52 protein-coding genes and 2 tRNA genes (2 of these 54 cut by a window edge) are annotated in these 56825 nt (G+C 68.2%); 22 read left to right on the forward strand and 32 right to left on the reverse strand.

What is annotated here, in order from left to right:
- Window positions 1-617 carry the 3' portion of a DUF3515 family protein gene (locus tag ADBZ6K_RS14660; protein WP_526347854.1) on the forward strand. It extends 10 nt beyond the left edge of the window, so only the last 617 of its 627 coding nucleotides appear in the window; its start codon lies beyond the left edge, outside the window; it ends in the stop codon at window positions 615-617.
- On the opposite strand, the gene ADBZ6K_RS14665 is transcribed toward ADBZ6K_RS14660, so the two are convergent.
- From ADBZ6K_RS14665 to ADBZ6K_RS14675, 3 genes are all read right to left on the reverse strand, one after another.
- Window positions 614-1771 (reverse strand): D-alanine--D-alanine ligase family protein, encoded by a 1158-nt coding sequence (locus ADBZ6K_RS14665; protein WP_526347856.1) that lies wholly within the window; start codon window positions 1769-1771, stop codon window positions 614-616. The genes ADBZ6K_RS14660 and ADBZ6K_RS14665 overlap by 4 nt on opposite strands.
- A gap of 81 nt (window positions 1772-1852) precedes the next feature.
- Window positions 1853-2956 carry a cystathionine gamma-lyase gene (locus ADBZ6K_RS14670; protein WP_526347858.1) on the reverse strand — a complete coding sequence of 368 codons (1104 nt, stop codon included), beginning with the start codon at window positions 2954-2956 and terminating at the stop codon, window positions 1853-1855.
- A gap of 4 nt (window positions 2957-2960) precedes the next feature.
- A complete protein-coding gene (locus ADBZ6K_RS14675; protein WP_526347989.1) occupies window positions 2961-3941 on the reverse strand; it encodes an NAD(P)H-dependent glycerol-3-phosphate dehydrogenase in 981 nt (326 codons plus the stop codon).
- Window positions 3942-4069: 128 nt separating this feature from the next.
- On the opposite strand from ADBZ6K_RS14675, the gene cofC reads away from it, so the two are divergent.
- The 3 genes from cofC to mutT1 all read left to right on the forward strand — a co-directional run bounded on the left by cofC (window position 4070) and on the right by mutT1 (window position 7999).
- On the forward strand, window positions 4070-4720 hold the full coding sequence (gene cofC / locus ADBZ6K_RS14680; RefSeq protein ID WP_526347860.1) for a 2-phospho-L-lactate guanylyltransferase: 651 nt from the start codon (window positions 4070-4072) through the stop codon (window positions 4718-4720).
- Window positions 4721-4819: 99 nt separating this feature from the next.
- Complete coding sequence (locus ADBZ6K_RS14685; protein ID WP_526347862.1) at window positions 4820-7015, forward strand: RNA degradosome polyphosphate kinase; 2196 nt, start codon at window positions 4820-4822, stop codon at window positions 7013-7015.
- Between the two features lie 57 nt (window positions 7016-7072).
- Complete coding sequence (gene mutT1, locus ADBZ6K_RS14690) at window positions 7073-7999, forward strand: 8-oxo-(d)GTP phosphatase MutT1 (protein ID WP_526347864.1); 927 nt, start codon at window positions 7073-7075, stop codon at window positions 7997-7999.
- Between the two features lie 66 nt (window positions 8000-8065).
- Here mutT1 and ADBZ6K_RS14695 read toward each other — a convergent pair whose 3' ends face one another.
- The 3 genes from ADBZ6K_RS14695 to leuC form a co-directional block, all read right to left on the reverse strand.
- The gene (locus ADBZ6K_RS14695) at window positions 8066-8716 is read right to left on the reverse strand and encodes an HU family DNA-binding protein (RefSeq protein WP_526347866.1); all 651 of its coding nucleotides are present in this window, start codon (window positions 8714-8716) and stop codon (window positions 8066-8068) included.
- Between the two features lie 201 nt (window positions 8717-8917).
- Window positions 8918-9511 carry a 3-isopropylmalate dehydratase small subunit gene (gene leuD, locus ADBZ6K_RS14700; RefSeq protein ID WP_526347868.1) on the reverse strand — a complete coding sequence of 198 codons (594 nt, stop codon included), beginning with the start codon at window positions 9509-9511 and terminating at the stop codon, window positions 8918-8920.
- Between the two features lie 9 nt (window positions 9512-9520).
- Window positions 9521-10963 carry a 3-isopropylmalate dehydratase large subunit gene (leuC, locus tag ADBZ6K_RS14705; RefSeq protein ID WP_526347870.1) on the reverse strand — a complete coding sequence of 481 codons (1443 nt, stop codon included), beginning with the start codon at window positions 10961-10963 and terminating at the stop codon, window positions 9521-9523.
- 76 nt (window positions 10964-11039) lie between these two features.
- On the opposite strand from leuC, the gene ADBZ6K_RS14710 reads away from it, so the two are divergent.
- Window positions 11040-11741 (forward strand): IclR family transcriptional regulator, encoded by a 702-nt coding sequence (locus ADBZ6K_RS14710; RefSeq protein ID WP_526347872.1) that lies wholly within the window; start codon window positions 11040-11042, stop codon window positions 11739-11741.
- A 129-nt stretch (window positions 11742-11870) separates the two neighbouring features.
- On the opposite strand, the gene ADBZ6K_RS14715 is transcribed toward ADBZ6K_RS14710, so the two are convergent.
- The 5 genes from ADBZ6K_RS14715 to ADBZ6K_RS14735 form a co-directional block, all read right to left on the reverse strand.
- Window positions 11871-11946: transfer RNA gene (locus ADBZ6K_RS14715), tRNA-Glu, on the reverse strand.
- A gap of 154 nt (window positions 11947-12100) precedes the next feature.
- A tRNA-Gln gene (locus ADBZ6K_RS14720) sits at window positions 12101-12172 on the reverse strand.
- A gap of 119 nt (window positions 12173-12291) precedes the next feature.
- Window positions 12292-13770 (reverse strand): glutamate--tRNA ligase, encoded by a 1479-nt coding sequence (gene gltX, locus ADBZ6K_RS14725; protein WP_526347874.1) that lies wholly within the window; start codon window positions 13768-13770, stop codon window positions 12292-12294.
- Complete coding sequence (locus tag ADBZ6K_RS14730; RefSeq protein ID WP_526347876.1) at window positions 13767-14573, reverse strand: fumarylacetoacetate hydrolase family protein; 807 nt, start codon at window positions 14571-14573, stop codon at window positions 13767-13769. The genes gltX and ADBZ6K_RS14730 overlap by 4 nt, the downstream gene beginning before the upstream one ends.
- Window positions 14574-14611: 38 nt before the next feature.
- Window positions 14612-15799, reverse strand: coding sequence for a lipase family protein (locus ADBZ6K_RS14735; RefSeq protein ID WP_526347878.1), 1188 nt, complete (start codon window positions 15797-15799; stop codon window positions 14612-14614).
- A gap of 121 nt (window positions 15800-15920) precedes the next feature.
- Between ADBZ6K_RS14735 and ADBZ6K_RS14740 the strand changes: the two genes are divergently transcribed.
- The 3 genes from ADBZ6K_RS14740 (at window position 15921) to ahpD (ending at window position 18353) form a co-directional block, all read left to right on the forward strand.
- Entirely contained in the window at window positions 15921-17075 is a 1155-nt protein-coding gene (locus ADBZ6K_RS14740; protein WP_526347991.1) for an MFS transporter, read from the forward strand.
- Window positions 17076-17229: 154 nt separating this feature from the next.
- The gene (locus ADBZ6K_RS14745; protein ID WP_526347880.1) at window positions 17230-17817 is read left to right on the forward strand and encodes a peroxiredoxin; all 588 of its coding nucleotides are present in this window, start codon (window positions 17230-17232) and stop codon (window positions 17815-17817) included.
- Window positions 17818-17819: 2 nt separating this feature from the next.
- The gene (ahpD, locus tag ADBZ6K_RS14750) at window positions 17820-18353 is read left to right on the forward strand and encodes an alkyl hydroperoxide reductase AhpD (protein ID WP_526347882.1); all 534 of its coding nucleotides are present in this window, start codon (window positions 17820-17822) and stop codon (window positions 18351-18353) included.
- Window positions 18354-18419: 66 nt separating this feature from the next.
- Here ahpD and ADBZ6K_RS14755 read toward each other — a convergent pair whose 3' ends face one another.
- The 3 genes from ADBZ6K_RS14755 to ADBZ6K_RS14765 all read right to left on the reverse strand — a co-directional run bounded on the left by ADBZ6K_RS14755 (window position 18420) and on the right by ADBZ6K_RS14765 (window position 21739).
- On the reverse strand, window positions 18420-19430 hold the full coding sequence (locus ADBZ6K_RS14755; RefSeq protein WP_526347884.1) for a 3-isopropylmalate dehydrogenase: 1011 nt from the start codon (window positions 19428-19430) through the stop codon (window positions 18420-18422).
- Window positions 19427-21013 (reverse strand): phosphoglycerate dehydrogenase, encoded by a 1587-nt coding sequence (gene serA, locus ADBZ6K_RS14760; protein WP_526347886.1) that lies wholly within the window; start codon window positions 21011-21013, stop codon window positions 19427-19429. Before serA ends, ADBZ6K_RS14755 begins: the two co-directional genes overlap by 4 nt.
- Window positions 21014-21100: 87 nt before the next feature.
- Window positions 21101-21739 (reverse strand): NAD(P)-dependent oxidoreductase, encoded by a 639-nt coding sequence (locus ADBZ6K_RS14765; RefSeq protein WP_526347888.1) that lies wholly within the window; start codon window positions 21737-21739, stop codon window positions 21101-21103.
- Window positions 21740-21827: 88 nt separating this feature from the next.
- Between ADBZ6K_RS14765 and ADBZ6K_RS14770 the strand changes: the two genes are divergently transcribed.
- Together ADBZ6K_RS14770 and wrbA are read left to right on the forward strand one after the other, a co-directional pair.
- Window positions 21828-22523, forward strand: a complete 696-nt coding sequence (locus ADBZ6K_RS14770) for a MerR family transcriptional regulator (protein WP_526347890.1) — start codon at window positions 21828-21830, stop codon at window positions 22521-22523.
- A 10-nt stretch (window positions 22524-22533) separates the two neighbouring features.
- Window positions 22534-23133, forward strand: coding sequence for an NAD(P)H:quinone oxidoreductase (gene wrbA, locus ADBZ6K_RS14775; protein WP_526347892.1), 600 nt, complete (start codon window positions 22534-22536; stop codon window positions 23131-23133).
- 57 nt (window positions 23134-23190) lie between these two features.
- Here the strand turns inward: wrbA and ilvC are convergent, their stop codons facing one another.
- The 3 genes from ilvC to ADBZ6K_RS14790 form a co-directional block, all read right to left on the reverse strand.
- Window positions 23191-24192, reverse strand: coding sequence for a ketol-acid reductoisomerase (ilvC, locus tag ADBZ6K_RS14780; RefSeq protein ID WP_526347993.1), 1002 nt, complete (start codon window positions 24190-24192; stop codon window positions 23191-23193).
- 72 nt (window positions 24193-24264) lie between these two features.
- Complete coding sequence (gene ilvN / locus ADBZ6K_RS14785; RefSeq protein ID WP_526347894.1) at window positions 24265-24771, reverse strand: acetolactate synthase small subunit; 507 nt, start codon at window positions 24769-24771, stop codon at window positions 24265-24267.
- A 97-nt stretch (window positions 24772-24868) separates the two neighbouring features.
- Window positions 24869-26743 carry an acetolactate synthase large subunit gene (locus ADBZ6K_RS14790; protein ID WP_526347896.1) on the reverse strand — a complete coding sequence of 625 codons (1875 nt, stop codon included), beginning with the start codon at window positions 26741-26743 and terminating at the stop codon, window positions 24869-24871.
- A gap of 302 nt (window positions 26744-27045) precedes the next feature.
- Between ADBZ6K_RS14790 and ADBZ6K_RS14795 the strand changes: the two genes are divergently transcribed.
- Window positions 27046-27450 carry a PH domain-containing protein gene (locus ADBZ6K_RS14795; protein ID WP_526347898.1) on the forward strand — a complete coding sequence of 135 codons (405 nt, stop codon included), beginning with the start codon at window positions 27046-27048 and terminating at the stop codon, window positions 27448-27450.
- A 13-nt stretch (window positions 27451-27463) separates the two neighbouring features.
- On the opposite strand, the gene ADBZ6K_RS14800 is transcribed toward ADBZ6K_RS14795, so the two are convergent.
- On the reverse strand, window positions 27464-28285 hold the full coding sequence (locus tag ADBZ6K_RS14800) for a DoxX family protein (protein ID WP_526347900.1): 822 nt from the start codon (window positions 28283-28285) through the stop codon (window positions 27464-27466).
- A 147-nt stretch (window positions 28286-28432) separates the two neighbouring features.
- Between ADBZ6K_RS14800 and ADBZ6K_RS14805 the strand changes: the two genes are divergently transcribed.
- The gene (locus tag ADBZ6K_RS14805) at window positions 28433-29554 is read left to right on the forward strand and encodes a PQQ-dependent sugar dehydrogenase (protein ID WP_526347902.1); all 1122 of its coding nucleotides are present in this window, start codon (window positions 28433-28435) and stop codon (window positions 29552-29554) included.
- A gap of 46 nt (window positions 29555-29600) precedes the next feature.
- Here the strand turns inward: ADBZ6K_RS14805 and gatB are convergent, their stop codons facing one another.
- From gatB to gatC, 4 genes are all read right to left on the reverse strand, one after another.
- Window positions 29601-31109: an Asp-tRNA(Asn)/Glu-tRNA(Gln) amidotransferase subunit GatB gene (gene gatB, locus ADBZ6K_RS14810; protein WP_526347904.1), complete on the reverse strand. Its 1509-nt coding sequence runs from the start codon at window positions 31107-31109 to the stop codon at window positions 29601-29603.
- A gap of 112 nt (window positions 31110-31221) precedes the next feature.
- Entirely contained in the window at window positions 31222-32253 is a 1032-nt protein-coding gene (locus ADBZ6K_RS14815; RefSeq protein WP_526347906.1) for a 6-phosphofructokinase, read from the reverse strand.
- 61 nt (window positions 32254-32314) lie between these two features.
- Entirely contained in the window at window positions 32315-33811 is a 1497-nt protein-coding gene (gene gatA, locus ADBZ6K_RS14820; protein WP_526347908.1) for an Asp-tRNA(Asn)/Glu-tRNA(Gln) amidotransferase subunit GatA, read from the reverse strand.
- Window positions 33808-34107: an Asp-tRNA(Asn)/Glu-tRNA(Gln) amidotransferase subunit GatC gene (gene gatC, locus ADBZ6K_RS14825; protein ID WP_526347910.1), complete on the reverse strand. Its 300-nt coding sequence runs from the start codon at window positions 34105-34107 to the stop codon at window positions 33808-33810. Before gatC ends, gatA begins: the two co-directional genes overlap by 4 nt.
- Window positions 34108-34277: 170 nt before the next feature.
- On the opposite strand from gatC, the gene ADBZ6K_RS14830 reads away from it, so the two are divergent.
- A complete protein-coding gene (locus ADBZ6K_RS14830) occupies window positions 34278-34940 on the forward strand; it encodes an ACT domain-containing protein (RefSeq protein WP_526347912.1) in 663 nt (220 codons plus the stop codon).
- Window positions 34941-35050: 110 nt separating this feature from the next.
- Complete coding sequence (locus tag ADBZ6K_RS14835) at window positions 35051-36070, forward strand: patatin-like phospholipase family protein (RefSeq protein WP_526347914.1); 1020 nt, start codon at window positions 35051-35053, stop codon at window positions 36068-36070.
- Window positions 36071-36085: 15 nt separating this feature from the next.
- Here ADBZ6K_RS14835 and ligA read toward each other — a convergent pair whose 3' ends face one another.
- The 3 genes from ligA to ADBZ6K_RS14850 form a co-directional block, all read right to left on the reverse strand.
- The gene (ligA, locus tag ADBZ6K_RS14840) at window positions 36086-38164 is read right to left on the reverse strand and encodes an NAD-dependent DNA ligase LigA (protein ID WP_526347995.1); all 2079 of its coding nucleotides are present in this window, start codon (window positions 38162-38164) and stop codon (window positions 36086-36088) included.
- A 92-nt stretch (window positions 38165-38256) separates the two neighbouring features.
- Complete coding sequence (locus ADBZ6K_RS14845; RefSeq protein ID WP_526347916.1) at window positions 38257-39111, reverse strand: aldo/keto reductase; 855 nt, start codon at window positions 39109-39111, stop codon at window positions 38257-38259.
- Window positions 39112-39142: 31 nt separating this feature from the next.
- Window positions 39143-40606: a multicopper oxidase family protein gene (locus tag ADBZ6K_RS14850; RefSeq protein WP_526347918.1), complete on the reverse strand. Its 1464-nt coding sequence runs from the start codon at window positions 40604-40606 to the stop codon at window positions 39143-39145.
- A gap of 96 nt (window positions 40607-40702) precedes the next feature.
- Here ADBZ6K_RS14850 and ADBZ6K_RS14855 point away from each other — a divergent pair, with 96 nt between their 5' ends.
- Complete coding sequence (locus ADBZ6K_RS14855) at window positions 40703-41098, forward strand: MmcQ/YjbR family DNA-binding protein (RefSeq protein ID WP_526347920.1); 396 nt, start codon at window positions 40703-40705, stop codon at window positions 41096-41098.
- 33 nt (window positions 41099-41131) lie between these two features.
- A complete protein-coding gene (locus ADBZ6K_RS14860) occupies window positions 41132-42739 on the forward strand; it encodes a 4-coumarate--CoA ligase family protein (protein ID WP_526347922.1) in 1608 nt (535 codons plus the stop codon).
- A gap of 9 nt (window positions 42740-42748) precedes the next feature.
- Here ADBZ6K_RS14860 and ADBZ6K_RS14865 read toward each other — a convergent pair whose 3' ends face one another.
- Complete coding sequence (locus tag ADBZ6K_RS14865; protein ID WP_526347924.1) at window positions 42749-43759, reverse strand: uroporphyrinogen decarboxylase/cobalamine-independent methonine synthase family protein; 1011 nt, start codon at window positions 43757-43759, stop codon at window positions 42749-42751.
- Between the two features lie 80 nt (window positions 43760-43839).
- On the opposite strand from ADBZ6K_RS14865, the gene ADBZ6K_RS14870 reads away from it, so the two are divergent.
- The 3 genes from ADBZ6K_RS14870 (at window position 43840) to ADBZ6K_RS14880 (ending at window position 47312) form a co-directional block, all read left to right on the forward strand.
- Window positions 43840-44487: a sensor domain-containing protein gene (locus ADBZ6K_RS14870; RefSeq protein WP_526347926.1), complete on the forward strand. Its 648-nt coding sequence runs from the start codon at window positions 43840-43842 to the stop codon at window positions 44485-44487.
- Between the two features lie 77 nt (window positions 44488-44564).
- Window positions 44565-46904, forward strand: a complete 2340-nt coding sequence (locus ADBZ6K_RS14875; protein WP_526347928.1) for an MMPL family transporter — start codon at window positions 44565-44567, stop codon at window positions 46902-46904.
- Between the two features lie 237 nt (window positions 46905-47141).
- On the forward strand, window positions 47142-47312 hold the full coding sequence (locus ADBZ6K_RS14880; protein WP_526347930.1) for a hypothetical protein: 171 nt from the start codon (window positions 47142-47144) through the stop codon (window positions 47310-47312).
- A 223-nt stretch (window positions 47313-47535) separates the two neighbouring features.
- Here ADBZ6K_RS14880 and mnmA read toward each other — a convergent pair whose 3' ends face one another.
- From mnmA to ADBZ6K_RS14910, 6 genes are all read right to left on the reverse strand, one after another.
- Window positions 47536-48603 (reverse strand): tRNA 2-thiouridine(34) synthase MnmA, encoded by a 1068-nt coding sequence (gene mnmA, locus ADBZ6K_RS14885; protein WP_526347932.1) that lies wholly within the window; start codon window positions 48601-48603, stop codon window positions 47536-47538.
- A gap of 4 nt (window positions 48604-48607) precedes the next feature.
- Window positions 48608-49804 carry a cysteine desulfurase family protein gene (locus tag ADBZ6K_RS14890; protein ID WP_526347934.1) on the reverse strand — a complete coding sequence of 399 codons (1197 nt, stop codon included), beginning with the start codon at window positions 49802-49804 and terminating at the stop codon, window positions 48608-48610.
- Window positions 49805-49851: 47 nt separating this feature from the next.
- Window positions 49852-50682: a lysophospholipid acyltransferase family protein gene (locus ADBZ6K_RS14895; RefSeq protein ID WP_526347936.1), complete on the reverse strand. Its 831-nt coding sequence runs from the start codon at window positions 50680-50682 to the stop codon at window positions 49852-49854.
- Complete coding sequence (locus tag ADBZ6K_RS14900) at window positions 50679-51539, reverse strand: GNAT family N-acyltransferase (protein ID WP_526347938.1); 861 nt, start codon at window positions 51537-51539, stop codon at window positions 50679-50681. Before ADBZ6K_RS14900 ends, ADBZ6K_RS14895 begins: the two co-directional genes overlap by 4 nt.
- A 158-nt stretch (window positions 51540-51697) precedes the next feature.
- The gene (locus ADBZ6K_RS14905; RefSeq protein ID WP_526347940.1) at window positions 51698-52654 is read right to left on the reverse strand and encodes an electron transfer flavoprotein subunit alpha/FixB family protein; all 957 of its coding nucleotides are present in this window, start codon (window positions 52652-52654) and stop codon (window positions 51698-51700) included.
- 35 nt (window positions 52655-52689) lie between these two features.
- The gene (locus tag ADBZ6K_RS14910; protein ID WP_526347942.1) at window positions 52690-53490 is read right to left on the reverse strand and encodes an electron transfer flavoprotein subunit beta/FixA family protein; all 801 of its coding nucleotides are present in this window, start codon (window positions 53488-53490) and stop codon (window positions 52690-52692) included.
- Window positions 53491-53708: 218 nt separating this feature from the next.
- On the opposite strand from ADBZ6K_RS14910, the gene ADBZ6K_RS14915 reads away from it, so the two are divergent.
- The 3 genes in view from ADBZ6K_RS14915 to ADBZ6K_RS14925 are tightly spaced (at most 56 nt apart) and all read left to right on the forward strand, a layout consistent with a single transcriptional unit that may run on beyond the window.
- Window positions 53709-54482: a class I SAM-dependent methyltransferase gene (locus tag ADBZ6K_RS14915; RefSeq protein ID WP_526347944.1), complete on the forward strand. Its 774-nt coding sequence runs from the start codon at window positions 53709-53711 to the stop codon at window positions 54480-54482.
- A 56-nt stretch (window positions 54483-54538) separates the two neighbouring features.
- Entirely contained in the window at window positions 54539-56077 is a 1539-nt protein-coding gene (locus ADBZ6K_RS14920; protein ID WP_526347997.1) for a 1,4-alpha-glucan branching protein domain-containing protein, read from the forward strand.
- 37 nt (window positions 56078-56114) lie between these two features.
- Window positions 56115-56825 carry the 5' portion of a glycosyltransferase family 4 protein gene (locus tag ADBZ6K_RS14925; protein ID WP_526347946.1) on the forward strand. 528 nt of this gene lie beyond the right edge of the window, so only the first 711 of its 1239 coding nucleotides appear in the window; it begins with the start codon at window positions 56115-56117; the stop codon falls past the right edge of the window.

Consider the following 56825-nt stretch of genomic DNA (forward strand, 5'->3'; position numbering starts at 1 on the left):
GCAGTCCCGGCGATGCTGGCGATGGCCCACCGCCGGCGCTGCTGGTCGCGGCCATCTCGGTCGCCGTCGCCGCGATCGTCGTGTTCCTGGGTATCGCCGCGGTCCGCCAGGGCTCCCCCGAGCCGCGGCCGGTGCCGATCGCGGCGGTTCCCGCACCTCGCGCGGACAGCACCGAGTGCCATTCACTTCTGGCAGCCGTGCCCGAGCAGCTCGGCGACTACAGGCGGGCACCCACCGCCGAACCCACACCGGCAGGCGCCGCAGCATGGCAGGACGACCCCGACAGCGAGTCGATCATCCTGCGCTGCGGGCTGGACCGACCCGCTGATTTCGTGGTCGGGTCGCCGATCCAGGTCGTCGATCGGGTGCAATGGTTCCGGGTGGGCGAAGCCGGGGCGGGAAAGGACGGGGTGGGAAAGGACGGGGTGGGAAAGGACGGGGTGGGCGAAGCCGGGGCGGGAAGGGGCGGCCGCAGCACCTGGTACGCGGTCGACCGTCCGGTCTACGTGGCGTTGACACTGCCCGCGGGCACCGGCCCCACGCCCATCCAGCAGCTGTCGGCGGCGCTCGCCGAAACCCTGCCTGCGACCCCGATCGATCCGGGACCGGCCGGTTAGCGCAGACCCGTCCCCCTGGCCAGGGCGGTCTCGACCATCGCCGTCAACAGCGTCGGATAATCGACGCCGCTGGCCGCCCACATGCGCGGATACATCGAGATGGTGGTGAACCCCGGCATCGTGTTGATCTCGTTGAGCACGGGGCCGTCCTCGGTCAGGAAGAAGTCGACGCGGGCCAGGCCCTGACAGTCGATGGCCTGGAAGGCCCGGATCGCCAGTTGCCTGATCTCGTCGGCGACATTGTCGTCGACCTTGGCGGGCACATCGAGCTCGGCGCCGTCGTCGAGATACTTGGTCGCGAAGTCGTAGAACGCATCCTCGCGGCCGCGGACCCCCGCCACACGGATCTCACCCACGGTACTGGCCTCGATCCTGCCGTCGGGGAATTCGAGCACCCCACACTCGAGCTCCCTGCCGGGCACCGCCGCTTCGACGATCACCTTCGGATCGTGCCTGCGGGCGTAGGCGATGGCCGCCGGCAGCTCGTCCCACGCCGCCACCCTGCTCACGCCGATCGACGAGCCGCCGCGCGCGGGTTTGACGAACACCGGAAGGCCCAGCCGTTCGCGATCCTCCAGTTCGACCGTGGTGTCGTGTGGCCGCAGCACGAAATGATCGCCCACCGGCAGGCCTTCGGCGATCAGCAGCTTCTTGGTGAACTCCTTATCCATGCCCGCCGCGCTGGCCAGCACACCCGCACCGACATACGGCACCCCGGCCAACTCCAGCAGACCCTGGATGGTGCCGTCCTCGCCGTATGGCCCGTGAAGAACGGGAAACACCACGTCCACCGACGTCAGGATCTCCCCCGCACCATGTCCCAGCGCCACCAGCTGTCCGCTGAGCTGCGGATCGGCGGGAAGGGACAGCGCAGTCCCGGCGCCACCACTGACCTCAGGGAGCCGACCGTCGCTGATCGACAGCGTCTCCGGGCTGGCGTCGGTCAACACCCACGATCCGTCCGGGGTGATGCCCACGGCGACCACATCGAACCGCTGCGGGTCGAGATTGCGCAGGATGCTTCCCGCCGAGATGCAGGAGATCGCGTGTTCGGAGCTGCGTCCGCCATAGACGACGGCGACCCGCGTGCGGCGACCGGCAGAGCGGTCCGAGGTCGCCGGCGAATCGTCTTCGGGCTGGTTTGGGGGACTCACAACCTAGAGAGGGTACCGTCCTGGCCGGATACCGCACGATTCGATTTCGTCACGACGGCCCTCAGAACAAGTCAGAATACTTCAGCCCAGCGCCTGATTGACGTCCGCGATCAGGTCATCGGTGTCCTCTATACCCATCGAAATCCGCGCGAAACCGCCGCTCACCGCGTCGCCCCAGCGGGCACGACGGTCGACGGACGTGTGGATGCCACCGAAGCTCGTCGAGCTGACCATCAGCGCGCTTCGCTCGATCATGGCGTGCACCGCCCCGGCGTCGGCCAACTCAACCGACACGAGCCCGCCGAATCGTCGCATCTGCAGTGAGGCGATCCGGTACGAAGGGTCGTCGGGCAATCCGGGATAGCGCACCGACCGAACCGCGGGGTGGGAGCGCAGCATGACCGCCAGCGCCTGCGCGTTCTGGCACTGCCGATCGATCCGCAGACCGGCGCTGCCGAGGCTGCGCAGCACCAGCCACGCCTCGAAGGCCCCCAGGATCGGCCCGGCGAGCTGACGGTCCCGTTCGACGGACTCCATCAGCCCGGTGTGACTGCCTGCGACGTACCCGGCGACCAAATCGCTGTGGCCCGACAGTGCCTTGGTGGCACTGGCCACCACCAGATCGGCCCCCAGCGACAGCGGCTGTTGCCCAAGGGGTGTCGCGGCGGTGTTGTCCACCACCAGCGTTGCGCCGCGGCTCCGGCAGGTCATGGCCAGCCGGTGCAGGTCCACGACGTCGAGGCCGGGATTGGCCGGCGTCTCCGCAAGCACGACGTCGGCATCCGCAGCCGCGTTGCACATGGCGTCCGTGGTTGCCTCTACAACGATAATCCCTTGCGGAGCAAGGTATTCCATCGCATATCGGCGCACCTGATAGTAGCCGTCGGCGGGGACGACCAACGTCGAACCCGGCTTGGAGAGCACGCGCAGCACCGAGGTGATCGCAGCCATACCGGACCCGAACGTCAGCGCGGCCGCGGCGCCCTCCAGTTGCGCGAGGGCCGACTCCAGCTGCCGCCATGTCGGGTTGGAGCTGCGACCGTAGGTGTCCAGCGGCGCCGCCTCGTCGGGCGACAGGTGATAGGAGGACGCCGGCACTGGAACGGGCGCCACGGGCGCACCCGGAATCGCATCAGCACCAACGGCTTTCACGCTACGGGTGGAATCGCCATACCCTCCGTCCATCGCGCTATTCCGACTTCGTGCTGCGGCCGAGTAGCAGCTTCACCGCTTCGTCGACGGACAGACCGCGGTGACACACGCGCTGCACGGCGTCGGTGAGAGGCATCTCGACGTCATAGCTGGACGCCAGCGCAAGCACCGACTCGCAGGACGCCACGCCTTCGGCGACATGGCCACCGGCGGCGGCCATCGCCGATTCCATGGTGCCGCCCGTGCCCAGACGATAGCCGAACGACCGATTGCGGGAATGCGGCGAGGTGCAGGTGGCCACCAGATCACCGACACCGGCCAGGCCGGCCAGTGTCGCCGGATTGGCGCCGAGCGCCATCCCCAGCCGCATGATCTCGGCCAGCCCCCTCGTGATGATCGCGGCGGCGGTGTTCTCCCCCAATCCGACCCCGGCCGCCATCCCGCACGCCAGGGCGATGACGTTCTTGCATGCCCCGCCGACCTCGGCACCCACCACGTCGGAGTTGGTGTAGGGCCGGAAGTAGCCGGTGGAGAAGGCCCGCTGCAACGCCACGGCGCGCCCGGAGTCGCTGCACGCGACCACGGTCGCCGCCGGCTGCTCATCGGCGATCTCGCTGGCCAGGTTCGGACCGGTGACCACCGCGACGCGCGTCGCGTCGACTCCGGTTACCTGGACGATCACCTGGCTCATCCGCATCAGCGTGCCGAGCTCGATGCCCTTGGCCAGGCTGACGAGCGTCGCGTCGGCGCCGATCAACGTCTTCCACTGCCCGAGGTTGGACCGCAGCGTCTGCGCGGGCACCGCAAGCAGCACCGTGCACGCCCCGTCGAGTGCATCGGCGGCGTCGCTGGTCGCCTTGATGGACTTCGGTAGTTCGGTGTCGTCGAGATAGCCGTCGTTGCGGTGCGTCTCGTTGATCTCCTCGGCCAACTCGGCCCTACGGGTCCACAACCGCACTCCGTTGCCCGCGTCAGCAAGCACCTTTGCCAGCGCCGTACCCCATGCACCGGCACCCATGACAGCAGCCTCCACCACGAATTCACCCTAACGCGGACACCGTGTGGGGCCCGTGCGGACGGTAGACGCGGAGGTCACACGGGGTCACCCGCGGAGGACAACCGCCGACGGCTGGCAGGATGGCGTTCATGAGCGGCGCCAGGGCCGACGGGCAGTCACCGACCACGGATGTATCGCTCGTCATCGCCGTCAAGCGACTCGCGGCGGCCAAGACCCGGCTGGCCCCGATCTTCTCCGCACCCACCCGGGAAGCCGTTGTGCTTGCCATGCTCGTCGACACGATCACCGCCGCATCCGCGGTCGCCGCCGTCACGGTCGTCACCCCCGACGTCATCGCCGCCGACGCCGCGCGCAGGTTGGGGGCCCGCGTCGTTGCCGATCCCACCCCGCCGGGACACCCCGATCCGCTCAACAACGCGCTTGTCGTCGCCGAATCCGAGCTTCGGCCCAACTCGGCGAATATTGTTGTGCTGCAAGGTGACCTGCCAGCGCTGCAACCTAAGGAACTGGCGGAGGCGATTGGCTCGGCGCGCGCCCACCGGCGTAGTTTCGTCGGGGACAGACACGGCACGGGCACTTCCGCCCTGTTCGGATTCGGTGTCCCGCTGGACCCCCACTTCGGTCCGGATTCCGCACGGCGGCATCGCGATTCGGGGGCGATCGAACTGACCGGACCGTGGCCGGGGCTGCGGTGCGATATCGACACGCCCGACGACCTGATGGCCGCCCGCCGGCTGGGCGTGGGTGCCACGACCGCGCGCGCCGTGGCGCGGCTGTGACGACCGCGCGGCCACGTCGCGACGCGCGGAGAACTCGAGTACTACGGGTTGGCGATTCGCGGTAGCAGGACCGACGGTCGATAGGGAATGATCGGTGGGATGACCGAAGCCGAGACCCAGATCCGGGCAGACGAATCGGACGTGGTGGCGGAGACAGCTACCAAGCCGGCGCGGGCTACCGCCGATTCCGCTCCAGAGGCGCCGCCCGCCGCGACATCGCCCGCCGTCGACAACGAGCTGCCCGAGGACCGGTACCTCAACCGCGAATTGAGCTGGCTGGACTTCAACGCCCGGGTTCTCGCGCTCGCCGCCGACCCGTCGCTCCCCCTGCTGGAGCGCGCCAAGTTCCTGGCGATCTTCGCGTCCAACCTCGACGAGTTCTACATGGTGCGCGTCGCCGGTCTCAAACGCCGCGACGAGATGGGCCTGTCGGTGCGATCGGCGGACGGTCTGTCCCCGCGTGAACAGCTGCGCCGGATCAGCGAACGCACACAGCAGATCGCGAGCAGACACGCCAGGGTGTTCCTCGAATCGGTGCGCCCCGCGCTCGCCGACGAGAACATCTTCGTGGTGACGTGGGCGGACCTCGACGACGCGGTGCGCACGGAACTCTCGACGTACTTCCACGAACAGGTCTTCCCCGTTCTGACACCGCTGGCCGTCGATCCCGCGCACCCGTTCCCGTTCGTCAGCGGGCTGAGCCTCAACCTCGCCGTCACGGTGCGCCAGCCCGATGACGGCACCCAGCACTTCGCGCGGATCAAGGTGCCGGACAACGTCGACCGGTTCGTCAAACTCCCGGCCCCTGATTCGCCGTCCGGCAAGCGCGGCCATCGTTTCCTGCCGATGGAAGAACTCATCGCCGCTTTCCTGCCCGTGCTGTTTCCGGGACTGGAGATCGTTGAGCACCATGCCTTCCGGATCACCCGCAACGCCGACTTCGAAGTCGAGGAGGATCGCGACGAGGATCTGCTGAAGGCGCTCGAACGCGAGCTGGCTCGGCGGCGGTTCGGTTCACCGGTGCGGCTCGAAGTGGCCGACGACATGACCGACAACATGCTCGAGCTGCTGTTGCGTGAACTCGACGTGGACCCCGGCGACGTGATCCAGCTAGCGGGTCTGCTTGACCTGTCGTCCTTGTGGCAGATCTACGGCCTCGACCGGCCGTCGCTGAAGGATCCGACGTTCGTCCCCGCGACGCCGCCCGCCTTCGGTGAACGCGAAACCCCCAAGAGCATCTTCGCCACGCTGCGTGACGGGGACGTCCTGGTGCACCACCCCTACGATTCGTTCTCGACGACCGTTCAGCGCTTCATCGAGCAGGCCGCGGCCGACCCCAATGTGCTTGCCATCAAACAAACGCTGTACCGCACGTCGGGTGACTCACCGATCGTCAACGCGTTGATCGACGCCGCGGAGGCCGGCAAGCAGGTCGTTGCCCTGGTGGAGATCAAGGCCAGATTCGACGAGCAGGCCAACATCAAGTGGGCGCGCGCACTCGAGCAGGCCGGCGTCCATGTGGTCTACGGGCTGATCGGATTGAAGACGCACTGCAAGACGTGTCTGGTCGTACGCCGCGAGGGCCCGACGATCCGCCGGTACTGCCATATCGGCACCGGCAACTACAACCCGAAAACCGCCCGCCTGTATGAGGATGTCGGATTGCTCACCGCGGCCCCCGACATCGGCGCCGACCTGACCGACCTGTTCAACTCGCTGACCGGCTATTCGCGAAAGGTGACCTACCGCAATCTGCTGGTTGCTCCCCACAGCGTGCGCAAGGGCATCATCGAGCGCATCGAGCGCGAGGTCGCCGCAGCCGCCGACGGTGGCCAGGGCCGGATCCGGGTGAAGGCCAACGCCCTGGTCGACGAGCAGGTGATCGATGCGCTGTATCGCGCGTCCCAGGCGGGTGTGCGCGTCGAGGTCGTCGTGCGTGGCATCTGCGCGCTGCGGCCGGCTGCGGCCGGGTACTCCGACAACATCATCGTGCGTTCGATTCTCGGCCGGTTCCTGGAACACTCGCGCGTGATCCACTTCAACGCCATCGACGAGTTCTGGATCGGCAGCGCCGACATGATGCACCGCAATCTGGACCGACGCGTCGAGGTGATGGCTCAGGTCAAGGACCCGAGGTTGACGGCGCAACTCAATGACGTGTTCGACTCGGCGATGGACCCGGCCACCCGTTGTTGGGAGTTGGGATCCGACGGACATTGGACGGCATCGCCTCACGGGGATGCGACCGTCCGCGACCACCAAGCGTCGCTGATGGAAAGCCATCGCCATCCCTAAAGCTCGACAAACGCCATGGGCGGGCACATCGGCCCCGATTGAGCTGCAGGAGTAGAGGTGCCCGACAACATCCCGGCGGCGAAGACGCCGAGTGGTACTCCCGTGCTCGCGGCCGGCGCGGTGCTATGGCGTCCCGGCGTCGACTCCGGCGCTCCCGAGGTGGCGATCATCCACCGGCCGCGCTACGACGATTGGTCGCTTCCCAAGGGCAAGATCGATCCTGGCGAGAATGAACCCGTGGCCGCGGTGCGCGAGGTCCTGGAGGAGACCGGCTACACGTCACATCTCGGCCGGCGCCTCGCGACCGTGAGCTATCCGGTTGCGCAGTACACCAAGAAGGTGTCTTACTGGGCGGCGCGTCAGCTCGACGGCGAGTTCGCGCCGAACTCCGAGGTCGATGAGCTGATCTGGCTCCCGGTCGCCGACGCGATGAAGCGGATGCAGTACCGCCACGACCGGAAAGTGTTGCGGGGGTTTGCCAAATACCCCGCCGACACCGCGACGGTGCTCATCGTCCGCCACGGCGTCGCGGGACGCCGGTCCCGTTATCGGGGAGATGATCGCCAGCGTCCCCTCGACAAGCGGGGATGGGCGCAGGCCGAGTCTCTGGTCGGTCAGTTGCTTGCCTTCGGAGCGGATTCCGTGCACGCGGCCGATCGGTTGCGCTGTCACCAGACGGTGGAGCCGATCGCGCAGGAGCTGGCCGTGAAGATCGAGAACGAACCGACCCTCACCGAGGAGGCCTACACGACCGACCGGAAGGCGGCGCGCCGTAGGGTGCTCGACATCGCCGCGGCCGGCGGCACCCCGGTGATCTGCTCGCAGGGCAAGGTGATTCCAGACCTGATCGCCTGGTGGTGCGAACGGGACGGCGTGCGTCCCGACAAGTCTCGCAACCGTAAGGGCAGCACCTGGGTGATGTCGCTGTCGCGGGGCAGGCTCATCGCCGCCGACCACATCGGAAGCCCGCTGGCCAAGAAATAGCGCCACCGGCCGGCGCAGACAGACGCGCCACGGGTCGGATAAGCCCGTGGCGCGCCGCTCGTGAACTTACTTGCGGCCCTTCTTGGCCGGAGCCTTCTTGGCCGGAGCCTTGGTGACCGTCGCCTTCTTCACAGGAGCCTTCTTGGCGGGAGCCTTGGTCGCGGCTGCCTTCTTGGCGGGCGCCTTGGTCGCGGCCGCCTTCTTGGCGGGCGCCTTGGTCGCGGCCGCCTTCTTGGCGGGAGCCTTGGTCGCGGCCGCCTTCTTCGCCGGAGCCTTGGTCGCGGCCGCCTTCTTCGCCGGAGCCTTGGTCGCGGCCGCCTTCTTCGCGGGAGCCTTGGTCGCGGCCGCCTTCTTGGCCACTGCCCTCTTGGCGGCGGCCCTCTTGACCGGGCCTGCCGTGACACCGCGCTTCACCGCGGGGCCATCGGCCGGGAGACGCTGTGCCCCAGACACAACCGCCTTGAACTGCGCGCCGGGCCGGAATGCGGGAACGGAGGTGGGCTTCACCTTCACGGTCTCACCGGTCCGCGGATTGCGCGCGACGCGGGCTGCGCGGCGGCGCTGTTCGAACACACCGAAGCCGGTGATGGTCACGCTGTCGCCCCGGTGCACCGCACGCACGATCGTGTCCACTACGTTTTCCACAGCGGCGGTGGCCTGCCGGCGATCGGTGCCCAACTTGGTTGTGAGTACGTCGATGAGCTCCGCTTTGTTCATTCATTTCCTCCGAGACCAGTGGCCCTCCTTGGACCGACTAGAGGACACGGTAAACCCTCTGACCACTGATTTCCAAGAGCCACGCGCAATTTCAGGCGCCCGGAGCGAATATTTCGGCAATCCGCTTGCCTCCCTTGGCCTCCCCCCGGAGGGAGGCAGAACCGGGTTGATGCCCGACGAATTCGGGTCGCCGCCCCGGCGTCAGGCCGGCAGAGTGCGCGGCTTCCAGGCCGGCCTGCGGGCCTCGTAGGACTCGATCTGATCGAGTTTCCGCAGCGTAAGGCCTATATCGTCGAGTCCTTCGAGCAGCCGCCATGCCGTGTAATCGTCAATCGTGAACGGCACCATGACGGTTCCCGCGGCGATATTCCGATCTTGAAGATTGACAGTGATTTCCAGACCAGGGTTCTGTTCGATCAGTTTCCAGAGCAGTTCCACGTCATCCTGGGCAACCTCGGCGGCGAGCAGGCCCGCCTTTCCGGCATTGCCGCGGAAAATATCGGCGAATCGTGACGAGATAACGACCCGGAATCCGTAGTCCATCAACGCCCATACCGCATGTTCGCGTGAGGATCCCGTCCCGAAATCCGGGCCGGCGACCAATACCGATCCGCGGTCGAACGGGGCGAGGTTCAACACGAATGCCGGGTCGTTCCGCCATGCGGCGAACAGCCCATCTTCGAAACCCGTTCTGGTAACCCGCTTCAAGTAGACCGCCGGGATGATCTGGTCGGTGTCGACATTGGACCGGCGCAGCGGCACACCGATGCCGGTATGAGTACGAAACGCTTCCATGGTTCTCCCCTACTCAGCCGGATCGGTCAGGTCTGCGGGCGACGACAGAGTTCCCCGCACGGCGGTGGCGGCGGCGACCGCCGGTGACACCAAATGGGTTCGGCCGCCCTTACCCTGGCGACCCTCGAAGTTGCGGTTCGACGTTGAGGCGCACCGCTGGCCGGGTGAAAGCTGATCGGGGTTCATGCCGAGGCACATCGAGCAGCCGGCCTGGCGCCACTCCGCGCCGGCGGCGGTGAAGATCCGGTCGAGCCCTTCGGATTCGGCTTGGGCCCGCACCCTCATCGAGCCGGGCACGACGAGCATGCGCACCCCGTCGGCGACGGAGCGGCCGCGCAGCACGTCGGCCACGACGCGCAAATCCTCGATCCGGCCATTCGTGCACGAGCCGACGAACACCGTGTCCACCGCGATGTCGCGCATGGCGATGCCCGGCCGAAGGTCCATGTAGCCCAGCGCCTTTTCGGCGGACTGGCGGTCGGCATCGTTGCGCATCAGCTCGGGATCGGGCACCGACGCGGACAGCGGCACCCCCTGACCCGGGTTGGTTCCCCACGTCACGAACGGACTCAGCGTGGACGCGTCGAGGTAGACCTCCGTGTCGAACTCGGCGCCCTCGTCGGTCCGCAGCGCCCGCCATGCGGCCACCGCCGCATCCCAGTCCGCGCCCGTGGGGGCATGCGGACGGCCCCGCAGATACTCGAATGTGGTGTCGTCCGGCGCCACCATTCCGGCCCTGGCGCCCGCTTCGATGCTCATGTTGCAGATCGTCATCCGGCCTTCCATGGACAGCGATTCGATGGCGCTGCCGCGGTATTCGATGACGTGCCCCTGCCCGCCGCCGGTGCCGATCTTGGCGATCACCGCCAGGATGATGTCCTTGGCGCTGACTCCCGGCGGCAGTTCGCCGTCGACGTTGACCGCCATGGTGCGAAACGGGCTCAGCGACAGCGTCTGCGTGGCAAGCACATGCTCCACCTCCGAGGTCCCGATCCCCATCGCCAATGCGCCGAACGCCCCGTGGGTCGACGTGTGGCTGTCGCCGCACACCACCGTCGTGCCGGGCTGGGTCAACCCAAGCTGCGGCCCGATGATGTGCACGATGCCCTGCTCGACATCGCCCATCGGATGCAGCCGGATACCGAACTCCTCGCAGTTGCGCCGGAGCGTCTCGACCTGGGTGCGCGACACCGGATCCGCGATCGGCTTGTCGATGTCGACCGTGGGCACGTTGTGGTCTTCGGTGGCGATGGTCAGATCCGGCCTGCGCACCGGACGGCCGGTGAGCCGGAGCCCGTCGAAGGCTTGCGGACTGGTCACCTCGTGGACGAGGTGCAGATCGATATAGATCAAGTCGGGTTCGCGCGCTGCGCCGGTGCCGGAACCCTGGGCGACGATGTGGTCGTCCCAGACTTTCTCCGCCAGCGTGCGTGGCTTGGTGGGCTGGTCCATGATCTCTCGATTCGTTGCTCGACGACCCGCCGGGCTGGGCTGGTCATCTCATAATGCGGGACGCTAGTATCTCCCTGTGAGACAGGATAGCGGCATCGGCGTTCTGGACAAAGCCGTGGGTGTGCTGCACACCGTGGCCGAGTCCCCTTGCGGGCTGGCCGAACTGTGTGAACGCACCGGCCTGCCTCGCGCCACAGCACACCGGCTCGCCGCCGGGCTCGAAGTGCACCGCCTGCTGGCCCGCGACGGCGACGGGCGCTGGCGCCTCGGCCCGGCGCTGACCGAACTCGCGGGCCATGTCAACGATCCGCTGCTTACCGCCGGGGCCGCCGTGCTGCCGCGGTTGCGGGAGATCACCGGTGAGAGCGTCCAGCTGTACCGCCGGGAGGGGACTTCGCGGGTCTGCGTCGCCGCGCTGGAACCACCTGCCGGCCTTCGCGATACCGTGCCCGTCGGCACCCGGTTGCCGATGACGGCGGGCTCGGGCGCCAAGGTGCTGCTGGCCTACGCCGACGCCGCGACCCAGCAGGCGGTGCTGGCGACGGCGATGTTCACCGACCGCACCCTGGCCGACGTTCGCAAGCGCGGCTGGGCGCAGAGCGCGGCCGAACGCGAGCCCGGCGTCGCCAGCGTCTCGGCGCCGGTGCGCGACGGGCGCGGCGCGGTGATCGCGGCCGTATCCGTATCGGGGCCGATCGACCGCATGGGGCGCAGACCTGGCGCGCGCTGGGCGACGGATCTGGTGGCCGCGGCCGAGGCGCTGACCCGTCGCCTCTAGGTGTCGGCTCCACGGGTGCCGTCGAGCGTGCAGCCAGGGCGGAGTCCAGCGGCGTGTCGCCGCCCTGGACGCACACTCGGCGAACGATCAAAAGGAAAAGCCTGGACCGTGTGGTCCAGGCTTTCGGTTTGGTAGCCCCGATGGGATTCGAACCCACGCTACCGCCGTGAGAGGGCGGCGTCCTAGGCCGCTAGACGACGGGGCCAGAACCGGATTGCCAGCATAGCTCACCGAGCAATGCTGACCTAATCCGCTTAACGCTTACAGAACGCTCTTCGCGCGAACGCTCATCTGAAGAACAATGCTCTTCGCGCGAGCGCTCATCTGAAGAACAATGCTCTTCGCGCAAGCGCTCATCGCTGGGGTACCAGGACTCGAACCTAGAATGGCTGAACCAGAATCAGCTGTGTTGCCAATTACACCATACCCCATTGGCAGGCCATAACCGCAGGTCACGACCACTTTTCTGCCCGAACGGAACGGCGGGGGCTACCCGCGGAGTACCGAATGGGCCGACGTGCACACTACCAAAGATTTCGGCGTGCTTTTCTCACGCCTCCGCCGGCACCGCGGCGGCGCGATCCCGCCCGGCGGCCAGCCGCTGCAGGCTGCGCTCCCGGCCGAGCAGCTCCAGCGACTCGAACAGCGGCGGGCTGATCGATGCGCCGGTGACCGCCACCCGGATGGGACCGAAGGCCTTGCGGGGTTTGAGTTCGAGGCCCTCGAGCAGCGCCGACTTCAGCGCCGCCTCGATCGCGGCGGTGGTCCACTTACCGACCGCCTCGAGCGCACCGATGGTGGCCTCCAGAACGGGCACCGCGTCGGGCTTGAGCTCCTTGGCCGCGGACTTCTCGTCGAGCACGAACTCCGTGTCGCTGAGGAACCTGAGCAGCTCCCACGCGTCGCCGAGCACGACGATGCGCGTCTGCACGAGCCGGGACGCCTCGGCGAACTGCGCCCCGTCGAGTTCGAGCACATGCCCGCGAGCGGAGAAGTACCGCCGCAGCCGGGTCGCGAATTCGTCCTCGGCGAGCAGCCGGATGTGTTCGGCGTTCAGTGCGTCGGCCTTCTTCTGGTCGAATCTGGCGGGGTTGGAGTTGACGTCGACCACATCGAAGGCGGCCACCATCTCCTCGATGCTGAACAGGTCGTGGTCGGGGGCGATCGACCAGCCCAGCAGCGCAAGGTAGTTGAGCAGGCCCTCGGGGATGAAGCCGCGATCCCGGTGCAGGAACAGGTTGGACTGCGGATCTCGCTTGGACAGCTTCTTGTTGCCCTCCCCGAGCACCGGCGGCAGATGGCCGAACTGGGGCACCCGCTCGGCCACGCCGATCCGGATGAGCGCCTCATACAGCGCGATCTGCCGCGGCGTCGAGGGCAGGATGTCCTCGCCCCGCAGCACGTGGGTGATCTTCATCAGGGCGTCGTCGACCGGATTGACCAACGTGTACAACGGATCTCCGCTGCCACGGGTGAGCGCGTAATCGGGCACCGAGCCGACGGGGAACACGGTCTCGCCGCGCACCAGATCCTGCCAGCCGACATCGGCATCGGGCATCCGCAGCCGCAGGACCGGATTGCGGCCCTCGGCCCGGTAGGCGGCGCGCTGCTCGTCGCTGAGCCGGCGATCGAAATTGTCGTAGCCCAGCTTTGGGTTACGCCCGGCCGCGAGGTGGCGCGCCTCGACCTCCTCGGCGGTGGAGTACGCCTCGTACACCTCGCCGGCGGCCAGCAGGCGATCGAGCACGTCGAGATAGACATCGCGGCGCTGCGACTGACGGTAGGGCCCGTAGGGTCCGCCGATGTCGGGCCCCTCGTCCCAGTCCAGGCCGAGCCAGCGCAACGCGTCGACGATCGCCAGGTAGCTCTCCTCGCTGTCGCGCTGGGCGTCGGTGTCCTCGATACGGAAGACGAAATCCCCACCGGTGTGCCGCGCGTACGCCCAGTTGAACAGCGCGGTCCTGATGAGCCCGACATGGGGGGTGCCGGTCGGCGACGGACAGAATCGAACCCGAACCTTATCGGTCATGACGACTTTCCTTTGCGGACAACCGGATTGGTCAACGTACCGATGCCTTCGACGGTGATGCTCACGGTGTCGCCGTCCTCGATCGGGCCGACGCCCTCCGGCGTGCCGGTCAGGATCAGGTCGCCGGGCAGCAGCGTCATCACCGCCGAAACCCACTCGATGATCGCGCCCACATCGTGGATCATCAACGACGTCCGGCTGTGCTGGCGCACCACACCGTTGACCTCGGTGCGCAGGTCGAGGTCACCGGGGTCGAGGTCGGTGACGATCCACGGACCGACCGGACAGAACGTGTCATGGCCCTTGGCCCGCATCCACTGCCCGTCTTTCTTCTGCTGGTCGCGCGCCGACACGTCGTTGGCGATGGTGTAGCCGAGGATGTTCTCGGCGGCGCGGGAGGCGGGGACGTCCTTGCACGGCCTGCCGATGACGGCGGCCAGCTCACCCTCGTGGTGGACGGGGAACGCGTCGGCAGGCAGCTGGATCGGCACATTGGGTCCGACGATCGCGGTGTTGGGCTTGAGGAAGATCACCGGATCCTGGGGTGCGACGCCGCCCATCTCCTCGGCGTGGGCGGCGTAGTTCTTCCCCATACACACCACTTTGCTGGCCAAGATCGGGGCCAGCAGCCGCACATCGGCCAGCGGCCAGGAGCGGCCGGTGAACTCGGGTGTGCCGAAGGGGTGTTCGGCGATCTCACGGGCGACGAGCGCATCGGCGCCGTTGGCAGTGATCCCTTCGGTGTCCCCTTCGATGCTGACAAAAGCGACCCCGTCGGGGCTGGCGATTCGACCCAGGCGCATGCGGTCAGCCTAGTGACCGCCGGTGGAGCAGCAAAAAATCAGCCCGCGAAAACGCTGTGCAGGAACGGTGTCGAATCGGGCATCGACGCCAGCACCGTTCCGCTGTGGTCCTCCTCGGGATAGATCTTGAGCTCGACGTTCTGGTTGTTGGCCACCAGCTGGTCGTAGAGCAGCAGGGACGACCTCGCGGGCACGTCGCGGTCGAGGAGCCCGGCGCCGAGGAAGATCGGCCGGTCGTAGCCCGTGGTCGGCGTCCCCATGTAGGCGATGAGCGCATCTTCGACACCGGGCAGGGCGGCAAGCGGAGTGCTGAAGAACTGGGTGGGCGTCATGCCCGCCAGCCGCTGGTCGAGCTGGGGTTTGCATACGGTTTCGCCCTTGTCGACCGCGGCCCGCCCGGCCGGGGTCAGCACGCTGTCGACGTCGATGTCGGGCCGGGCGTCGCGAAACCCGGCCAGGATGTAGGCCGTATAGCTGTTGGCAGCCGGTCCGAGTTCAGCGGGCAGGGCCAGATCGGGGCCGCCCAGTTTGACGACGCTCTCGATGTTGGCAGGAGTTCCCGTCGCGACCACGCCGCGGTAGTCCAGTCCGGCGCCGCGCGTGTAGTCGCTGGCCCACCTCGCACTGTTGACCGCCGCTCCGCCGCCCTGGGATTGGCCGACGATCGCCCATTTCGGCGATAGGGGCAGGCCCATTCCGTGTGCGGCGATGACCGACTCGACCACCGCATGCGCCGTCGACACGCTGTTCAGATAACTCATCAACCCCGGCGTGCCCATCCCGACGTAGTCGGTGCCGACGACCGCGTACCCCTGATCGAGCCAGTGGGACAGGTAGACGTTGTCGCGCTCGCTGCGCGGCAGCGCCGACGGCGTGCAGTCGTCACCGAGCCCGACCGTGCCGTGGGCCCACGCGATCACCGGCCATCCGCCCTGGGGTGGCTCGCCGTGCGGCAGGAACACCGCTGCCGTGCTGACGGCGGGCGAATCATGTTGGTCAACCGTCGAATACAGGATGCGATAGGCACTGCCCGCTCCAGCGACGGACAACGCTGGGGCCAATGGTGTCGAGGCGATCAACGCTCCCGGCGCGGGGATCGGTCCGTCGTAGAACCTGGCGTCCACCCCCGACCAGTCCGGCGTCGCGGCGGACGCCGGCGGCGCCACCGCCAGCGCCAGCGCGACACCGAGCACAGCCGCCGTCACCCCACGAGCTGGTCCGTTCATCGGATGAGCCTAGACACAACCTGGCCTTGTTCCACATAGTAGGACACTGGTTCGACATACTGAGATACCGTGGCACCATGGCGAGGTGAGTTCGTCGATCGGAGCGGTGCGCCGATGGTCGATGCTGGCCATCGCTCTGTCCACCACACTGTGCGTCAACGTCTTCATCAACGGCGTGGCCTTTCTCATTCCGACGCTGCATTCCGAGCGCGGACTCGACCTGGCCCAGGCCGGCCTGCTGTCCGCCATGCCGAGCCTCGGCATGGTCGCCACGCTCATCGCGTGGGGGTATGCGGTCGACCGCATCGGCGAGCGGATCGTGCTGGCGCTCGGCGCCGCACTGACCTCGGCGGCGGCGTTCGCCGCCGCATCCGTGCAGTCGCTGGTCGCCGTCGGGGCGTTCCTGTTCCTGGGCGGGATGGCCGCCGCCAGCAGCAATTCGGCAAGCGCCCGACTCGTCGTAGGGTGGTTCCCACCGAATCGGCGCGGATTGGTCATGGGCATCAGGCAGACCGCCCAACCGCTCGGGGTCGCCCTGGGCGCCTTGGCTATTCCGCGCCTGGCGGAAAGCCACGGGGTGTCGGCCGCGCTGCTGTTCCCGGCGATCATCTGTGCGGTGGCGGCGGCGGTGAGCGCGATCGGCGTCATCGACCCGCCGCGACCGCCGCGCGCGAACGCGCCCGCGGACCACCTCGCCAACCCGTATCACGGGTCGTCGGTGCTGTGGCGGATCCACGCTGTCTCAGTGCTGCTCGTGGTGCCGCAGGTGGTGGTGTGGACCTTCGCGCTGGTTTGGCTGATGTCCGATCGCGGATGGTCGGCGGCATCTGCGGGTGCGCTGGTGACGCTGGCGCAGGTGTTGGGCGCCTGCGGACGAATCGCCGCGGGCCGATGGTCGGATGCGGTCGGCTCGCGGCTGCGACCAATCCGCACGATCGCGCTCGCCGCGGCGGCCACCATGGGACTGCTCGCCCTGACCGATTGGCTCGACTCACCCGTCAGCGTGGCGCTGATGGTGGTGGCGTCGGTGATCACGGTGTCCGACAACGGGTTGGCCTTCACCGCGATCGCCGAAATCGCAGGCCCTTTCTGGAGCGGCCGCGCCCTCGGCGCCCAGAACACCAGCCAGCTGTTGGCATCCGGTATCGCCCCGCCACTGTTCGGCGCCCTGATCGGCATCGCCGGATACCCCGCAGCGTTCGTGGTGTGCGCACTGGCACCCGTCGCGGCGCTGCCACTGGTGCCGGTGGATTCCGATCCCCCCATCCGCGCCTGAGCGGACCGACTTCACATGGCAGACGCCATCTTTGGCGCCCAGATGTGCGCACCATCACCGCGCGGAGCTGTTGTCGGGATGCCGCCGCAGGAGCAGAATCAAGATCGTTACATATTGGATTGATTCCAGACTAAGAGAGGTACGGGTTATTGCTATGGCACTCTTGACAATTGGTGATCAGTTTCCCGAATACGATCTCAAAGCGGTGATCGGTGGCGACCTCACGAAGGTCAACGCCACCGAACCTGACGACTACTTCACCCGGGTCACCAGCGCCGACCACGACGGGAAGTGGCGGATCGTGTTCTTCTGGCCCAAGGACTTCACCTTCGTCTGCCCCACCGAGATCGCCACCTTCGGCAAGCTCAACGACGAGTTCGAGGACCGTGACGCCGTGGTGATCGGGGTGTCGGTGGACAACGAGTTCGTGCATTTCCAGTGGCGCGCCCAGCATGAGGAGCTCAAGAAGCTGCCGTTCCCGATGGTCTCCGACCTCAAGCGCGAATTATGCTTGGCCACAGGTGTCCTCAACGCCGACGGGGTCGCCGACCGTGCCACCTTCATCGTCGACCCCAACAACGAGATCCAGTTCGTGTCGGTGACCGCCGGATCGGTGGGCCGCAACGTCGACGAGGTGTTGCGGGTGCTCGACGCGCTGCAATCCGACGAACTGTGCGCGTGCAACTGGCGCAAGGGCGACCCGACCATCGACGCGGGCGAACTGCTCGCCGAGGCGGTCTGATCATGGGTCTCGAGTCGATCAAGGACGCACTGCCCGACTACGCCAAGGATCTCAAGCTCAACCTCGGCAGCATTGCGCGCAGCACGGAACTCTCCGAGCAGCAACTGTGGGGTGCACTCGTCGCAACCGCAGCGGCCACCAGGTCCGAGAAGCTGCTGCGCGAGATCTCCGAGGATGCCGTCGACATCCTCAGCGCCGAGGCCTACCAGGCAGCGCTGGGCGCGGCGTCGATCATGGGCATGAACAACGTCTTCTACCGCACCAAGGGCCAACTCGACGGCCGCTACGACGACCTACGGGCGGGGCTGCGGATGAACATCATCGCCAATCCTGGTGTGCCCAAGGCGGACTTCGAGTTGTGGTCGCTGGCGGTGTCGGCGATCAACGGCTGCGGGCACTGCCTGTCGGCGCATGAATCGGTGCTGCGCGACGCGGATGTGCCGCGCACGTCGATTTTCGAGGCGATCAGGCTGGCGTCGATCGTATCCGGAGTCGCCCAGGCCTTGCTGACGGCCGAGGTGCTCTCGACGGTCTAGCGCGTCGAGTGTGAAGCCACTGCGCGTTTTCGGCCGGAAACGCGCAGTGGCTTCACACTCGCGACGTCAGAGCAGGCCGACGATCCGGTCGCCCACCTGGCGGGTCGACAGCGTCTCATCGCCGCGGCCAGCCAGGTGGGCCTCGACGGCCTTGTCGACCCGGGAGGCGGCGGCATGCTCTCCGACGTGGGCCAGCAGCAGGGCGACCGACATGATGGCGGCCGTGGGATCGGCGATGCCCTTACCCGCGATGTCCGGCGCGCTGCCGTGCACCGGCTCGAACATCGACGGATTCACCCGTGTCGCATCGATGTTGCCGCTGGCGGCCAGGCCGATGCCGCCCGAGACCGCGGCGGCCAGATCGGTGATGATGTCGCCGAACAGGTTGTCGGTGACGATGACGTCGAACCGTCCCGGGTCGGTGACCAGGTGGATGGTGGCCGCATCGATGTGCTGATAGGCGACCTCGACGTCGGGGAACTCCGCGCCCACTTCGGCCACGATTCGCGTCCACAGACCGCCGGCGTAGGACAGCACGTTCGTCTTGTGCACCAGCGTGAGGTGCTTGCGTCGAGACTGGGCCCGGGTGAACGCATCCCGCACTACACGCTGCACACCGAAGGCGGTGTTGAGGCTGACCTCGGTGGCGACCTCGTGCGGGGTGCCCACCCGGATCGCCCCGCCGGTGCCGGTGTAGGGGCCCTCGGTGCCTTCCCGGACCACGACGAAGTCGATGTCAGGATCGCCCGCCAGCGGACTGCTCACCCCGGGGTAGAGCCGCGACGGCCGCAGGTTGATGTGATGGTCGAGCGCGAAACGCAGCGTGAGCAACAACCCGCGCTCCAGCACGCCGCTGGGCACCGACGGATCGCCGATCGCGCCGAGCAGTATCGCGTCGTGACCCTTGAGCTCGTCGATCAGCCCGTCCGGCAGGACCTCGCCGGTGGCGTGATACCGCCGCGCCCCCACGTCGTAGTCGGTCTTCTCGACACCGGGCAGGACGGTGTCGAGAACCTTGAGTGCCTCGCCGATCACCTCGGGTCCGATGCCGTCTCCGGCGATCACCGCCAGCTTCATGACAAGTCGACCACTTCGAGCATCGTCGCGCCGACCGCCGTGCCGATCGCGGCCCGCAGGTCGGCGGGCACCTCCCGGTCGAGCCGCAGCATGATCGTGGCACCCTCGCCGTCGGCATCCTGACTCAGCTGCGCCGCAACGATGTTCACGTCGGCTCCACCCAGCAGCGTGCCGATCTTGCCGAGCGCGCCCGGCTGGTCGCTGTAGTTGATGATGAGGTTGACACCCTCGGCGCGCAGGTCGAAGTTGCGCCCGTTGATCTGGACGACCTTCTCGACGAGCTGCGGACCCGACAGCGTGCCCGCGACGTTGCTCGACGAGCCGTCGGCATACACCGCACGGACGTCGACCACACTGCGATGGTTGGGGCTCTCGGTGGCGGTGGTCAGATCCGCCGCCACGCCGCGCTCGGCGGCAAGCGCGGGCGCGTTCACGAACGTCACCTGATCCTCGATCACCGCGGAGAACAACCCGCGCAACGCCGAAAGTCTAAGTACCCCAACATCTTCGGAAGCCAACTCACCGAACACCCCGACCGTCAGCGATACCGGCAGCTCGGCCGACAACGCACCGATGAGCACACCCAGCTTGCGGACGAGCTCCAGCCAGGGGGCGACCTCCTCGCCGACAACCCCGCCCGCGACGTTGACGGCGTCGGGGACGAACTCACCGGCCAGCGCGAGCTTCACGCTGGCGGCGACGTCGGTGCCCGCCCTGTCCTGAGCCTCGGCCGTCGACGCCCCCAGGTGCGGGGTGACGACGACCTGGGGCAGGTCGAACAGCGGGCTGTCGGTGCACGGCTCGGTGGCGAAGACGTCGAGTGCGGCTGCGCGCACGTGTCCGCTCGACACCGCATCGGCCAGCGCGGCCTCATCGATGAGGCCGCCGCGGGCGGCGTTGACGATGATCACCCCTGGCTTCGTCCTGGCCAGCGCCTCCTTGCCGATCAGGCCGGCGGTCTCGGGCGTCTTCGGAAGATGCACGGAGATGAAATCCGCACGGGCCAGCAGATCGTCGAGGGGCAGCAGCTCGATACCCAGCTGCGCGGCGCGCGCGGCCGACACGTACGGGTCGTAGGCCACCACATGCGTGCCGAACGCCGCCAGCCGCGAGGCGACCAGCTGCCCGATCCGGCCGAGGCCGACCACCGCCGCGGTCTTGCCGTAGATCTCGGTGCCGGAGAACGACGACCGCTTCCATGCACGCTCGCGCAGCGACGCGTCGGCGGCCGGGATCTGCCGGGCCGTCGACAGAAGCAGTGCCAGCGCATGCTCGGCGGCGCTGTGGATGTTCGACGTGGGCGCATTCACCACCAGCACACCGCGCGCCGTCGCCGCGTCAACGTCGACGTTGTCCAGACCGACACCCGCCCGGGCGACGATCTTGAGCTTGGGGGCCGCGGCGATGACTTCGGCGTCCACCGTGGTGGCCGAGCGCACCAGCAGCGCATCCGCGTCGGGAAGAGCGGCCAGCAACTTCGGGCGGTCCGGACCATCGACCCAGCGGACCTCTACCTGGTCGCCGAGTGCGGCAACGGTCGACTCCGCGAGCTTGTCGGCAATCAGTACAACAGGAAGACTCACGCGGACAACAGTAGTGGGTCGCCGAACGCCGACTTCGGCGCGGTCCCGCACTCCCACCGGCGACCGGTCACGCCGAACGGACGCTACTCAAGCAGGGCCGACCGCCGTCACGGAGGTCCCGATGGCGCTGTCGTCGGTCAGTTGATCGAGCAGCACGCCGGCCAGGTCCGCCCGCGACAGCCGTGTCCCGAGTCCGGTGCGCACCGAAGGTCCGACGACCGCGGCACCGGTGGCCGGGTCGTCGGTCAGCCGCGGCGGGCGCACCACCGTCCACGCCAATCCGTAAGCAGGGGAAGAAATCTCGGCCTCAGCGCGTTTCGCCTCCGCGATGCGCTCGCGACCGGCCAGGCGGGGCCATAGCCGGCGGGCGATGCGGGTCTGGTCGGCCACGCTTGACCCGACGCCGATCGTGGAGACCGCAACCACGCGATGCACCCCATGCGCGTGCATCTGCGCCGCCAGATTTGCCGTGCCCTCCGAGCGCACGGTGCCCGGCCGCTGCCCGGCCCGCACGCCCAGGCAGCACACCACGGCGTCGACGCCGGCGAGCGCGGCGCCGACCGCGTCGGCATCGCGGACGTCGCCGACCACCGCGTGCGCCGGTCCGAGCCGGTCCGCCTGCGCGCGGTCACGCACCAGCACCGACACCCGGTGACCCCGTGCCAGAGCCTGCGTCACGACCTGCGTTCCCGTTCCACCCGACGCCCCGACGACGAGGACCTTCATGGCCGTTCCTTTCTTTTGGAGAGTCGCACTATCCACTTAATAGATAGTAGCGCTATCCGCTGTCTGGTGCAGGGCTATTGTTGGCCGCGTGAGGCTCTCCCAGCTCAGCGAGGCCGCCGGGCTATCCCCCGCGACCGTCAAGTGGTACCTGCGCATCGGGCTGCTGCACCGGGGTGAGCAGACCGCGGTGAACCAGGCGCAATACGACCGAACGCACCTGCAGCGACTGCGACTGATCCGGGCGCTCGTCGACGTCGGCGGGCTGAGTACCGACGCCGTCCGCGACATCCTCAGTGCGATCGACGACGCGGACCGGCCGGTCGACGACGTCATCGCCGTCGCCCACCGGGCGTGTGCGATGAATGCGGCCGCGCCGCCGACCGAGGCCGGGGCCGAACTCGGCGATGCGTTCATCCGCCATCGGGGCTGGCAGGTCGGTGCGGACTCGCCGGCCAGAAGCGACCTCGCCGCGGTGCTGGCCGCTCTCGCCGCGCTGCGCTCGGGCGGCGAGGATCGCTCGCAGGCACCCGATGTGAGCGCGGGCGATGCCGTCAATGCGCTGCTGGATCCGTACGCCGACGCCGTCGAACCGCTGGCGCGGGCCGAGATCGCCAACTCCCCCGAAGACCTGTCCCGCGACGAACTTGTCGAACGCGTGGTCGCGGGCACGATTCTGCTCGAGCATGCACTGACCGCCCTGCGGCGGCTGGCCCAGGAACACCACGCCGCGCAGCGCTACGGCAGGCCCGCCCAGACCGGCCCCACCGCACGCCTCCGAATCTAGGCTTACGGTCATGACCAAACTCGCGATCATCTACTACTCCGCCACCGGCCACGGTACGACGATGGCGAAACGGGTGGCCGAGGCGGCCGGGAAAGCGGGCGCCGAGGTCCGCGTCCGTCCCATCGCCGAAACCCGCGACCCGGCGTCGTTCGCCGCGAACCCGGCGTGGACCGCGAATTACGAAGCGACCAAGGATCTTCCGGCGGCCACCGGTGACGACATCGTATGGGCCGACGCCGTGATCTTCGGGTCGCCGACGCGGTTCGGCTCGGTCGCCTCGCAGCTGCGCGCGTTCCTCGATTCCCTCGGCGGCCTGTGGGCGGAGGGCAAGCTGGCCGACAAGGTCTACGCCGCCTTCACCTCCACCAACACCGCTCACGGCGGTCAGGAGACGACGCTACTCACGCTGTATGTGACCCTCATGCACTTCGGCGGCATCATCGTGCCGCCGGGGTACACCGACCAGCTGAAGTTCGTCGACGGAAACCCGTACGGGGTGAGCCTGATCGCCAACCACGACAACATCAGCCAGTTCGACGAACCCATCGACGCCGCGCTGGATCACCTCGCGCGGCGCGTGGTCGCCGTTGCCGACCGCCTCACGTCCTGACGCAATTTCGGCGCGCTTATCGGCGGTCAGCGTCGATAAGCGCGCCGAAATCGCAAGTTAGGCCGTTTCGGTGATGGGCCGGTCGACCCAGCTCATCAGGTCGCGCAGCTTCTTGCCGGTGACCTCGATCGGGTGCTCGGCGTTCTGCTTGCGCAGGCCCTCCAGCTCCTTGTTGCCGCCCTCGACGTTGGCGACGAGGCGCTTGACGAACGTGCCGTCCTGGATGTCCTTGAGGATGGCGCGCATTCTTTCCTTGGTGCCGGCGTCGATGACGCGCGGGCCGGACAGGTAGCCGCCGAACTCCGCGGTGTCGGACACCGAGTAGTTCATCCGTGCAATTCCGCCCTCGTACATCAGGTCGACGATCAGCTTGAGCTCGTGCAGCACCTCGAAATAGGCCATCTCGGGTGCGTATCCAGCCTCGACCATGACGTCGAAGCCGGTCTTGACCAGTTCCTCGGTGCCGCCACACAGCACGGCCTGCTCGCCGAACAGGTCGGTCTCGGTCTCTTCCTTGAATGTGGTCTTGATGACGCCGGCGCGGGTGCCGCCGATGGCCCGCGCGTAGGACAGCGCGAGCGCCTCACCCTCTCCCGTGGGGTCCTGCTCGACCGCGATCAGGCACGGCACACCCTTACCGTCGACGAACTGGCGGCGCACCAGGTGGCCGGGCCCCTTCGGCGCGACCATGCCGACGGTGATATCCGCGGAGGGCTTGATCAGGCCGAAATGGATGTTGAGGCCGTGTCCGAAGAACAGCGCGTTGCCGGCTTCCAGATTCGGCTCGATGTCGTTCTTGAAGATCTCGGCCTGCGCGGTGTCCGGCGCCAGCAGCATGATCACATCGGCCCAGGCCGCCACGTTGGCCGGGGTGTCGACCTCCAGGCCCTGCTCGGCGACCTTCTCGCGCGACTTGGACCCCTCCTTGAGCCCGACCTTGACGTCGACGCCGGAGTCGCGCAGCGAGAGCGAATGCGCGTGCCCCTGACTGCCGTACCCGATGACACCGACCTTGAGGCCCTGAATGACCGTCAGGTCCGCGTCGTCGTCGTAGAACATCTCTGTCGTGTTTGAAGCCACTTGCAAATTTCCTTCTCTTCGATCTCTTGGCGCTGCCGACGTTAGCGGGCGCTATTTGCCGATGCCGCGGGGGCCGCGGGACAGCGACACCACACCGGACTGGACGAGTTCACGGACGCCATAGGGCTCGAGCACCCGCAGGAACGCCTCGAGCTTGGCGGGGGTACCGGTGGCCTCGATGGTCAGCGACTCGTTCGACACATCAACCACCTTGGCGCGGAACAGGTTCACCGCCTCGATCACCTGACCGCGCGTCGCCGCGTCAGCGCGCACCTTGATCAGGGCCAACTCGCGCGCGACGGAATTGTCGACGTCCTGCTCGACGATCTTGATCACGTTGATCAGCTTGTTGAGCTGTTTGGTGATCTGTTCCAGCGGCGCGTCCTCGACGCTGACCACGATGGTCATGCGCGACATGTTCTTCTGCTCGGTGGCGCCGACCGCCAGCGACTGAATGTTGAAGCCGCGCCGGGAGAACAGCGCCGCCACACGAGCGAGCACGCCGGGCTTGTCCTCGACGAGCACCGACAGCGTGTGTGTCTTATATCCGTTGCTCATCGGGCCACCCTGTTCTTCGCGCAGGCGCTCATGCCCGCCACCCTGTTCTTCGCGCAAGCGCTCATGCCCGCCACACTGTTCTTCGCGCAAGCGCTCATCACGCATGTCCTTCGGAATTGTCGTCGAACAGCGGCCGGATCCCGCGGGCCGCCTGGATCTCGTCGTTGCTCGTGCCCGCAGCCACCATCGGCCAGACCTGGGCATCGGCGCCGACGATGAAGTCGATGACCACCGGCCGATCGTTGATCTCCCGCGCCTTGTTGATCACGTCGACCACATCCTCTTCACGCTCGCAACGCAATCCGACGCAGCCCAGCGCCTCGGCCAGCTTGACGAAGTCGGGGATGCGGTGCGAATGCGTCGCCAGATCGGTTTGGCTGTAGCGCTCCTCGTAGAACAGCGTCTGCCACTGCCGCACCATGCCCAGGTTGCCGTTGTTGATGATGGCGACCTTGATCGGGATACGCTCGATGGCGCAGGTAGCCAGCTCTTGATTGGTCATCTGGAAGCAGCCGTCGCCGTCGATGGCCCACACCTCGGCCTCCGGCAGGCCCATCTTGGCGCCCATGGCGGCGGGGACGGCGAAGCCCATGGTGCCGAGGCCGCCGGAATTGAGCCAGGTGCGCGGCTTCTCGTACTTGATGAACTGCGCCGCCCACATCTGGTGCTGGCCGACGCCGGCGACGTAGATCGAGTCCGGTCCGGCGATCTGGCCCAGCTTCTCGATGACGTACTCGGGCGACAGGCTGCCGTCACTTTGCGGCCCGTAGCTCAGCGGGTAGGTCGACTGCACGCCGCGCAGGTACTCCCACCAGTTGTCGATGTTGATGGACCCGATCGTCCCGTCCCGGCGCAGCGCGTCTATCAGATCGACGATCACGTTCTTGACGTCACCGACGATCGGCACCTCGGCGTTGCGGTTCTTGCCGATCTCGGCGGGGTCGATGTCCGCGTGGATCACCTTGGCTTCGGGAGCAAAGGAATCCAGCTTGCCGGTGACCCGGTCGTCGAAGCGGGTGCCCAGCGCGATCAGCAGGTCACTCCTCTGCAGTGCGGCGACCGCCGACACGGCGCCGTGCATACCCGGCATCCCCATGTTCTGCGGGTGGCTGTCGGGGAAGGCGCCGCGGGCCATCAGGGTCGTGACGACAGGAATCCCGGTCAGCTCAGCCAGATCCAGCAGCTGCTCGGTGGCCTCGCCACGCAGCACACCGCCACCGATGTAGAGCACCGGCTTGCGTGCCGCCGCGATCAGTCTGGCGGCCTCGCGGATCTGGCGGTTGTGCGGCTTGGTGTTCGGTTTGTACCCGGGCAGGTCGATCGTCGGCGGCCAGCTGAACGTGCATTGCGCCTGCAGGACGTCCTTGGGGATGTCGACGAGGACCGCGCCGGGACGACCGGATGCGGCGATGTGGAACGCCTCGGCGATGACGCGGGGGATGTCGTCACCGTTGCGCACCAGGAAGTTGTGCTTGGTGATCGGCATGGTGATGCCGGAGATATCGGCTTCCTGGAAAGCGTCGGTGCCGATCAGTCCGCGGCCGACCTGTCCGGTGATGGCCACCACCGGTATGGAATCCATCTGCGCATCGGCGAGCGGCGTGACGAGGTTGGTCGCGCCGGGACCGGAGGTCGCCATCATGACACCGACCCTGTTGGTCACATGCGCGTAGCCCGCGGCGGCATGTCCGGCGCCCTGCTCGTGCCTGACCAGGATGTGACGCAGTTTCTCCGAGTCGTAGAGCGGGTCGTAGACGGGTAGCACCGCACCGCCGGGGATACCGAAGATGACGTCGACGTCAAGCTCCTCGAGCGAACGAATCACCGCCTGCGCACCGGTGAGCTGATGCGGGGCGATCCGCTTCGCTTGGGGCACGGGGACCTTGGCAGCCGCGGGCGTCGCAGCGGCCGGGTGACCGCCGTTGGGCGGTGTCGCCGACCGTTCGGGTGGTCGTGTTGTCGGAGCGCTCACTGTGACCTCTTCGGTGTTCTCTTGTTCGTCTCGATTTCGAGGCTGGGTTGTCGTTACCGTGCGCATGAAAAAACCCCCGCCAGCTGAGGTGCTGTACGAGGGTGGCGCGTTGATGCGGTGGCTATGCCCGGCAAAGGGTAAGCGCGGCATCAACGCGCCAACCAATTACTACGAGCATCTCGGTCTGCATAACACTCGACGGTAGCCTCCGCACAGGTCAAAGGTCAAATTCGGCCACAGCCGACGGCGCCTGCGCATCGGGTCCCCCGCATCCGCGCCGAACCCGGTGGGAAGATGGCGATGTGAGCCCTGCAGCCGCATCCGCTCCGACGGTTCCCGTCGTCATCCGGATCTCGCCGATCGCACATTTCGCGGTGGGTTTCCTGGCGCTGAGCCTGCTCTCGGTGGTGCTGGCCGCGCCGGACTGGCTCGCCGTGCTTTTCGTCATTCCCGTGGTGCTGTCGGCGTCGATCGTGCGCTACCGCACCGTGGCCGACCGGGACAAGATCACCGCACGCACCCTGCTGGGCAGCGAGAGCATCGCCTGGGATGACGTGGACGGGCTGCGATTCGGTAAAGGAGTGTGGGCGTACGCGCGGCGCAAGGACGGCAGCGAGTTTCGACTACCTGCGGTCACCTTCGCCACGTTGCCGTTGCTGTCATCGGTCAGCGGCGGACGGCTGCCCAACCCGTACGCGCGGGATTGATCGGCGCAGACCATCACGCCAAGGGGTTGGCGCCATTCAGCAGGACCCAGATCGCCACGCCTCCGCCGATTCCGAGCAGCAACGCGGCGGCCGATCCGACGAACGGACGCCTGGCCCAGCCGCGGCCCGCGTCGAATCCGTACCGCCCGGGCCCGGTGAGGATGATCGCAGCCGCGACCACGACGAGGGTGATCTGGTATTCGTGGCCGTCGGGCAGGAAGAAGGACAGGTATCCGCCGCCGGGCGCCGCCGTCACAGCGGCCAGCAGCGCGTTGATGAGATAGGCGAGCGCTACCGCGGCGGCGAGCGGGGTGAACAGACCAAGGACGAGCAGTACACCCGCGCCGATCTGAGCGCCGGTGGCGGCGTAGGTCAGGATGTTGGCGTACTGATAGCCGTGCTCGGCCAGTGAGTCCTGGAACCCGCCGAGGCCCTGGCCGCCCCACCAGCCGAAGGCCTTCTGAAGGCCGTGTGCGATCAGCAGTGCGCCCAGCCCCACCCGCAGCAGCATCAGCCCCAGATCCTGGGTGCCCCGCCGCCCGGCGGCCTTGATCCGGTCGTCGCGCTCGATCTCGGTCGGCTCGGCCCCGAACATGCCGACGGGCCCGGCCGGCGGCTGGACGTAGGGAAGCGGTTCCGGTTCGTTCATCAGGGCGTACGCAGGCTGTTCCGTGGCGGGCTTGTCGGTGTCATAGCGTGGGATGGCGGTGGTTTCGAAGTCTCCACCATAGTTCGGCGATGGCATATCATCCTCGGGATCGACCAGGCTCGCCGATGTCGGGCGGCCTGGATCGGGCCGTTGCCAGGTGCGCGGGTCCTGGGACTGACTGGTCACGCTGCCCAGGGTAAGTGCAACGCCGCCGTGAACCGGGGATTTACCGCGGCGCTTCGACCACCGTATTCACGGCGTTTCGGGCACCGCACCGGCGGTGCCGACGGTCGGCGTGGCGCGCACCGCCGGAGCGTCCGTAACCTGGCCAGCATGAGAACGCGCAGGCCCGTACGGGGTGTCGTCGCCCTGGTGTGTGCCGCGCTGCTGGCCGGTGCGGGATGTGCGCGGTTCGATTCGGCGCAGTCGCAGCCCTTCACCACCGAACCCGAGCTGCGCCCAGGTCCCACGTCAACTCCCCCGCCGCCGCCGCCACTGCCGGCCACACCGTTCCCCAAAGAATGCCCGGCACCGGGCGTGATGCAGGGCTGCCTGGACAGCACCAGCGGGTTGATCATGGGAATGGACAGCCAATCCGCGCTGGTCGCCGAGCGTCTCACCGGCGCGGTCAAAGAGGTCTCGGTGCGCGCGGAGCCCATACTCAAGACCACGATCCCGGTCGACGCGTCCGGTGACGGCGGGCTCATGGACATCGTGTTGTCGCCGACGTACTCGCAGGACCGCCTGATGTACGCCTACATCACCACGCCGAGCGACAACCGGGTGGTGCGCATCGCCGACGGCGACTTTCCCAAACCCATCCTGACCGGCATACCGAGGGGCGCCAGCGGGAACATGGGTTCGCTCATCTTCACCAGCCCGACCACCTTGCTCGTGCAGACCGGGGATGCCGGTGATCCCGCGGCGGCGTCCGATCCGGCGTCGCTGGCCGGGAAGCTGCTGCGGATCGAACAGCCGACGACGGTCGACCAGGCCCCCACCACCACCGCGCTGAGCGGGCTCGGCTCCGCGGGCGCGATGTGCATCGATCCGTCCGATGGCTCGCTGTACATCACCGATCGCACGCCCACCGCCGACCGCCTGCAGCGCATCACCAAGGACTCCACGACGTCGACGGTCTGGACCTGGCCCGACCGCCCGGGCGTGGCCGGCTGCGCGGCGCTGGACGGCACCATCCTGGTCAACCTCGTCGGCACCAAGCAGACGGTGGCGGTGCGGCTGGCGCCGGACACCGGCGCGGTGACCGGTGACCCCGAGGTGATCCGCCAGGACACCCGGGGACATGTGTGGGCGTTGGCGTTGTCGCCCGACGGCAACGTGTGGGGTGCGACGGTCAACAAGACCGCCGGTGACGCCGAGCGTCTCGACGACGTCGTGTTCCCGCTGTTCCCGCAGGGCGGCGGCTTCCCGCGCAGCAACGCCGACAACACCTGACGCCACCACACGCCGGAGCCCCGATAGCGCGGTGCCGCGTGGTGCGCTACTGAGCGCAGGCCTGCAGCACCAGATCGCGCACCCTCGCCGCGTCGGCCTGGCCCTTGGTCGCTTTCATCACCGCGCCGACGATCGCGCCGGCGGCCTGCACCTTGCCGCCGCGGATCTTGTCGACAACATCGGGATTGGCCGCGAGCGCTTCGTCGACCGCGGCCTGGATCAGCGAGTCGTCACGGACGACGGCCAGTCCCCGCGCGGTCGCCACCGCCTCGGGTTCCCCCTCGCCCGCCAGCACGCCTTCCACCACCTGGCGGGCCAACTTGTTCGACAGCTTGCCGCCGTCGACCAACGCGACCACCGCCGCGACCTGCTCCGGCGTGATCGCCAGGTCGGACACCGCCACGCCGGCTTCATTGGCCTTCTGCACCAGGAAGTTTCCCCACCATGCCCGCGCGGCGTCGCTGGACGCGCCGTGCCCGACGGTGGCGGCCACCAACTCCACCACACCCGCGTTGACGAGGTCGCGCATCACCTCGTCGGAAACCCCCCAGTCCTGCTGAATCCGCTTGCGGCGCAACCACGGCAGCTCGGGAATGGTCTCACGCAGCCGGTCGACCAGTTCGGCGCTCGGAGCCACCGGCTCCAGATCGGGCTCGGGGAAATAGCGGTAGTCCTGCGCGGTCTCCTTGCTACGGCCGGGTGAGGTGTACCCGTCTTCATGGAAGTGCCGGGTCTCCTGGTGCACCCGCCCCCCAGCTGTCAAAACCGCTGCCTGACGGCGCATTTCGTATCGGACCGCCACCTCGACGCTCTTGAGCGAGTTGACGTTCTTGGTCTCGGTGCGGGTGCCGAATTCCGCCTGCCCGGTCGGTTTGAGCGACACGTTCGCATCGCAGCGCATCGAACCCTGATCCATCCGTACGTCGGAAACATCCAACGCACGCAACAGATCCCGCAGGGCGGTGACGTAGGCCCTGGCGATCTCCGGCGCCCGGGCACCGGTGCCCTCGATCGGTTTGGTGACGATCTCGATGAGCGGCACCCCCGCGCGGTTGTAGTCGAGCAGCGATGTCGTCGCGCCCGTGATCCGGCCCGTCTCGCTGCCAAGGTGGGTGAGCTTGCCGGTGTCCTCTTCCATATGGGCGCGTTCGATCTCCACCCGCCAGGTGGTGCCGTCGTCCAGCGGCACATCCAGGTGGCCGTTGACGGCGATCGGCTCGTCGTACTGGCTGATCTGATAGTTCTTGGGCATGTCCGGGTAGAAGTAGTTCTTCCTGGCGAACCGGCACCACGACACGATCTCGCAGTTCAGCGCGAGGCCGATGCGGATCGCCGATTCGACCGCGGCCTGGTTGAGCACCGGAAGCGAGCCGGGCAGCCCCAGGCAGGACGGGCACACCAGGGTGTTGGGTTCAGCGCCGAACATGTTGGCGCAGGAGCAGAACATCTTCGTCGCGGTGGACAGCTCGACGTGCACCTCGAGACCCAGCACCGGTTCGTAGCGTGCGACCACGTCGTCGTAGTCGAGGAGTTCCGCGGAGTGCGCCACAGTCATGGGGGTGAGTTTAGTGGTGCCTGCCCGCGGGCCCGGAGAGCGGCGGCGCCACTCGGTGCGAGTAGCTGTCAGCGGGGGCTGCAGCCGACACCAGCCGGTCATCAGCCAGACATCAGCCGAAGAAGGCCGCCGCGTCGTCATAGCGGCTCTGCGGCACCAGCTTCAGTTGCCGGGTGGCATCGGCCAACGGGACCCGACCGATGTCCTGGCCGCGCAGCGACACCATCATCCCGTATTCACCCGCGTGCGCGGCGTCGGCGGCGTTGACGCCGAACCGGGTCGCCAGCACCCGGTCGTGGGCGGTCGGGGAGCCACCGCGCTGGACGTGTCCGAGTACGGTGACCCGGACCTCCTTCTTGATCCGCTTCTCCACTTCGATGCCCAGTTGCCCGGCGACGCCGGTGAACCGCTCGTGCCCGAATTCGTCGATGCCGCCGGCGCGCAGCTGCATCGACCCCTCCGCGGGTTTGGCCCCCTCGGCGACCACGCAGATGAAACTCGACGAACCGTGCTGGAATCGCTGTTTGATCAACCGGCACACCTCTTCGATATCGAAGGGCTGCTCCGGAATCAGGGTCATGTGCGCGCCCGAGGCCAATCCGGCGTTCAGCGCGATCCACCCGGCGTGGCGACCCATGACCTCGACAAGCATCACCCGCTGATGGGATTCGGCGGTGCTGTGTAGCCGGTCGATGGCCTCGGTGGCGATCATCAGCGCGGTGTCGTGGCCGAATGTGACGTCGGTGCAATCGATGTCGTTGTCGATGGTCTTGGGCACACCGACGACGGGCACACCCTCCTCGGCAAGCCAGCGCGCAGCGGTGAGCGTGCCCTCGCCGCCGATGGGGATCAGCACGTCGATGCCGTTGTCTTCCAGGGTTTGTTTGATGTCGTCCAACCCGGCACGCAGCTTGTCGGGGTTCACCCTCGCGGTGCCGAGCATGGTGCCGCCCTTGGCGAGCAGCCGGTCGTTGCGGTCGTCGTTCTTGAGCTGGACGCGCCGATCCTCCAGCAGGCCACGCCAGCCGTCCTGGAAACCGACCACCGTTGAGCCGTACCGGGCGTCGCAGGTCCGCACCACCGCCCTGATCACGGCGTTGAGTCCCGGACAGTCACCGCCCCCGGTCAGCACTCCGATCCGCATGACTTACGCTCCTCGCGTCCGCATGGCCCCTATCTTGCACGTTGACGTCCGACCTCGCTGGTCACAGCGCGGCGGGCAGGGAACCCCTTGCCGCCTCATAGGCGGCGCCGACGCGATAGAGCCTGTCGTCGGCCAGTGCCGGCGCCATGATCTGCAGCCCCACCGGAAGGTTGTCATCGGGCGAAAGACCGGCGGGCACCGACATTCCGCAGTGCCCGGCCAGGTTCAGCGGCAGTGTGCACAGGTCGAACAGGTACATCGCGAGCGGGTCGTCGACCTTCTCCCCCAACGGAAATGCGGTCGTCGGCGTGGCGGGCGACACCAGCACGTCGACGGTCTCGTAGGCCTCGTTGAGGTCGCGGGCGATCAGGGTGCGGACCTTCTGCGCCTGGTTGTAATAGGCGTCGTAATAGCCCGCCGACAGCGCGTAGGTGCCAATCATGATGCGGCGCTTGACTTCCGGACCGAATCCCGCGGCGCGCGTCAACGCCATCACCTCTTCGGCGCTGTGGGTGCCGTCGTCGCCCACCCGCAGGCCGTAACGCATCGCGTCGAAACGCGCCAGGTTGGAGGATACCTCAGAGGGCAGGATCAGATAGTAGGCCGCCAGTGAGTGGTCGATGTGTGGGCAGTCGACCTCGCTGACGTCGGCGCCAAGCGCCGTGAGTTGGTCCACTGCGGCGTTGAACGCGGCCAGCACACCCGGCTGGTAGCCGTCGCCACGCAGTTGGCGCACCACCCCGACCCGAACGCCGCTCAGGTCCCCCTCGGCGCCCGCCCGGGCCGCAGCCACCACGTCGGGCACCGCCACGTCCAGCGACGTGGAGTCCCTCGGGTCGTGGCCGGCGATCACCTCATGCAGCAGCGCGGTGTCGAGCACCGTGCGGGCACACGGGCCGCCCTGGTCCAGCGACGAGGCACAGGCGATCAGCCCGTACCGCGACACCGTGCCGTACGTCGGTTTCACCCCGACCGTCGCGGTCAACGCCGCGGGCTGGCGGATGGAGCCGCCGGTGTCCGAGCCAATGGCCAGCGGGGCTTGGAAGGCGGCCAGGGCCGCGGCGCTGCCGCCGCCCGAGCCGCCGGGCACCCGCTCGACGTTCCACGGGTTGCGGGTCGGGCCGAAGGCCGAGTTCTCGGTGGAACTGCCCATGGCGAATTCGTCCATGTTCGTCTTGCCGAGGATCGGGATGCTTGCCGCACGCAGGCGTGCGGTGACGGTGGCGTCGTAGGGTGACTGCCAGCCCTCGAGGATCTTCGAGCCGCAGGTAGTCGGCATATCGGTCGTGGTGAATACGTCCTTGAGTGCGAGCGGGACACCTGCCAGCGGGGATGCGAGGGGCTCACCCGCGGCGACGGCTTCGTCGACGCTGGCGGCGGCGGCCAGTGCTCGGTCCTCGGCGACGTGCAGGAAGGCGTGGTACTGCTCGTCTGTGGCGGCGATCTGATCGAGGCACGCTCGGGTGACCTCGACGGACGACACCTCCCGCGCCGCGATCTTCGCGCCGAGGGTGGCGGCGTCGAGCCTGACCAACTCGGCCGCGGACCCGCCGCTCATTCGGCCTCCCCCAGGATCCGCGGGACCGCGAAACGGCCGTCGACGGCCTTGGGCGCCGCCGCCAAGGCCTGCTCCTGGGTCAGGCACGGTCCGACGACGTCCGGCCGGGTGACGTTGACGGCCGTGAGCGGGTTGTCGGTGGGTTCGACGCCGGCGACGTCGACGGCCTGGATCTGGCCGACGTGGTTGAGGATGGCGCCCAGCTGACCGGCGAAGCTGTCGAGTTCGCCGTCGGTCAGGGCGAGGCGGGCGAGGCGCGCCAGGTGGGCAACCTCGTCTCGGGAGATCTGCGACACGACAGACCAGCCTAGCCAGGTGACGAAGGAGGGCCGCCCACGGCCCGACAAGGAACCTGGCGATCCAACCCCACAGGTGACGAAGGAGGGCCGCCCACGGCCCGACAAGGAACGGCCGTCACCAGTGGCCCGACCTGCTGACCTGCAGCGGCTGTGCAACAGTGTTGCGCGTGCCTTCGTATCTGCTGCGGGTCCAGCTAGAGGACAGACCGGGCAGCCTCGGCTCCCTGGCCGTCGCCCTCGGTTCCGTGGGCGCCGACATCCTGTCCCTCGACGTGGTCGAGCGCGGAGCGGGCTTCGCCGTCGACGACCTGGTGGTGGATCTGCCCGCGGGAGCGATGCCGGACATGCTGATCACGGCCGCCGAGGCCCTGCACGGAGTGCACGTCGACAGCATCCGCCCGTATACCGGCCTGCTGGAAGCTCACCGCGAACTCGAACTGATCGATCACATCGCCGCCGCGGACGGAAAGGACAAGCAGCTTCAGGTGCTGGCCGACGAGGCACCGAAAGTGCTGCGTGTCGGGTGGTGCCAGGTCGTGGAGCTGCGCAACGGGGAGCTGCAGCGTGTCGTCGGCAGTGCCGGTGCACCCGAGACACAGGCCGAGGCCGCACCGTGGCTACCCCTCGACAACGCCGCCGTTCTGGACGCAACCGCCGACTGGGTGCCGCAGCTGTGGCGCGATATGGACACCACTTTGTCCGCCGCCCCGCTGGGCGGCCCCCGCACCGCGGTCATGCTCGGCCGCCCGGGTGGTCCGCAGTTCCGTCCGTCCGAGGTGGCACGGCTCGGTTACCTGGCCGGGATCGTGGCGACGATCCTGGTGCGTTGAGGACGGCGTGCGGTGAAGACGGCGTGCGGTGACGACCATTCGGCCACGACAAACCGAGGAGATCTTGACGTGACATTCATCACTGGCACGATCCCTACAGGCACCCCCTGATGGACCGGGATCCGGTAGCCGTCGATCTGGGCCTGCAGGGCGGTGGCGCGCATGGCGCGTTCACCTGGGGCGTGCTGGACCGCCTGCTCGAGGAGTCGTGGCTGCAATTCGACGGCGTCTCCGGCACATCGGCCGGGGCGATGAATGCGGTTGTGCTCGCGGCGGCTCTGGCCGACGGCGGCCCGTCACGGGCCCGCGAGGCGCTGGAGAAGTTCTGGAAGAGCGTGTCGGACGCCGCGCTGTTCAGTCCGCTCAAACGCGGCCCGATCGAGGTTCTCACCGGCAAATGGAGCATGGACCACTCGCCGGTGTTCGCCGCGCTCGATTTGGCAGCGCGGGTGGTCTCGCCGTACGTCAGCAATCCGCTCGGCTGGAATCCGCTGCGCGGGATTCTGGCCGAAAACGTCGACTTCGACCGACTGGCCCAGGCACCGATCAAGGTGTTCGTGACGGCGACCAACGTGCGAACCGGTCGCGGGCGGGTGTTCCGCAACGCCGACATCACCCCCGATGTCCTGCTCGCCTCGGCGTGCCTGCCGACGATGTTTCAGGCCGTCGAGATCGATGGCGAGGCGTATTGGGACGGCGGGTACACCGGCAACCCGAGCATGACGCCGCTGATCCGAGAATGCACCGCCTCGGACACGATCGTGGTGCAGATCAACCCGATCGAGCGACCTGGGACGCCGCGGACGGCGATCGAGATCCAGAACCGCCTCAACGAGATCGCATTCAACTCCGTGCTGATCAAGGAGTTGCGCGCGGCCGCACTGCTGCGTCAGGTCGCCGACCCCGGCACCGGTGACGGGGCCGCGCTGGCCGATATGCGCATCCATCGCATCGCCAGCGACGTCATGCTCGAGCTGGGCTACTCGTCGAAGCTGCTGGCCGAGTGGAAATTCTTCCTGATGCTGCGCGACGAGGGACGCAAAGCGGCCGACGCGTTCATCACCGCGCACGGCGCCGACCTCGGGCGACGCTCGACGCTCGATCTCGACGAGTTCCTGGAAGGCATCTGATCAAGCGGCGCTGATTCAGCCCTCCAGCCCGTCCGGCCCGCTCTCCAGCAGGCGCCGGAATCCCTCTTCATCGAGGATCGGCACGCCCAGCTCGACGGCTTTGTCGTATTTCGAGCCCGGTGAGTCACCGGCCACCACGTAGGCGGTCTTCTTCGACACCGAACCGACCGCCTTGCCGCCGCGGATGATGATCGCCTCCTTGGCCTCGTCGCGGGACAGGCCCGGCAGCGTGCCGGTGACGACGATCGACAGCCCCTCCAGCGTGCGCTGCACGCTGGCGTCACGTTCGTCGGCCATCCGCACACCGGCCGCGCGCCATTTGTCGACGATCGCGCGGTGCCAGTCGACGGTGAACCATTCGATGACCGCGGCGGCGATGGTGGGGCCGACGCCCTCCACCGCGGCGAGTTGCTCCTCGGAGGCGGCGATGATCGCGTCGAGGCTGCCGAACTCGGTAGCCAACGCGCGCGCGGCGGTGGGCCCGACGTGGCGGATCGACAAGGCCACCAACACCCGCCACAGCGGCTGCGCCTTGGCCCTGCCCAGGTTGGCCAGCAGCCGGTTGCCATTGGCCGACAGCTCACCGCTCTTGGTGCGGAACAGCTCGGTGTGCAGCAGGCCGTCGGCGGTGAGGGTGAACAGGTCACCCTCGTCGGTGATCACACCGGACTGAAGCAGCGCCACCGCGGCCTCGTAACCCAGCCCCTCGATGTCGAACGCACCTCGCCCGGCCAGGTGGAAGACACGCTCGCGAAGCTGCGCCGGGCAGGATTGGGCGTTGGGGCAGCGGATGTCGACGTCGCCCTCCTTGGCCGGCGCCAGCGGGGTGCCGCATTCGGGGCAGTGCGTTGGCATCACGAACTCACGTTCGGTGCCGTCGCGCAGGTCGACGACCGGCCCCAGCACCTCAGGGATCACGTCGCCGGCCTTGCGAATCACCACGGTGTCACCGATGAGCACACCTTTGCGCTTCACCTCGGACCCGTTGTGCAGCGTGGCCAGGCCCACGGTGGAGCCGGCGATCTTCACCGGTTCCATGTAGGCGAACGGGGTGACCCTGCCGGTGCGGCCGACGTTGACGCGGATGTCGAGCAGTTTGGTCTGCGCCTCCTCCGGCGGGTACTTGTAGGCGATCGCCCAGCGTGGCGCGCGGGAGGTCGAACCGAGCCGGCGCTGCAGCGCCATCTCGTCGACCTTCACGACCACACCGTCGATTTCGTGCTCGACGTCGTGGCGGTGCTCGCCCCAGTAGGCGATCCGCTCGGTCACCGCGTCCAGCCCCCGCACCCTGGCGGTGTGCTCGGACACCGGCAACCCCCACGCCTTGAGCGCCAGGTAGGCGTCGTGCAGCGTCTTCGGGGCGAACCCCTCCGCGTGGCCGAGGCCGTGGCAGATCATCCGCAGGTTGCGCCGCGCGGTGACGGCGGGATTCTTCTGCCGCAGCGACCCGGCGGCGCTGTTGCGTGGGTTGGCGAATGGTGCCTTGCCTTCGGCCACCAGCCTGGCGTTGAGGTCCGCGAAGTCGGACACCCGGAAGAACACCTCGCCGCGGACCTCGAGCACCGGGGGCACCGGAAACTCGTCGGACTCGGCGAGAACCTCCGGCACGTCGTCGATGGTGCGGGCGTTGAGCGTGACGTCCTCGCCGGTGCGCCCGTCGCCGCGGGTGGCGGCGCGCACCAGCCTGCCGTCGCGGTAGACGAGGGCGAGCGCGACCCCGTCGATCTTGAGCTCGCACAGATAGTCAGCGTCATCGCCGATCTCGCCGCTGAGGCGCGCCGCCCAGGCGGCCAGCTCCTCGGGTGTGAAGACGTTGTCCAGGCTGAGCATGCGCTCGAGGTGGTCGGCGGGGGTGAAATCGGTGGCGAACCTGGCGCCGCCCACCAGCTGCGTCGGTGAATCCGGTGTGCGCAGTTCGGGGTGGTCCTCTTCGAGCGCCTCCAGCTGGCGAAGCAGCGTGTCGAATTCGGCGTCGGTGACGATCGGTGCGTCGCGCACGTAGTAGCGGAACTGGTGGTCGCGCACCTCGTCGGCAAGATCCTGCCAGCGGCGCCGCAGGTCCGCGTCCCCCGCCTCGCCGGCCTGGTCGGCCAGCACCGTCTCGGGATCCGGGGTTGCCTGCGTGCTCACCCTCGCAGGCTAACCGAGGACACCGACACCGAGCGGTGCCCGCCCGGACGGCAGGCTCAGAGCATCTCCAGCGGACGCCGCCGCGTCGGCGGTGCGAACGCGGCGTCCAGTGCCCGCAGATCGTCGGCCGTCAACCGGATGTCGCGCGCCGCCGCGTTCTCCCTGACATGTGCGAGGTTCGCGGACCGCGGAATCGCCATGACGCCACCCCCGTTCCGGTCGCGCAGCACCCACGCCAGCGCGATCTGAGCCGTGGTGGCGTCGTGACGCGCCGCCACCTCGCGCAGCGCCGGGTGCCCCAGCAGTCGGCCCTGCTCGATCGGCGAGTAGGCCATGACCGGTACCCGGCGCTCCCGCAGCAACGGCAGCAGGTCGTACTCGGGTCCGCGTCGGGTCAGGTTGTAGAGGATCTGGTTGGTGTGGACCTGTTCACCGTGGGGTGCATCCGCCAGCTCCGCCATATCGTCGGCGTCGAAATTGCTGACGCCCCAATACCGGATCTTGCCCGCGTCGAGCAGGTCGTCGAAGCCGGCAACGGTCTCGGCCAGCGGGACACCGGCGCGCCAGTGCAGCAGGTAGAGATCGACGTGTTCGACACCGAGCCGGTCCAGGCTGTCTTCACATGCTCGTACGGTGCCCCGCCGGGTCGCGTGGTGCGGCAGCACCTTGTCGACGAGGAACACCTCGTCGCGACGACCGGCGATCGCCTCTCCGACGACGACCTCGGCTCCCCCGTCGCCATACATCTCGGCGGTGTCCACCACGGTCATCCCGAGGTCCAGTCCGAGCCGGATCGCGGCGACCTCGTCACCGGCGCGGGCCGGGTCCTCCCCGAAGAACCACGTGCCCTGTCCCAGAGCGGGGATCGGCTCACCGGACGGGAGTGTCACGTAGTCGGCTGCAGCGGTCATGGCGGCCAGTATTACAGCCGCCCGAGGCCGCTCAGCCGGTGTACTCGAGGAACGTCGCCATACCCCCGTCGAGGTGGTAGTCGTTGTGGCAATGGATAATCCAGCGGCCCGGGTTGTTGGTGTCGAAATCGACCTCGACGGTCTGCTTCGGCGGCACCAGCACGGTGTCCTTGCGCGGCCCCGTCCCCTGGGCGTTCACGACCTGGAACGTGTGGCCGTGCAGGTGCATCGGGTGGAACATCATCGACTCACTGACGAAGCGGACGCGGACGCGCTCGTTCGGCGCCAGTGCGATGCCGTTGTTGGGCGGATCGTAGAGCTTGCCGTTGATCGGCCAGGTGTATCCGGCCATCGGGCCCGCGAGCCGCAGGTCGACCGTCGTGTCCGGATCATGTTGCGGGAGAATGACATCCGGTGCCGCATCGAGACTCGAGGTGTTGAGCACCTCCGAGGTTCGCAACCCGGCGACAAACGCGTCGACGTCGACGTTCGACGGCGCGTTGCCCACGCGCAGCTCGAGGCGCGCGTAGCCGTCCTTGCCTTCGGCGGCAGCGATCACCGGGGCCGACGATCGCAATGTGACGATGGCGTCGGCGCGCTCGCCCATTCCGAGAATCACCGCATTGGCTCGGCGCGGGACCACCGGATAGCCGTCGGTATGGGTGACGTTGAGTTCGGTTCCCGGCACCGCCACGCGGAACGCGGTGTCGGCGCCCGCGTTGATGATGCGTAGCCGAATCCGCCGAAACCGTTGCCCCGCACGGTAATCCATCACCTGCGGATCGGTGGTCGTCCGCCCGTTGATCAGGAAGTACGGGTAGGTGACGTCGCCGCCGTCCTCGCCGAGCGGCCGGCTCGGGCTCAGCGGCGGCGCCGCACCCGTCATCGGTTTCATGCCGGTCTTCTTCAGGTTCTCGGCGACCTGATCGGGAGTGGTGCCGGTGCCGTCGATCCAGTCGTCGAGCACCACCACGAGCTCGTCGTCGTAGTCGGCGCCGTCGGCCGGATCCTCGATGATCAGCGGGCCGTACATGCCGCGGTCAAGCTGGGTCCCGACGTGGGAATGCAGGTAATAGGTGCCCGCGTCGGGCACCACGAAGTGGTAGTCGAAACTGCCGCCGGGGGCGATCGCCGGCTGCGTCAGCACCGGGACGCCGTCCATGGCGTTCGGTATCGCCAGACCATGCCAGTGCACCGAGGTGTCCTGCGGCACGCCGTTGGTGACATGCGCGCGCAGTTCCTGCCCCTTGCGCAGGCGGATTTCCTTGGCGGGCACCGTGCCGGTGTAGGTCCACGTGCGGACCGGCACACCGCCTAGGTCGACGTCGGTCTCCGCCGCGTTCATGGTGACCTCGACGGCGTGGCCGGCAGGACCGGCTTGCCCCGTGGGTTGTTCGGCGGCCGCCGGCTCGGGTGATCGTGTGGAGCATCCCCCCAGCACACCCGAGGCTGCCCCGGCAGCCGACAGCGCCAGGAACCCCCGTCTGCCGATCATGATGCAAGACTCGCACGTCGGGGGCGCCCGCAGAGCGAAACGACGAATCCGTTTCCTCCGCCCCTCAGCGGGTGGCTCCGCCGCTACCCTGGCGATATGCCCCACCCGATCATGTTCGCCGACGACGACCTCGGGTTGGCTCAGGTGCGGACCATCGCGCTGGCATTCCCGCAAGCATTCGAGAAGATCTCCTGGGGCAGGCCGGTGTTCTGTGCGCCGAAGATGTTCGTCATGTACGGCGGCAACGCCAAACAGTCCAGCGACATGGTGGCCTACCCCTACTCGATCCTGGTCAAGGTCGACGAGTCCGACCGGCAGGCCCTCGAACAGGATCGGCGGTTCTTCTACCCCGCGTACATGGGACCCTACGGCTGGCTGGGGCTGAATTTCACCGCCGCCGAGGTGGACTGGGACGAGGTGCGGGAACTGGTCGATGCGTCATTCCGGATGATCGCCACACGCAAACTGATCAAACAGCTCGACGATCTCTGACACCATCGGAAACACGAATCCATTGGAGGCGCCGTGAGTTTCGCAAGTCCCTTTCCCGACGTCGAGATCCCCCAATCGGCCGTGTATGACTTCCTGTTCGGCGACATCGCCGAGGCCGACCGCGATCGAGTCGCGCTGATCGATACCGGGACGGGTGCGAACACCACCTACGGCGAGATGGTCACCCGCATCGACGCATTCGCGGGGGCACTCAGCGCGCGCGGCATCGGGGTCGGTGACGTCGTCGGGCTGCTGGCGCCCAACAGTTCGGCGTTCGCGATCGCCTTCCACGGCATCCTGCGCGCCGGCGCGACGGCCACCACGATCAACGCGTTGTTCACCGCGAACGACATCGCCAAGCAGCTGACCGACTCGCACGCCAGGATGCTGATCACCGTGACGCCGCTGCTGCCTGACGCCTCCGAGGCGGCCGCGGCGGTGGGCCTCGCGGATGCCGAGTTGGTGGTGCTGGACGGCGACGGCGAGGCCGCGAGCGGCAGGCCGAACGCCGACGACCTGCTCACCGCAGGCGTCGAGCCGCCACGGGTCAGCTTCGACCCGGCCACTCAGCTCGCGGTGCTGCCGTACAGCTCGGGCACGACCGGCGTCCCCAAAGGTGTGATGCTGACCCACCGCAACCTCGTCGCCAACGTCGCCCAGATCCGCCCGCTGCACGGGATGACGGCCGACGACACGGTGCTGGCCGTGTTGCCCTTCTTCCACATCTACGGGATGACGGTGCTGCTCAACGCCGCCCTGCAAGCGCGGGCACGGCTGGTGATCATGCCCGCCTTCGACCTCGGCCGGTTCCTGGAGAACATCGAGACCCACCGCTGCACGGTGGTCTTCATCGCTCCCCCGGTGGCGCTGGCCCTGGCCAAACACCCGATGATCGACGATCACGACCTGTCCTCGCTGAGGGCGATCCTGTCGGGCGCGGCACCGCTGGACGCCGCCATCGGGCATGCCGCAGCCAAGCGCCTTGGCTGCCGACTCGTGCAGGGGTACGGCATGAGCGAGCTCAGCCCGGTCAGCCACTTCACCCCGTTCGGCGCGACCAGCCCGACGGGCAAGGATGCGCCGCTGAGCTCGGTCGGCTGGACCGTGCCCAACGCAACGTGCAAGATCATCGACCCCGAATCCGGCGCCGAAATCACCCCGCCCGCAGAGGGAATCAGCACGACCGGCGAGCTGTGGTTCAGAGGCCCGAACGTGATGGCCGGATACCTCGGCAATGACAAGGCCACCCGCGAGACGATCGACGACGGGGGCTGGCTGCACACCGGCGACCTGGCCGAGGTGGACGCCGACGGCTGCGTCTACATCGTCGACAGGCTCAAGGAACTCATCAAGTACAAGGGCTATCAGGTGCCCCCGGCGGAGCTGGAGGCCGTCCTGCTGCATCACCCCGATATCGCCGACGCGGCCGTGATCGGTGTCGTGGACACCGAATCCGGCGAAGAAGTGCCCAAGGCGTTCGTGGTCAGGCAGCCCGACTCCGACCTCACCGGCGACGCCGTGATGACGTTCGTCGCGAGCCACGTCGCGCCCTACAAGAAGGTGCGATGCGTCGAGTTCATCGACGCCATCCCGAAGTCCGCGTCCGGCAAGATCCTGCGAAAGGACCTGCGTAGGGTGTAGCAGGCCTGGTCAGATGGCGTCGGGGTCCTCGGCGAAGGCATCGGCGGCCGTCTGGGCCAGCTCCACGGCCACCCGCGCCCACGCGGGCGTCGCACCCGCAAGTCCGCAGGTGGGGGTCACCCCGATGCTGTCGCGCAGGACCGAGCGCGGGAATCCGAGCCGATCGGTGAGCGACACCGCGGATTTGGCGACCTCCTCCGCAGACGGGCGCGCGGCCGGTGCCGTCGACGGCACCACGCCGAGCTGCACCGTGCGGCCGGATTCCACCAACTCCCCGATCCCGTCCAGGTCGGCCGCCACCAGCGTCGACACGTCGATGGAAACCGCGTGAACAGTGCTGCGCTGCAACATTTTCCACGGCATCCCGGCGGCACAGCTGTGCACCGCGACCTCGCCGCCGACTCGCGCGACGCACTCGTCGACCAGCGCCGTCGCCAGCGCCTCGTCGACCGGGTGCACCGGGGTCAGTGCCGTGACACCCACCAGCCGTCCCGCCAGGGCGGCGGGCAGTGACGGCTCGTCGAACTGCACCACCACCGTGGTCTCCAACCTGCGCGCCACGGTCGCGCGGTGGAGGGCCACACCTTCGGCCAGCGAACCGGCCAGATCACGTACCGCCCCCAGGTCGGTGATGGCGCGGTGGCCGCCGGACAACTCGAGCTGCGCGGCCAGCGTGATCGGTCCGGGCGCCTGCAGCTTCACCACCCGCCCGCTGCCCCGCAGCCCGGCGACCTCCCACGCCTCCTCGAGCGCGTCGACGTCCTCCTCGAGCATGCTCGTCGCCCGGCGCACGACAGCGGTGCGCCCCGGCGCGATCCGGTATCCGCGCGGCACCGTGTCGATGCCGATGTCGACCAGCAGCGCGCCCGACCGACCGATCAGGTCGGCGCCTACGCCGCGGGCGGGCAGTTCCACCAGGTGGGTCAGGGTGTGCAGCTCTCCGACCACCACCTCTGCGGCCGGTCGGGGTGCCGAGCCCGGCCAGGACCCGATTCCGGTTGCCGCGGCGAAAACGTTCACTCGGCCAACACTATTCGATCGTCCGGCCGTCGATCACCCGCGCCTGGGGTTAGTCTCGCGACGGGAAGGGGATCCGCACTGTGACCCGATCGGCCGCACCCGCACTGGCGTGGTGTGCAACGGTGCTGATCGCCGCGGGATGCGCGCAGTCCGTGACCGGGCAGGCGGTGCGCGCGGCGCCGGGTATCGACGACGACTCGCGCTCGCCCGTCGACGTGGACACGCTCATCCTCGACCCACGACAGATGCGGGCGATCACCGGTGCAGGCGACGATCTGACGATCATCCCGACCATGGACGCCAAGGTCCCCGTCGACATCGAGGAACTGGCGAAAACCGCTGATCCACAATGTGAATGGATCTTTGCGGAGACGCTGACGTTCGGCCCCGAGGTCGAGGAGTTCCGCAAGACGACCTTTCAGCTCCCTCCTCGTGGCGGCCTGATCTCCGAGGCGGTGGCGGGCTACCGTGACACCGCCACGGCGCGGCGCGCCTTCGGTGCCCTCGCGGCTCGGATCGGCGACTGCGCGGCCACGACGTACGGGAGGATGCTCCTCGGCGACTGGACCGGCACACCCGAGGCCGTGTCCACCCGCAGCCCGGGCGGATGCGGCCGCGACTATCAGGTGCGCGACGTCGTTCTCGCCGAGGTGACGTTCTGCGCATTCCCCGAATCGGTGCCCGAGATCGTGCTCGCCAACATTCTGGCCGGACTTCCTGACGGCTGATGTGATGACGACCGCCTGCGCGCAGCGCACATTGAATAAACTTCGGCGACAATCCGATCGATAGACGGGGGCACCACGTGCTGGAAGCGGTCACCCGGCTGGCCATCGCGGCACCCCGGCGCGTCATCGCTGTCGCATTGCTGGTCATCACGGCCGCCGCGATCTTCGCTATCCCGGTCGCGGGCAGCCTGTCGGCGGGCGGGATGCGCGACCCCGCGGCGGAATCCTCGCAGGCCGTGCGCCTGCTCGAGGAGAAGTTCAGCCAGGGCCACATGGCGATGATCGTGTCGGTCACCTCGGACGACGGTGCCGACAGCCCGGCCGCCCGGACCACCGGCGCGGACATCGTCGGGCTGCTGAGCACCTCACCGCACGTCACCCAGGTGACATCGGCGTTCACCGGGCCGCCGGCACCCGCCCTGATCAGTACCGACGGTAAGACCGGGCTGATCGTCGCGGGCATCGCCGGCGACGACACCCAGGTACAGCAACGCGCCAGGGACCTGGCCGAGCAGTTCCCTCCCGACCGCGACGGTGTGACGGTGCGGGCCGGTGGCGAGGCGACCAGCTTCTGGCAGGCCAATGCGCAGACGCTCAAGGACCTGGTGTTCATGGAGTCGCTGGCGATGCCGCTGAGTTTCGTCGTGCTCGTCTGGGTATTCGGCGGTCTCCTCGCCGCCGCACTGCCGATGATCGTCGGCGTGTTTGCCATCGTCGGGGCGCTGGCCGTGCTGCGCACTGTCACGCTGTTCACCGACGTGTCGATCTTCGCGCTGAATGTGGCCGTCGCCATGGGCCTGGCACTGGCGATCGACTACACCCTGCTGATCCTCAGCCGGTACCGCGACGAACTGCAGGCCGGGGTCGACCTGCACAGTGCGCTGCGGCGCACGATGGCCACGGCGGGCCGCACGGTGTTGTTCTCGGCGCTGACAGTCGCGTCGTCGATGGTCACGCTGGCGCTGTTCCCGCAGTATTTTCTGAGGTCGTTCGCGTACGCCGGCGTCGCGGTGGTCGCTTTCTGCGCGGTCGCATCGATCGTCGTCACGCCCGCTGCGATCGTCCTGCTCGGCGATCGACTCAACGCACTGGACATCCGTGTTCTCGTGCGACGCATCCTGCATCGCCCCGACCCGGTGGCCAAGCCGGTGGAGGACACATTCTGGTACCGCATGACGACGTTTGTGATGCGCTACCCCATCCCGATCGGCGCGGCGATCATCGCACTGTTGCTGCTGCTCGGGACGCCGTTCCTCGGGGTCAAGTGGGGCTTTCCCGACGACCGGATGCTGCCTGACTCGGCGTCATCGCGTCAGGTGGGCGATCAGCTCCGCAACGATTTCGCGGTGAACCCGATGACGAACATCACTGTCGTGATGACTGACACCGCGGACGCGAGGAGCGAAACAACCACCGCGGACGCGAGGAGCGAAACAACCACCGCGGACGCGAGGAGCGAAACAACCACCGCGGACGCGAGGAGCGATAAAGCCACCGCGGACGATGTCGCCGAACTGAGCCGGTACGCGGCGCAGCTGTCGACGATCCACGACGTGGCGTCGGTGTCGGCGCCGGGCGGGACGTTCGTGGACGGCAATCTGGTCGGGCCGCCGAGCGCAGCGACCGGAATCGCCGACGGCAGCGCGTTCCTGACCATAGCAAGCACCGCGCCGCTGTTCTCCGACGCCTCGGAGCGTCAACTCGACGATGTGCATGCCGTCGCTCCGCCGGCCGGAACGACCGTCCACCTCGGCGGGGTGGCCCAGGCCAACCACGACACCGTGCACGCCATCATCGACCGGCTTCCGGAGGTGCTGGGCATCATCGCCGCGATCACCCTGGTGCTGCTGTTCCTGCTCACCGGGAGTGTCGTACTGCCGCTCAAGGCGGTCGTGCTCAACATCTTGTCGCTGACCGCGGCGTTCGGCGCCCTGGTCTGGGTCTTTCAGGAAGGTCACCTCGGTGCGCTCGGCACGCCGGTGACGGGTGCGCTCGAGGTCGACGTGCCGGTGTTGTTGTTCTGCATCGCGTTCGGGCTCTCGATGGACTACGAGGTGTTCCTGATGTCGCGGATCCGGGAGCACTGGCTGGAGTCGGATCGGACCCCCGCCGCCAACACCGAAAGCGTCGCGCTCGGTGTCGCCCACACCGGCCGGGTGATCACGGCCGCCGCGCTGATCATGTCGATCTCGTTTGCCGCGCTGATGGCCGCGCAGGTGTCGTTCATGCGGATGTTCGGCCTCGGCCTGACACTGGCCGTGCTGATGGACGCGACGCTGGTCAGGATGATGCTGGTGCCCGCCTTCATGCGGGTGCTCGGGCGGCGCAACTGGTGGGCCCCGCGACCGCTGGCCCGGTTGCACGACAGGTTCGGCCTCAGCGACACCGCCAAGCAGGGCACCGGGACACCGGGCTAGCTTTCACGCCCCGAGATCTGCGTGAGGGCTGCGCCAACGGTTTCACGACCACAGCGCAGATCTCGGCGCATCGAGGGGCGGCGTGGGGACGCTCGGCGCGATCCCGACGTATCGGTTTCTGCCAGTCGGCGATCAATTCCTGCCACCAGGTAATCCTGACCTGCTGGTTTAGACAGTCAGACCGGCACGAAGCACCACCGCTTCACCGCCGCTACGACATCACCGGGAGTGATCACCATGAAGAAGTTCACCCTCTCCGCCCTGACCGCAGGCGCCCTGGCCGCAGGCCTGTTCGGCTTCGCCGCCCCCGCCCAGGCCGACATCGACCACCACGGCTGGATCCAGGACATCCAACCCACCGTCACCGTCCCCCACGTCGACACCACCGTGCGCCACAGCGGCCGCTAAACCCCACCCACGCTCAACGGGCACCCCAACGCGGGGTGCCCGTCGGCGTTTCTCCGCACCCCCGTCTGCGCCGAGACCTACGCCGAGATCTGCGCCGAGGTCGTCAACACTCGCCAACGCACAGCCCACGCGCAGAAATGGCGCACAATCGAAAGGGCTATCGCGGGGAGCGGACTATCGATAGTGACCGCGGCCGAGCGCCCGGGGACTGGCAGCCGGACCGTCAGCGGGTGATGGTCGCGCTGCCCAGCACCTCGTCACCGTCGGGATCGCGCCGGTAGAGCACCATCGTCTGGCCGGGCGCAACACCGCGCAGCGGCGTATGCAGCCGCGCCTCCAGCCGCCCGTCGATCAGTGCCGCGACCGCGGCAACGGTGCCGCCGTGGGCCCGCACCTGCACGTCGCATTCGACGGGTCCGGTGGGCGCGCTGCCCGAGGTGAACACCGGTCGTTCGCCGGTCAGCTGCCACACGTCGAGGTCGGCGGCGGCGCCGACGCGCACGGTTGCGGTGTCTGCGTCGATGCCCGTGACGTAGCGGGGCATCCCGTCGGGGCCCGGACCGGCGATACCCAGCCCCTTGCGCTGACCAACGGTGAAGCCGTGGACGCCGTCGTGCTCGGCGAGCACCGTGCCCGCCGCGTCGACCACCGGACCGCGCCGCACACCGATGCGGGTCCCGAGGAAGGCGCGGGTGTCACCGGAGGGAATGAAGCAGATGTCGTGGCTGTCGGGCTTGTCGGCCACCGCCAGCCCGCGGCGGGAGGCTTCCTGGCGGATCAGCGGCTTGGGCGTATCGCCGACCGGGAACACCGCGTGGCGAAGCTGGTCGGCGGTGAGCACGCCGAGCACATAGGACTGGTCTTTGTCCTGATCCACCGCCCTGCGAAGCCGGCCCTCCGACAGGCGCGCGTAATGCCCGGTCGCGACGGCATCGAACCCCAGCACCACGGCACGGGCGGCCAGTGCCGAGAACTTGATCTTCTCGTTGCAGCGCACGCAGGGGTTCGGCGTCTCACCGCGTGCGTACGACGAGACGAAGTCGTCGATCACGTCCTGCTTGAATCGGTCCGCGAAATCCCATACGTAGAAGGGAATGTCGAGGATGTCGGCGACCCGGCCGGCATCACCGGCGTCCTCCTTGGAACAGCAGCCCCGCGATCCGGTGCGCAACGTGCCCGGCGCGGTCGACAGCGCCAGGTGCACGCCGACCACGTCGTGGCCCGCATCGACCATCCGGGCGGCGGCGACCGACGAATCGACCCCGCCACTCATCGCAACCAGGACACGCATGGGTTCAGTCGACCGCGCCCGAACTCGCCAGCGCCGCCTGCCTGGCCCGGTCTACCGCGGCGGGCAGCACGGCCAGCGCGGCATCCACATCGGCGTCGATGCTGGTGTGGCCCAACGAGATCCGCAGCGAACCGCGCGCACTAGCAGGGTCAGCACCCATCGCGATCAGGACATGCGACGGCCGCGCCACTCCGGCAGTGCACGCCGAGCCGGTCGAACACTCGATTCCCTTGGCGTCCAACAACATCAACAGCGAATCGCCCTCACACCCGCGGAAGGTGAAGTGCGCGTTGCCCGGTAACCGGCTCGAGGTGGCGGCACCGTTGACCTCGACGTCGTCGATGCTGGACAGCACACCGTCGATCAGGCGGTCCCGCAACGCCCGCACCCGGGCACTGGTGGTCTCCAGCCCGTGAATCGCCACTCGCGCGGCGGCCGCCATCGCCACCACTCCGGCGACATCGGCTGTCCCGGAGCGGACATCGCGTTCCTGACCGCCGCCGTGCAGCAGCGGGACACACCCGACGTCCCGGCGCAGCAGCAGCGCACCCACACCCGTTGGACCGCCGAACTTGTGCGCGGTCACGCTCATCGCCGACACCCCGCTGGCAGCGAAGTCGACGGTGATCTGGCCGACGGCCTGCACGGCGTCGGTGTGCATCGGAACGTCGAATTCGGCCGCGACGGCAGCCAGCCCGGCGATCGGCTGGATGGTTCCGACCTCGTTGTTGGCCCACATCACCGACACCAACGCGACATCGTCGTGATCCTGCAGCGCGGCCCGCAGCGCCGACGGCGTGACCGAGCCGTCGGTGCCGACCGGCAGCCACGTCACCTCGGCGCCCTCGTGCTCGACGAGCCACTGCACCGCGTCGAGCACGGCGTGGTGCTCGACGGGTGTGGTGACGATGCGCCGGCGGCACGGGTCGGCGTCGCGGCGCGCCCAGTAGATACCCTTGACCGCGAGGTTGTCGCTTTCGGTGCCACCCGCGGTGAAGATCACCTCGGACGGCCGCGCGCCGAGCAGGTGGGCCAGCGTCTCGCGGGCCTCCTCAGTGCGCCGCCGCGCCAACCGGCCCGCGCCGTGCAGGGAGGAGGCGTTGCCGACGGTTGCCAGCACAGCCGTCATCGCCTCGATGGCAGCCGGGTGCATCGGTGTCGTTGCGGCGTGGTCGAGATAGGCCGGCTGATGCGTGGTCATAACCCGTCAAGGATAGCCGTCGCCGTCCGGCCGTCCCGAACCCCTGTTCAGGCGACCAATGCGTGGCCGTGCGCGTGCTGGGTACCCGCGCCGCGCACCGCCTCCTCACAGCGTGCCGCCAGATCGCGGCGGTCGGCGCCGGGCAGCTGCAGCGACTCCACCCGCACATGGCAGACAGTGCGGCGGGCGGTGATCAGCCGGGCGATCGACGCGAGCAGCGTGTCGTCACCGATGTAGGCGGGTACCGTCGACGCCCGCCCATCGCGATGGCGGTACGACAGCCGCAGCGGCTGCACCGGCCGGTGCGCATCCACGGCGGCCTGGAACATCGCGGGCCGGAACCGTCCGTAACCCAGGCCGCACCAGGTGGTGCCCTCCGGGAACGCCACCACGGTGTGCCCCGCGCGCAGCCGCTCGGCGACCGCGCCGACCACGTCGGGCAACCGACGCAGGCTCGTCCGGTCGATCGGGATGACCCTCAAGAACCGCGCGAGCAGCCCGAGCCCAGGCCAGGAGATCACCTCCGATTTCGCCACGAATGAGCCGGGCAGCACCGCACCGATCGCGAAGATATCGACCCACGACACGTGACCGCTGACCACCAGCACCCCGCGCAGATTGCGAATCGGGCCGCCCGACACCGTGATTCGCACGCCAAGACACCGGAGCACCAGCCGGCAATAGCCCCGCTGCACATGAGAGCGACCGGGCAGCGGTACCGCCAGCAGCGGCAGCGCCAGCGACAGGATGAGCAGCATGCAGGTGCGGACCGTGACACGCAGCCAGACCGTCGGCCGCCGGCCGGTGTCGGCCTCTCCGGCGCGCACGCAGCCGGCGTCGCACGTCGCCCGCGGCAGCCAGGGATGCTCGACGGTCATGACGCGGCGCCCTCGACGTCAGCGACTGAACCGGCGCCCATCCCGTCGGCCATGGCGGCCGCCTGCCCGACCGATCGCAGCCTGCGCAGATAGCGGATGTCGGCTGTGCCCTTGTCCAGCAGCGCGGGAAAGTCGCCGACCCCGAAGTCAGGATCGTGGGCCGGTTCACCGCAGATCCGCGCCCCCAGGCGCAGGTAGCCGCGCATCAGGGGCGGGATGTTGACCCGCGCGGGGGGAGGGATCTCGTCGAGCCCCTTGCCGTCGATGACAACCGGCCGATAGGGGCGCACCGTGTACGGCCGCGGGGCGGCGTGTCTGCGCAGTACGAGGTCACGCACCCCGCGCAGCTGGCGGCCCGGCTCATCCGAGCCGACCGGCACCGACACGCACCCGGTGACGTAGTCATAGCCGCTGTGATCCAGATAGGCCAGGATGCCCGCCCACATCAGCAGGACGACGGCACCGTTGCGATGATCGTCGCGCACCACCGCGCGCCCCATCTCGACCATCGACGGCCGCAACGGATCCAGCCCGGTGACGTCGAATTCGGTGGCGGTGTACAGCCCTCCCGCGGCGATCGCGCCGGGCGGCGGCAGCATGCGGTAGCAGCCGACGAGTTCGCCGGACCCGTCCTCACGCACCAGCAGGTGGTCGCAGAACTCGTCGAACCGGTCGGCGTCGCGGCCGTCGGCCGACCCGGCGAGGGCGAAACCCGGCTCGGAGGTGAACACGTCGTGGCGCAGCCGCTGCGCGGCGTCGATGAGCTCAGGGTCGGTCGACAGTAGCAGCGTGTACTGGGGACCGCCGATCGATTCGGCTGGTTGGTCGGCGGCGATGAGTACGGAAGCAGTGCTCATACCCTGCACGTTCGCCCAAATGTTCGGCGAGGCGGCAATCACGGCGTGACGTGTTCGTGCACGCTCGGTGACGAATTGTCACCCGCGGGTCGCCGCGCCCTCGATGCACGACACCCCCGGCCGCATTCTGGTTCGGCCGGGGGTCGCGTGGCTGGCTGTCAGCCCTTGCGGGTTTTGATCGCGTCGGTGAGCTGGGGGGTGACCTTGAACAGGTCTCCGACGATGCCGAGGTCGGCGATCTCGAAGATGGGGGCTTCCTCGTCCTTGTTGACCGCGATGATGGTCTTGGAGGTCTGCATCCCGGCGCGATGCTGAATCGCCCCGGAAATCCCCAGCGCGATGTACAGCTGCGGCGAGACCGTCTTGCCGGTCTGGCCGACCTGGAACTGACCCGGGTAATAGCCCGAATCCACCGCGGCCCGCGAGGCACCGACCGCACCACCCAGCACATCGGCCAGCGCCTCGACGACCCCGAAGTTCTCGGCCGAGCCGACGCCGCGCCCGCCGGCGACCACGACCGACGCCTCGGTGAGTTCCGGACGGTCTCCGGCCACCGCCGGCTCCCGCTTGGTGATCCGGGTGGCGTTCTCCGCGGCGGCGGGCACCTCCACCGTGACCTGCTCACCGGCACCGGCGGCGGGGGCCGCCTCGACCGCGCCCGGGCGCACGGTGATCACCGGGGTGTCACCGGTGGCCTGCGCCTCGACGGTGAACGCCCCACCGAAGATCGAATGCACCCCGGTAGCGGGGGCCTTGACCTCCACGACGTCCACCAGCAGCCCCGAGCCGATACGAGCGGCCAACCGGCCCGCGATCTCCTTGCCCTCGGCGCTGGCGGCGACCAATACGGCCGCGGGCGCCGCGGACTCGGCCAGCCCGGCGAGCACATCCACGAACGGGGTGACCAGGTAGGCGTCGACCTCATCGGATTCGGCCACATAGATCTTGGCCGCCCCGGCAGCCTTGAGGTCCTCGACCAGTCCGGCGGCGGTGCCCGGCGCGGCCACCACCACCGCCGAGGGCTCGCCAAGGGCACGGGCCGCGGTGATCAACTCAGAGGTGACCTTCTTGAGGGCACCGTCGGCGTGCTCGACGAGCACAAGTACTTCAGCCATGGATACTCAGCCTCTTTGCTCTGGAAGGAAAAGTCTTAGATCAGTTTCTGGGCAACCAGGTACTCGGCGATCTTGGCGCCGCCCTCACCCTCGTCGGCGATCTTCTCGCCCGCTGACTTCGGCGGCTTGGGCGTCGCCGAAAGCACCGTCGAGCCGGCGTTCGGGCCGCCGACCTCGTCGGCCTCCACCCCGATCTCAGCCAACGTCAAGGTAGTCACTTCCTTCTTCTTGGCCGCCATGATGCCCTTGAACGACGGGAACCGCGGCTCGTTGATCTTCTCGTTGACGCTGACGACCGCGGGCAGCGTGGCCTCCAGCGTGAACACGCCCTCGTCGGTCTCCCGCTCACCGCTGACCGTGCCACCCTCCACCACCAGCTTGCGCACATGGGTCAGCTGCGGCAAACCCAGATACTCGGCGATGATCGCCGGCACGGCACCAGCGACCCCGTCGGTGGATTCATTGCCCGCAATCACCAGCTCGGTGCCCTCGATGGTGCCCAACGCCCGCGCCAACGCCCACGCCGTCTGGATGACATCGGAACCGGCCATGCCGTCGTCCTTGAGATGCACCGCCTTGTCGGCGCCCATCGACAACGCCTTGCGGATTGCCTCACTGGCGCGCTCCGGTCCGGCGGTCAGCACGGTCACCGTGCTCTCCCCGCCCGCCCCGCTTTCGCGCTCCTTGATCAACAGCGCCTCCTCGACGGCGCGCTCGTTGATCTCGTCCAGCACGGCGTCGGCGGCCTCACGATCCAACGTGAAATCGCCGTCGGCGAGCTTGCGCTCCGACCACGTGTCAGGCACCTGCTTGATCAGGACCACGATGTTCGTCATGACTCTGGTTCGTCCTCCTCGATGAGGCCGGGGCCCGGCCGGCCATAGCACGTTCAACGCAAACGCGGACCATGTTACTAGCCAGTAACTTGGGGTGCTTCGCAGGATCACCATAGCTTGCCTCTGCCAGCCGAAATCATGCACGTCAGCCCTCCCGCGGCAGCCGAACTGGGCCGGAACGGGCGACCAACCCGCGGGCTGGACTAGCCTGCCATGCAATGAGCGCATTCGACGGGCCCCCCACGGCCGACCTTCCGTTGACCGGGGAGCGAACCGTGCCCGGTCTGGCCGAGGAGAACTATTGGTTCCGCCGCCACGAGGTGGTCTACCGGCGGTTCGCGGCCCATTGCACGCGCCGCGACGTGCTCGAGGCGGGCTGCGGAGAGGGGTACGGCGCCGACCTGATCGCCGATGTGGCCGAACGGGTGGTCGCAGTGGACTACGACGAGGCGACAGTCGCCCATGTCCGCGCCCGCTATCCGCGGGTCGACGTGCGCCACGGGAACCTTGCGGAACTGCCGCTGCCCGCGTCGACGGTGGACGTGGTGGTCAACTTCCAGGTGATCGAGCACCTGTGGGATCAGGGCCAGTTCGTCGGCGAATGCCATCGGGTGCTGCGGCCGGGCGGTGTGCTGCTGATGTCCACGCCCAACCGGATCACCTTTTCCCCCGGGAGGGACACGCCGCTCAACCCGTTTCACACCCGCGAACTCAACGCCGCCGAGCTGACCGAACTCCTCACCGGCAAGGGCTTCACCGTCGAGTCGATGCTCGGGGTGTTCCACGGCGAGCGGCTGCGGCAGCTCGATGCGCGCCACGGCGGATCGATCATCGACGCACAGGTCGCGCGTGCGGTGGCCGGCGAGCCGTGGACCGAGGAGCTGCTGGCCGATGTGGCGTCGGTGTGCGTCGACGATTTCGATCTCGCCGATGCGGCGGACCGCGACATCGACGACAGCCTCGATCTGGTTGCGATCGCGATCCGGTCGTGACGGAGTCGAGCACCGCGGCGTTTTCCGGCCAGGCACGCACGGCCGCGGTCCCCGGCATGTTCACCCTGGTACTGCACACGCACTTGCCGTGGCTGGCCCATCACGGCCGGTGGCCGGTCGGCGAGGAATGGCTGTATCAGTCGTGGTCGGCCGCCTACCTGCCGCTGCTGCGGGTGTTGCGCACGCTGGCCGCCGAGGGCCGCCACCACCTGGTCACACTCGGCATGACCCCGGTGGTCACCGCACAGTTGGATGACCCGTACTGCCTGACGGGCATGCACCACTGGCTGGCGAACTGGCAGCTGCGCGCACTGGAAGCCGCCACGATGCGCGGCGGCACCGACACCTCTCCCGCGTCGGCGCCGGAAGCATTGCGCGCGTTCGGGATTCGCGAACTGGACGAGGCAGGCGGCGCCCTCGCCGATTTCGCGACGCTGTGGCGCCATGGCGCCAGCCCGCTGCTGCGGGAGCTGATCGACGCGGACACGATCGAGTTGCTCGGCGGGCCGCTGGCCCACCCGTTCCAGCCGCTGCTCAACCGCCGCCTTCGGGAGTTCGCGCTGCGCGAGGGACTCGACGACGCCAGGCAGCGATTCGCGCACACGCCAGCCGGGATCTGGGCGCCCGAGTGCGCCTACGCGCCCGGGATGGAAATCGATTACGCCGCAGCCGGTGTCACCCATTTCATGGTGGACGGGCCGTCCTTGCATGGCGACACCGCACTGGGCCGGCCGGTCGCCGGTTCCGACGTCATCGCGTTCGGGCGGGACCTCAACGTCAGTTACCGGGTGTGGTCGCCCCGATCCGGCTACCCCGGTCACGCCGCCTACCGCGATTTCCACACCTACGACCACGCCACCGGCCTCAAGCCGGCGCGTGTCACCGGCCATAACGTGCCGTCGGCGGAGAAGGCCCCGTACGATCCGAAGCGCGCCGACAGCGCCGTCGACGCCCACGTGGACGACTTCGTCGGGGTGGTGCGGCGCCGGCTCATCGAGGAGACCGACCGGATCGGCAGGCCCGCGCATGTTGTCGCGGCCTTCGACACCGAATTGTTCGGGCATTGGTGGTACGAGGGGCCGGTCTGGCTGGAGCGGGTCCTGCGGGCGCTGCCTGTCGCCGGCGTGCGCGTCGGCACCCTCGCCGATGCGATGGCCGATGGCTTCGTTGGGGATGCCGTCGAATTGCCGCCCAGCTCATGGGGTTCGGGTAAGGACTGGCAGGTCTGGGCCGGCGAACAGGTGGCAGACCTGGTGCGGCTCAACGCCGAGGTCGTCGACAGCGCGCTGTCGGCGGTAGACAAGACGCTAGCCCGGTCCGCATCGCCGGGATCCCCCACCGCACGCGATTTCGTCGCCGATCAGATTCTGCGCGAGACGCTGCTGACCGTGTCCAGCGACTGGCCGTTCATGGTGAGCAAGGACTCCGCCGCCGATTACGCGCGCTACCGCGCACATCTGCACGCACACGCCACCCGTGAGATCGCCGGAGCACTGGCGTCAGGCCGCCGCGAGCATGCGCAGCGGCTGGCCGACGGCTGGAACCGCGCCGACGGACTGTTCGGCAGCCTCGATGCCAGGCGGTTGCCCCGGTGACCTCTCCCCCACGCCCGCGACGGCCGTGGCGCGGCCGATGAGGATTCTGACGGTGTCATGGGAGTACCCGCCGGTGGTGATCGGCGGGTTGGGCCGCCACGTCCATCACCTCGCGACCGAGCTGGCCGCCGCGGGCCATGAGGTCGTGGTGCTGTGCCGCCGGCCGACCGGCACCGATCCCAGCACGCATCCGTCGATCGACGAGATCAGCGAGGGCGTCCGCGTCATCGCCGCCGCACAGGATCCGCACGAATTCGAGTTCGGCGCCGACATGATGGCCTGGACGCTGGCCATGGGGCATGCGATGACGCGGGCCGGCCTGGCTCTGCACACCTCGGAATCGTGGCGACCGGACGTGGTGCACGCCCACGACTGGCTCGTGGCCCATCCCGCCATCGCGCTCGCCGAATTCTTCGATGTTCCACTGGTTTCCACGATCCACGCGACGGAAGCCGGCAGGCACAGCGGCTGGGTCGCCGGCGCGATCAGCCGCCAGGTGCACGCCGTGGAGTCCTGGTTGGTGCGTGACTCCGATCTGCTGATCGCCTGTTCGGCATCGATGTCGCAGGAGATCACCGACCTGTTCGGCCCCGATCTCGCCGAGATCAGAGTGATCCGCAACGGAATCGACGCCGCACGTTGGCCGTTCGCGCCACGCGCAATCCGATCGGGCCCGGCGGAGCTGCTCTATCTGGGCCGACTGGAGTACGAGAAGGGTGTTCACGACGCCATCGCCGCGTTGCCCCGG

Source organism: Mycobacterium sp. (assembly GCF_044223235.1).
GTDB lineage: Bacteria > Actinomycetota > Actinomycetes > Mycobacteriales > Mycobacteriaceae > Mycobacterium.

What these genes read in the sequence shown, in the direction of transcription:
- ADBZ6K_RS14670 (WP_526347858.1), bottom strand. Translation starts at nt 2,956, where the DNA reads ATGGACGGAGGGTATGGCGATTCCACCCGTAGCGTGAAAGCCGTTGGT.
- ADBZ6K_RS14675 (WP_526347989.1), bottom strand. Translation starts at nt 3,941, where the DNA reads ATGGGTGCCGGTGCATGGGGTACGGCGCTGGCAAAGGTGCTTGCTGAC.
- cofC (WP_526347860.1), top strand. Translation starts at nt 4,070, where the DNA reads ATGAGCGGCGCCAGGGCCGACGGGCAGTCACCGACCACGGATGTATCG.
- ADBZ6K_RS14685 (WP_526347862.1), top strand. Translation starts at nt 4,820, where the DNA reads ATGACCGAAGCCGAGACCCAGATCCGGGCAGACGAATCGGACGTGGTG.
- ADBZ6K_RS14695 (WP_526347866.1), bottom strand. Translation starts at nt 8,716, where the DNA reads ATGAACAAAGCGGAGCTCATCGACGTACTCACAACCAAGTTGGGCACC.
- leuD (WP_526347868.1), bottom strand. Translation starts at nt 9,511, where the DNA reads ATGGAAGCGTTTCGTACTCATACCGGCATCGGTGTGCCGCTGCGCCGG.
- leuC (WP_526347870.1), bottom strand. Translation starts at nt 10,963, where the DNA reads ATGGACCAGCCCACCAAGCCACGCACGCTGGCGGAGAAAGTCTGGGAC.
- gltX (WP_526347874.1), bottom strand. Translation starts at nt 13,770, where the DNA reads ATGACCGATAAGGTTCGGGTTCGATTCTGTCCGTCGCCGACCGGCACC.
- ADBZ6K_RS14730 (WP_526347876.1), bottom strand. Translation starts at nt 14,573, where the DNA reads ATGCGCCTGGGTCGAATCGCCAGCCCCGACGGGGTCGCTTTTGTCAGC.
- ADBZ6K_RS14735 (WP_526347878.1), bottom strand. Translation starts at nt 15,799, where the DNA reads ATGAACGGACCAGCTCGTGGGGTGACGGCGGCTGTGCTCGGTGTCGCG.
- ADBZ6K_RS14740 (WP_526347991.1), top strand. Translation starts at nt 15,921, where the DNA reads ATGCTGGCCATCGCTCTGTCCACCACACTGTGCGTCAACGTCTTCATC.
- ADBZ6K_RS14745 (WP_526347880.1), top strand. Translation starts at nt 17,230, where the DNA reads ATGGCACTCTTGACAATTGGTGATCAGTTTCCCGAATACGATCTCAAA.
- ahpD (WP_526347882.1), top strand. Translation starts at nt 17,820, where the DNA reads ATGGGTCTCGAGTCGATCAAGGACGCACTGCCCGACTACGCCAAGGAT.
- ADBZ6K_RS14755 (WP_526347884.1), bottom strand. Translation starts at nt 19,430, where the DNA reads ATGAAGCTGGCGGTGATCGCCGGAGACGGCATCGGACCCGAGGTGATC.
- ADBZ6K_RS14765 (WP_526347888.1), bottom strand. Translation starts at nt 21,739, where the DNA reads ATGAAGGTCCTCGTCGTCGGGGCGTCGGGTGGAACGGGAACGCAGGTC.
- wrbA (WP_526347892.1), top strand. Translation starts at nt 22,534, where the DNA reads ATGACCAAACTCGCGATCATCTACTACTCCGCCACCGGCCACGGTACG.
- ilvC (WP_526347993.1), bottom strand. Translation starts at nt 24,192, where the DNA reads ATGTTCTACGACGACGACGCGGACCTGACGGTCATTCAGGGCCTCAAG.
- ilvN (WP_526347894.1), bottom strand. Translation starts at nt 24,771, where the DNA reads ATGAGCAACGGATATAAGACACACACGCTGTCGGTGCTCGTCGAGGAC.
- ADBZ6K_RS14805 (WP_526347902.1), top strand. Translation starts at nt 28,433, where the DNA reads ATGAGAACGCGCAGGCCCGTACGGGGTGTCGTCGCCCTGGTGTGTGCC.
- gatB (WP_526347904.1), bottom strand. Translation starts at nt 31,109, where the DNA reads ATGACTGTGGCGCACTCCGCGGAACTCCTCGACTACGACGACGTGGTC.
- ADBZ6K_RS14815 (WP_526347906.1), bottom strand. Translation starts at nt 32,253, where the DNA reads ATGCGGATCGGAGTGCTGACCGGGGGCGGTGACTGTCCGGGACTCAAC.
- gatA (WP_526347908.1), bottom strand. Translation starts at nt 33,811, where the DNA reads ATGAGCGGCGGGTCCGCGGCCGAGTTGGTCAGGCTCGACGCCGCCACC.
- ADBZ6K_RS14835 (WP_526347914.1), top strand. Translation starts at nt 35,051, where the DNA reads ATGGACCGGGATCCGGTAGCCGTCGATCTGGGCCTGCAGGGCGGTGGC.
- ADBZ6K_RS14845 (WP_526347916.1), bottom strand. Translation starts at nt 39,111, where the DNA reads ATGACCGCTGCAGCCGACTACGTGACACTCCCGTCCGGTGAGCCGATC.
- ADBZ6K_RS14850 (WP_526347918.1), bottom strand. Translation starts at nt 40,606, where the DNA reads ATGATCGGCAGACGGGGGTTCCTGGCGCTGTCGGCTGCCGGGGCAGCC.
- ADBZ6K_RS14855 (WP_526347920.1), top strand. Translation starts at nt 40,703, where the DNA reads ATGCCCCACCCGATCATGTTCGCCGACGACGACCTCGGGTTGGCTCAG.
- ADBZ6K_RS14880 (WP_526347930.1), top strand. Translation starts at nt 47,142, where the DNA reads ATGAAGAAGTTCACCCTCTCCGCCCTGACCGCAGGCGCCCTGGCCGCA.
- mnmA (WP_526347932.1), bottom strand. Translation starts at nt 48,603, where the DNA reads ATGCGTGTCCTGGTTGCGATGAGTGGCGGGGTCGATTCGTCGGTCGCC.
- ADBZ6K_RS14890 (WP_526347934.1), bottom strand. Translation starts at nt 49,804, where the DNA reads ATGACCACGCATCAGCCGGCCTATCTCGACCACGCCGCAACGACACCG.
- ADBZ6K_RS14895 (WP_526347936.1), bottom strand. Translation starts at nt 50,682, where the DNA reads ATGACCGTCGAGCATCCCTGGCTGCCGCGGGCGACGTGCGACGCCGGC.
- ADBZ6K_RS14900 (WP_526347938.1), bottom strand. Translation starts at nt 51,539, where the DNA reads ATGAGCACTGCTTCCGTACTCATCGCCGCCGACCAACCAGCCGAATCG.
- ADBZ6K_RS14905 (WP_526347940.1), bottom strand. Translation starts at nt 52,654, where the DNA reads ATGGCTGAAGTACTTGTGCTCGTCGAGCACGCCGACGGTGCCCTCAAG.
- ADBZ6K_RS14910 (WP_526347942.1), bottom strand. Translation starts at nt 53,490, where the DNA reads ATGACGAACATCGTGGTCCTGATCAAGCAGGTGCCTGACACGTGGTCG.
- ADBZ6K_RS14915 (WP_526347944.1), top strand. Translation starts at nt 53,709, where the DNA reads ATGAGCGCATTCGACGGGCCCCCCACGGCCGACCTTCCGTTGACCGGG.
- ADBZ6K_RS14920 (WP_526347997.1), top strand. Translation starts at nt 54,539, where the DNA reads ATGTTCACCCTGGTACTGCACACGCACTTGCCGTGGCTGGCCCATCAC.